Origin of the sequence: Aeromonas aquatica (genome assembly GCF_000764655.1) — a bacterium.
Taxonomy (GTDB): domain Bacteria; phylum Pseudomonadota; class Gammaproteobacteria; order Enterobacterales; family Aeromonadaceae; genus Aeromonas; species Aeromonas aquatica.
In genome coordinates this window covers 1-57,671 of record NZ_JRGL01000017.1, presented here as the reverse complement: position 1 = coordinate 57,671, position 57,671 = coordinate 1, and the positions used below count along the sequence as shown (strand labels likewise).

The following is a 57,671-nucleotide window of genomic DNA, read 5'->3' as shown; positions in this document are numbered from 1 at the left end:
GGGTCAGCTCCACCTCGTTGATGTGATCGAACAGGATACGGGTATCGAATTTTTCCGCATGGGCCTGCATGCGTTCCATCAGGGCCGGACCGGTCAGCCCTTCCGCATCACCCGGCCAGTTTTCCACCTCGGTGGTGGTGGTCAGCTGACCACCTTGCTGCATGCCGGTGATGAGCAGGGGATTGAGGTTGGCGCGGGCGGCATAGACGGCCGCGGTGTAACCGGCGGGGCCTGACCCTAAGATCAGCAGTTTGCTATGAGTAACTTGGCTCATGATGTGATTTCCGAGACGTGTTGAGTTTGCGCGATTGTAGGTAATTCGTGATCCGGGGTCAAAGGCCAGCGCATCGATTGTGGCAATCGGCGTCGAGGGGGAAAGGGGCTGGCATGGCGCCATAAAAAAACCGCCCATCGCGGGCGGATTTTCACTCATCACGTCCCCTTGCGGGGTCGGCGATCAGTTCAACAGGCTCAGGGGATCCGTGTAGGCCAGGCTGTGCGCCTCGGCCACTTCCCGGCAGGTGATCTTGCCTTCCATCACGTTCAGCCCGTGCAACAGGTGGGGATCGCCCAGCAGGGCCTTGCGATAACCCTGCTCGGCCAGCCGGATGATGAAGGGCAGGGTGGCGTTGTTGAGGGCCACGGTGGAGGTTCTGGCCACGGCGCCCGGCATGTTGGCCACGCAGTAGTGCACCACCTCATCGACGATGAAAGTCGGATCCTGATGGGTGGTGGCGTGGGAGGTTTCCACGCAGCCGCCCTGATCGATGGCCACGTCGACCACGGCCGAGCCCGGCTTCATGCGCGCAATGTGGTCACGGCTGACAAGTTTTGGCGCAGTGGCGCCGGGTACCAGCACGCCGCCGATGACCAGATCCGCCGCCAGGATGTGGCGCTCCAGGGTCTCGCGGTTGGAGTAAACCACCTTGGCCGCCCCCTGGAATTCGCTGTCGAGGCGACGCAGGGTGTCGATGTTGTTGTCGAGTATGGTGACATCGGCGCGCAGGCCGATGGCCATGCGGGCTGCGTTCGAACCCACTACACCACCACCGATGATCACCACCTTGGCCGGTTCGACCCCGGGGACGCCGCCGAGCAGCATGCCGCTACCGCCGCGGGACTTCTCCAGTGCCTGGGCACCGGCCTGAATAGACATGCGTCCGGCCACCTCCGACATGGGGGCCAGCAGCGGCAGACCACCACGGGCATCGGTGACGGTTTCGTAGGCGATGCAGACAGCGCCGCTGTCCTGCAACTCTCGGGTCTGGGCCAGGTCTGGCGCCAGATGCAGGTAGGTGAACAGGGTCTGGCCGGGGCGCAGCATGGCACGCTCGACCGCCTGGGGCTCCTTGACCTTGACGATCATCTCGGCTTTGGCGAAAACATCGCCAGCGGAGGCCAAAATTTCGGCTCCAGCAGCCAGATAATCTGCATCACTGAAGCCAATGCCACTTCCTGCACCGCTTTGGACGAAAACAGTATGGTTTCGTGCTGTTAGTTCACGTACACTGGCTGGAACCATGCCTACGCGATATTCATGGTTTTTTATTTCCTTAGGTACACCGATAATCATGCTATCCCTCGTCTATCGATTGGTGGTTTATGTTGCTGGAATGTTAAGTGGCATTTGCGCCTAGTATATTCAGGTATTGACAGGATTTGTGACCATAATTATAAGATAGCTGGTGATTCTTACCAAAAAATAGCCAAAGGATGGAATTAAATGATGGAAGCTAAGAGTCGGCTAAAGGATTTGGACAGGATTGACCGCAACATTCTGAACGAACTGCAAAAGGACGGCAGGATTTCGAATGTTGAGTTGTCCAAACGAGTTGGCCTGAGTCCTACACCGTGTCTAGAACGGGTTCGTCGCCTTGAGCGACAAGGTTATATCGAAGGGTATGCCGCTATTCTGAACCCTCATTATCTGGATGCGTCTCTGTTGGTATTCGTGGAGATTACCCTCAATCGTGGCGCCCCCGATGTGTTCGAGCAGTTCAACAAGGCTGTTCAGGTGCTCGAAGAGATCCAGGAATGCCACTTGGTCTCCGGTGATTTTGACTATCTGCTCAAGACCCGCGTCAGCGACATGTCGGCTTATCGCCGCTTGCTTGGGGAGACGCTGCTGCGTCTGCCCGGGGTCAACGACACTCGCACCTACGTGGTGATGGAAGAGGTCAAGCAGAGTAGTCGTCTGGTGATCAGCACCCGCTAAGCGGGTTATGCTGTGACTTGCAAGTTCCATGACGAGTCACGATAGTCAGAAACGAGCGGCTGGTCCGCTCGTTTCTTCTTATGGCGTATTCATGTTATTACCGTATTCATAGCCCCGCCTCAGGCACTGGCTGACAATGGGTGGGCTTTTCAGGGATACTAGGCCCCCTATCCCCGCATTACATGTTTTCAGAAAGGAGCCGGAGTTTGGCCGATAAAAAGCTGTTTACTCCTTTGTCAGGTACGCAACGGATCTTCGAGGCCGTCTTGATCGCCATCACCCTGATGGCTGCCTATCTCTTGCTTGCCCTCTTGACCTATCACCCCGCCGATCCCGGTTGGTCCCAGACCTCCTGGCAGGGAGAGGTGAAGAACCTGGCGGGCAGCGCCGGTGCCTGGCTCGCCGACATCACCATGTTTACCTTCGGTGCCTTCTCCTATCTGGTGCCCCCGCTGACGGTGCTGCTCGGCTGGAGCCTGTTCTGGCGCCCGAGCCGACTGCTGGAGGTGGACTATCTCACCCTGTCGGTGCGGATCATCGGTTTCGTGCTGACGGTGCTCGGCATGTCGGCCATTGCCAGCATGAACTTCAACGACTTGCAGAATTTCTCCGCCGGCGGCCTGGTGGGGGACGTGATCGCCTCCGCCGTGGTGCCGCTGTTTGGCGGCGTCGGTGCCAACCTGATGTTGCTCTGCTTCGTGGCCACCGGCATCACCCTGTTCACCGGCTGGTCCTGGCTCACCATCGTCGAGCGGATCGGGGCCACCTGCACCGGCAGCGTCAGCGCCGTCTACCACTTCCCCACCACCCTGGGTCGCTGGTTGACCGGGGGCTGGCGCCAGCCCCGTTATGAAGGGCCGGATCCCCTGCTGGAAGGGGGCCTGGGTGCCCTCGATCTGGATGACGAGGAAGACGAGCCACACAGCAGCTGGACGCGCAATCCCAAGGCCAAGGCCGGCGGCAAGGCCCAGAAGTCAAAATCGGACCAGTGGCTGCCGGAGCTCGACGAGGATACCTTCCAGTTCGATCCGCAGTTTGATGACGAAGATGACGAGGCGCCGGCCCCCGTCGCCAAGACCAGGCGCGTGGCCAATGGCCGTTCCCAGCCCCTGGCCAACCAGGATGAAGAGGATCTCGACTTGCCCTGGGCGGAAGGGGATGACGACGCCGTTGCCCCTGTCGCCGTGGCGCCCAAACCCAAACGCCGCCCGCAGCCGGGCATGGCCCCCTTGCCGAGTGTAGAGCTGCTGGACAGACCGCCCGCCAAGACCCAGATGATGAGCAAGGACGAACTGGACCGCATGGGCCGTCTGGTGGAGGCCAAGCTGGCCGATTACAACGTGCAGGCCAAGGTGGTCGGTGTCTATCCGGGTCCCGTCATCACCCGTTTCGAGCTGGATCTGGCGCCGGGCATGAAGGCGAGCAAGATCACCAACCTGTCCCGCGATCTCGCGCGCTCCCTCTCCGCCAGCAGCGTGCGGGTGGTGGAGGTGATCCCGGGCAAGACCTTCGTCGGCATCGAGCTGCCCAACCGGGTACGCCAGACCGTCTACCTGCGCGAGACCCTGGATTGCGAGGCCTTCTCGGGCAGCCACAACCCGCTCACCATGGGCCTGGGCCAGGACATCGCCGGCGAGCCCGTGGTGGTGAACCTCGCCAAGATGCCGCACCTGCTGGTGGCCGGTACCACCGGCTCGGGCAAGTCGGTGGGGGTGAACACCATGATCATCTCCATGCTCTACAAGTCGTCTCCGGACGATCTGCGCTTCATCATGATCGACCCCAAGATGCTGGAGCTCTCGGTCTACGAGGGGATACCGCACCTGCTTACCGAGGTGGTCACCGACATGAAGGATGCCGCCAACGCCCTGCGCTGGTGCGTGGGCGAGATGGAGCGCCGCTACAAGCTGATGTCGGCGGTCGGGGTGCGTAACCTCAAGGGCTACAACGACAAGGTGCTGGCCGCGGCCGCCGAGGGACAACCGCTGCGGGATCCGCTGTGGCGCCCCGGCGACTCCATGGATCAGATGCCGCCGGAACTCGAGAAGCTGCCCCACATAGTGGTGGTGGTGGACGAGTTTGCCGACATGATGATGATCGTCGGCAAGAAGGTGGAAGAGCTCATCGCCCGTATCGCCCAGAAGGCGCGGGCCGCCGGTATTCACCTCATCCTCGCGACCCAGCGTCCGTCGGTGGATGTGATCACCGGTCTCATCAAGGCCAACATCCCGACCCGGATCTCGTTCCAGGTCTCGAGCAAGATCGACTCCCGTACCATCCTGGATCAGGGCGGCGCCGAATCCCTGCTCGGCATGGGCGACATGCTCTACATGCCGGCCGGTACCTCCAACCCGACCCGGGTCCACGGCGCCTTCGTCGATGACCACGAGGTACACAAGGTGGTGGCGGACTGGAAGCTGCGAGGTGAGCCGAACTACATCGAGGAGATCCTCTCCGGCGAGTCGGAGGGTGAGGGCGGCAGTGGTGACTACGGCAGCAGCGGCGACGAGGAGCTCGATGCCCTGTTCGACGAGGCGGTGGCCTTCGTGGTGGAATCGCGCCGTGGATCCACCTCCAGCGTGCAACGCAAGTTCAAGATCGGTTACAACCGGGCGGCCCGTCTCATCGAGCAGATGGAGAATCAGGGTATCGTCAGTGCCCCGGGTGGCAACGGTCAGCGCGACGTGCTGGCACCGCCGCCGGTACGGGATTAAGCCTCCATATCATCCTGGCCATGTCTGCGGACATGGCCTCTTATCTGACCCTCTTGGACGGGAATTCTGATGAAAAAAGCATTATTGATGGGTTCTGTACTGCTGCTGGCCAGCAGCCAGGTGTGGGCCGATGCCGCCAGCGATCTCAAGCAGAAGCTGGCCGGTGTGAGCCTGTTCTCCGCCAAGTTTGCCCAGGTGGTCTACGACAGCAAGGGCAAGGAGCTGCAGCGGGCCGGCGGCGATCTGCTGGTGCAGCGGCCGAATCGCTTCAACTGGCACACCACTACCCCGGATGAGAGCCTGATCGTGGCCGACGGCAAGGATGTGTGGGTCTATGATCCCTTCGTCGAGCAGGTCACCGCCCTCAAGATGAAGGATGCGGTGCTCAACACCCCCTTCGTGCTGATCGCCGGCAACGACAACGCGCTCTGGAAGAACTACGACGTGACCCAGCAGGGGGACGTCTACACCGTCACCAGCCGCAACCAGGACGAGCTGATCGCCTCCTTCCGCATCACCTTCGACAGGCAGAACAACATCAGCCGCTTCGACGTGAAAGAGGCGCAGGGGCAGTGGAGCGAATTCACCCTGAGCGGTTTCAACCGCAAGCCGGTGCTCAAGGGCAACGAGTTCGTGTTCAAGGCTCCGAAGGGGGTCACGCTGGACGATCAGCGCTGATGTGCTGCTCATCCCTGGATTTCTTGTCGGGCTGTCGCATGTTGGCGGCTCGCACCACGCGGGTGAGCGACCTATCGTTGGATTTTTCGTCGGGCTGTCACCTGCTGGCGGCCCGCCCCAAGCTGGATGACCGAGGCTGATGAGCAACCTGTCGCTGGACTTCTCGTCCGACTTTCGCCCGCTGGCGGCCAGGATGCGGCCGCAGAATCTCGATCAGTACATAGGTCAGCAGCATATCCTGGGGGCTGACAAGCCCCTGCGCAAAGCCATCCTGGCCGGCCACTGCCACTCCATGATCCTGTGGGGCCCCCCGGGTACCGGCAAAACCACCCTCGCCGAGCTGATGGCGCACTATTGTCAGGCCGAGGTGGAGCGCCTCTCCGCGGTCACCTCCGGCATCAAGGAGATCCGCGCCGCCATCGACAAGGCGAAGGAGAACAGCTGGCGCGGGGTGCGCACCATCCTGTTCGTGGACGAGGTGCACCGCTTCAACAAGAGTCAGCAGGATGTGTTCCTGCCCCACATCGAAGACGGCACCATCACCTTCATCGGCGCCACCACCGAAAACCCCTCGTTCGAGCTCAACAACGCGCTGCTCTCCCGCGCCCGGGTCTACCTGCTGAAGAGGCTGGAGGAGGAGGACATCCTCGCCATGATCGATCAGGCCCTGACCGATCCGCGCGGCCTCAATGATCCGACGTTGGCCTTCGCCCCCGGGGTAAAGGAGGCGCTGGCCAAGGCAGTGGACGGCGACGGGCGCAAGTCCCTCAACTATCTCGAGCTCCTGGCCGACATGGCCGAGGCCAAGGGGGCAGGGGAGCGAGTCATCGACAGCGCCCTGCTCGCCGCCGTGGTGGGGGAGCACGTGGCGCGCTTCGACAAGGGCGGGGATCACTTCTACGACCTCATCTCGGCGGTGCACAAGTCCATTCGTGGCTCGGCGCCGGATGCGGCCCTCTATTGGTATGCCCGCATGGTGAGCGCCGGCTGCGATCCCCTCTATATTGCCCGCCGGCTGCTGGCCATCGCTTCGGAAGACGTGGGCAACGCCGATCCCCGCGCCATGCAGGTGGCGCTGTCGGCCTGGGACTGTTTCCATCGCATCGGCCCGGCGGAGGGGGAGCGGGCCATCGCCCAGGCCATCGTCTACCTCGCCTGCGCCCCCAAGAGCAATGCGGTCTACACCGCCTGGAAGGCGGCGCTCCATGACGCCAAAAACCTGCCGGACTTCGAGGTGCCACCGCACCTGCGCAACGCGCCGACCAAGCTGATGAGCGAGCTCGGCTACGGCGCCGAATACCGCTATGCCCACGACGAGCCCGGTGCCTACGCGGCGGGTGAGAGCTACTTCCCCCCCGAGCTCGCCGGCAAGCACTACTACCAGCCAACGGAGCGGGGCCTGGAGAAGCAGATCGGCCAGAAGCTCGATTACCTGCGCGATCTCGACCGCCAGAGCCCGCGCAAAAGAGACAAATAGGTTTCCGATTTGAACATTGGCATCCCAATCGATCGGATCGCCGAAGTTTGGCCTGCCTGCCCCCCCAAACTTGGTAAAAACGACAGCAATACGCCCTGTTCGGGCAGGGGGGCGGTCTGCTACACTGCCCCTCTGACCCCGTTTGTCTTGGCCTGGTGCCATCTTCTTGATTTTGAAGGCCGGATGTTCACGGCCCGATACTCAAAGACGACAGGGGTGCGCCAACCGATGTTAACTTCCGGATCTGTTTTCTCGCCAGGGCGGATAACCCAGGCCAGATCCCATTAAAAAAAGTAGGTAAACCATGCTGGATCCCAAATATCTGCGCAGCGATATCGCCGAGGCTGCCGCTCGTCTGGCGACACGTGGCTACGTTTTGGACGTAGCGGCTGTCAACGCTCTGGAAGAGAAACGCAAGGATCTGCAGTCCCGCACCCAGGAGCTGCAGGCCGAGCGCAACGCCCGCTCCAAGTCCATCGGTGAGGCGGCCCGTCGTGGTGAAGATGTGGCCCCGCTCAAGGCCGAGGTGACCAAGATCAACGACGAGCTGGAGACCAGCAAGGTCGAACTCGAGTCCCTGCTGACCGAGATCAAGGCCATCTCCGACGCCATCCCCAACCTGCCGAGCGAGACCACCCCGGTGGGCCGCGACGAGAACGACAACGTGGAAGTGCGCCGCTGGGGCACCCCGCGCGTGTTTGACTTCCCGGTACGGGATCACATCGATCTCGGTGAAGCGGCCAAGGGCGTGGACTTCAAGAACGGCGTCAAGCTCGCCGGTGCCCGCTTCGTGGTGATGAAGGGGCAGATTGCCCGCCTGCACCGCGCCCTGGCGCAGTTCATGCTGGACCTGCACACCCTGCAGCACGGCTACACCGAGTGCTACGTGCCCTACCTGGTGAACCCGGACAGCCTGTACGGCACCGGTCAGCTGCCGAAGTTCTCCGAAGACCTGTTCAACACGGGGATCGAGGGTGAAGGGGAAGAAGAGGGCAAGCTGCGCAAGTTCTCCCTGATCCCGACCTCCGAAGTGCCGCTCACCAACATGGCCCGCGACGAGATCTTCGACGAGCAGGAACTGCCCATCAAGATGACGGCCCACAGCCCCTGCTTCCGTTCCGAAGCCGGTTCTTATGGCCGTGACACCCGGGGTCTGATCCGCATGCACCAGTTCGACAAGGTCGAGATGGTGCAGCTGGTGCACCCGGAGAAATCCTGGGATGCCCTGGAAGAGATGGCCGGTCACGCCGAGAAGGTGCTGCAACTGCTGGAGCTGCCGTATCGCGTGATGGCGCTGGCCACCGGCGACATGGGCTTCTGCGCCGCCAAGACCTACGATCTGGAAGTCTGGCTGCCGGCTCAGAACACCTACCGCGAGATCTCCTCCGTCTCCAACTGCACCGACTTCCAGGCCCGCCGCATGCAGGCCCGGGTGCGCATCGATGGCAAGCCCCAGCTGCTGCACACCCTGAACGGCTCCGGTCTGGCAGTGGGTCGCACCCTGGTGGCGGTGATCGAGAACTATCAGCAGGAAGACGGCCGCATCGCCATCCCGGCGGCGCTGCAGTCCTACATGGGCGGCCTGAGCCACATCGGCTAAGCCCGCGCTGGTAACGACAACGCCATGGCCATGCCATGGCGTTGTGCATTCAGGCGCCGCTAAACCGTTTGAACGGGATAAAAGCCGTCTCCATCGGCTCCCCCTTGAGCCGTTAACACAATTTTATCAAGCATTGCGCAATCGTTTTTGTTAGACTGCGCCGCAATTTCGCAGGACATCTTTTTCTATGGTCTGGATTGATTACGCCATCATCGGCATCGTCGGTTTCTCCGCTCTCATCAGCCTGGTGCGCGGCTTTCTCAAGGAAGCCATGTCCCTCGTCACCTGGTTCGTCGCCTTCTTCATTGCCAGCCATTTCTATCCCGATCTCGCCATCTACTTCACCTCGTTCTCAGACGATCTCGTGCGCAACGGCCTGGCCATCGCCGCCCTCTTCGTGGCGACCCTGATCCTCGGCAGCGTGGTGAACTATGTGGTGGGGCTCCTGGTGGACAAGACTGGCCTGTCCGGCACGGACAGGGTGCTCGGCGTCTGCTTTGGCGCCATCCGCGGGGTGCTGATCGTCAGTGCCCTGCTGTTTTTTATGGATACCTTCACCGGTCTCTCCCAGAGTGACTGGTGGCTGGCGTCCAAGCTGGTGCCGGAGTTCAAGCCGGTGATCCAGTGGTTTTTCGGGTTCATGTTGAACTCATCGAGTTTTCTCCAACAGGTACAGTGACTTCGAGGTAGCAAAGACATGTGCGGTATTGTCGGTATAGTTGGCACCACCCCCGTCAATCAGGCCCTCTACGACGCCTTGACGGTGTTGCAGCACAGGGGACAGGATGCCGCCGGGATCGTGACCATTGACAGTGGAAACTTCCGGCAACGCAAGGCTAACGGCCTGGTGAAGGATGTGTTTGAAGTGCGCCACATGCAGCGGCTGCAAGGGAATATCGGCATAGGACATGTCCGTTATCCCACCGCAGGCAGCTCCAGTGCCGCAGAAGCCCAACCTTTTTACGTGAACTCTCCCTACGGCATGGTGCTGGCCCACAACGGCAACCTCACCAACGCCAAGGCGCTCAAGGAGCAGCAGTTCAAGGTGGCCCGCCGCCACATCAACACCACCTCCGACTCGGAAGTGCTGCTGAATGTGCTGGCCCACGAGCTGGATCTCTGCGACAAGATGGAACTGCGCCCGGAGGATATCTTCTCTGCGGTGCGCAAGACCCATCAGCAGATCCGCGGCGCCTACGCCGTGGTCACCCTGGTGATAGGCCACGGCCTCATCGGTTTCCGTGATCCCAACGGCATACGTCCCTTGATCCTGGGTCGCCGCGCCGACGAGCAGGGCCAGGTGGAGTACATGCTCGCCTCCGAGAGCGTGGCGCTGGACGCCATCGGCTTCGAGACGGTGCGTGACGTCGCCCCGGGCGAAGCCATCTACATCACCGAGCAGGGTCAGCTGTTCTCCGAGCAGTGTGCGGAGCACCCGCAGATGAGCCCCTGCATCTTCGAATACGTCTACTTCGCCCGTCCCGATTCCTGCATCGACAAGGTCTCCGTCTATGCCGCCCGCCTCAACATGGGTCGCAAGCTGGGCAAGAAGATCGCCCGCGAGTGGGAAGATCTCGACATCGATGTGGTCATCCCCATCCCCGAGACCTCCTGCGACGTCGCGCTGGAAATCGCCCACACCCTGGACTTGCCGTACCGTCAGGGCTTCGTGAAGAACCGCTACATCGGCCGTACCTTCATCATGCCGGGCCAGACCCAGCGCAAGAAGTCGGTACGCCGCAAGCTCAACGCCATCGGCTCCGAGTTCAAGGGCAAGAAGGTGCTGCTGGTGGATGACTCCATCGTCCGTGGCACCACCTCCGAGCAGATCATCCAGATGGCGCGGGAAGCCGGTGCGGCCAAGGTCTACTTCGCCTCCGCCGCCCCCGAGATCCGCTTCCCCAACGTCTACGGCATCGACATGCCCACCGCCAACGAGCTGATCGCCCATGGCCGGGAAGTGGAAGAGGTGTGCAAGCTGATCGGTGCCGATGGCCTGATTTTCCAGGATCTGGAAGATCTGGAAGAGGCGGTGCGAGAGATCAACCCCGAGCTGCGCCACTTCGAGACCTCGGTGTTCAACGGCCACTACGTCACCGCGGATGTGGATCAGGGCTATCTGGACCACCTCAACGCCATGCGCAGCGACGACAACAAGGCCGTGCGCGAGTGGCAGGAAGGCACCAGCAACCTGGAAATTTTTAACGAAGGCAGTTAAACGTTTTCCAGTTGGTCTGGACCGGAAATGAAAATGGGGGCCTTGGCCCCCATCGTTGTCTCGGTACTCTGTGCTTCATCTCACGCCAGATCTTCCCCATGGCTGGCGATCACCTTCTTGTACCACCAGAACGACTTCTTGCGCCTGCGCGCCAGGGTGCCCTTGCCGGCATCGTTCCTGTCCACATAGACGAAGCCGTAGCGCTTGCTCATCTCTCCGGTGGAGGCGGCCACCAGATCGATGCAGCCCCAGCTGGTGTAGCCCAAGAGTGGCACCCCGTCATCGATGGCGTCCCCCATGGCGCTGATGTGCTCGCGCAGATAACCGATGCGGTAATCGTCCTCGATCTCGCCCTGCTCATTGACCTCATCGACGGCGCCCAGGCCGTTCTCCACCAGAAACAGCGGCTTCTGATAGCGGTCATAGAGGGTATTCATGGTGATGCGCAGGCCGAGCGGGTCTATGCCCCAGCCCCATTCGCTCACCTTGATATGGGGGTTGCGCAGGGACTTGACCACGTTGGCGGCGCTGGTGTTGCCCGCGTTCATGTCGGCGGAAGCACAGCGGGAGGCGTAGTAGCTGAAGGAGACGAAATCGACGGTGTGTTTGAGGACCTCGTCATCCCCCGGCTCCTTGATCAGGGTCACCCCCTTCTCGCGAAACAGGCTGGCGGCATAGGCCGGGTAGGCGCCGCGAGCCTGCACGTCGATGAACAGCAGGTTCTCCCGCTCCTTTTGGAGCGCAGCCCACACATCGTCCGGCTTGCAGGAGTAGGGGTAGAAATTGCCCCCCGCCAGCATGCAGCCGACCTGGTTGTGCGGGTTCACCTCGTGGGCAATTCGGGTCGCCAGGGCGCTGGCGATGAGCTCGTGGTGGGCCGCCTGATACTTCACCTGCTCCTGATCTTCACCCGCTTCAAACACCAGCCCGGCCCCGGAGAAGGGGCTGTGCAGCAGGATGTTGATCTCGTTGAAGGTGAGCCAGTACTTCACCAGCCCGTCGAATTGCTCGAAGCAGGTGCGCGCGTAGCGGGTGAAGAACGCCACCATCTTGCGGTTGCGCCAGGAGCCATACTCCACCACCAGGTGCATGGGCACGTCGAAGTGGCACAGGGTCACCAGCGGCTCGATGCCATGTTTCTTGCACTCCTCGAACAGGGCCCGGTAGAAGGCGATGCCCTCGGGATTGGGTTCGGCCTCGTCCCCCCTGGGATAGAGCCGGCTCCAGGCGATGGAGGTGCGAAACACCGTGAAGCCCATCTCGGCCATCAGGGCGATGTCTTCTTTGTAACGGTGATAAAAATCGATGGCGTCGTGGCTCGGATAATACTCGTCGTCCCGCAGGGTGAAGCGCGGTTCCTGGCCGAGTTTCACCGCCATCCGGTTGGCACCGTGGGGGATCATGTCGACCGTGGTCAGGCCCTTGCCCCCCTCGCGGTAGCCCCCCTCCGCCTGGTTGGCGGCCAGGGCGCCGCCCCAGAGGAAGTCTCGGGGAAATCTTGCTAACGACATCTGTTACCTCTTGTCATGTCGGATGATGCGAATTCACAGGCTGGCGGCAGCCTTGACCTGCAGCGTCGGCACTGCCTCATCGGATGCGGCCTCGGGGTGCTCCTCCTGCACCGGAATGTCTTCAAAGCCCATCAGCAGGGTCAGGATGAAGGAGAGCACCACTGAGAGCGCCATGACTCCGAACACCCAGGCGATGCTCATGGGGTTGGCCGGATCGAAGAACTGGACGCTGGTGAAGAGGCCCGGTGCCGCCATGGAGTGGCTGGCAAGCCCGGCCATGCCAGCCACGGCGCCGCAGATGAAGCCGCTGATAAGGCTGGCGATGAGCGGCCGCTTCAGGCGCAGGGCCACCCCGTAGAGCGCGGGCTCGGAGATGCCGGCCATGATGGCGGAAGCCGCCGCGGCGAGCGCGGTCTGGCGCAGCTCGGGGTTCCTGGTGCGCCAGGCCACCGCCAGGGAGGAGCCGCCGAGGGAGAGGTTGGCACCGATCTCGGAGGGCATCACCATCCCTTCCTTGCCGGTCTCGGCGATGGTCTGGATGATGGTCGGGGTGAAGACGCGGTGCATGCCGGTCATCACCAGCAGCGGCCACAGGGCCCCCATGATGGCCACCGACAGCCAGCCGAGGTAATCGTGCACTGTGTAGACCAGGCCGGAGATTGCGGTGCCGATCCAGATGCCGATGGGGCCGATCAGCAGGATGGCGAGCGGCGCCGCGATCAGCACGATAAGCATGGGTTTCAAGAAGTTCTTGGTCACCGCCGGGGTGATCCTGTCCACCCAGCGCTCTATGTAGGAGAGGCACCAGGTCATCACCAGGGCCGGGATCACGGTATAGGTGTATTTCACCGCGGTGACCGGGATAAAGCCGAAGCTGACCGGCTCCCCCTGGGCGGCCCTGGCCATCAGCTCGATGAAGCTCGGGTGCACCAGCACGCCGGCGATGGCGATGGCCAGCGACATGTTGGTCTTGAACTTGACTGCCGCCGAGGCGGCGACCATCAGGGGCAGGAAGAAGAAGGCGCCATCGCCGATGGCATTGAGGATGATGTAGCTGGGGGAGGTGACCTCCACCATGCCGCTCATGCTGAGCACCATGGCCAGCAGCTTGACCATGGAGCCGCCGATGATCGCCGGAATGAGCGGTGACATGGTGCCGATCAGGGCGTCGAGGATGCCGGCGCCGAGGCGTTTGAGGCTGAAACCGGCTTTCACCTCTTGCGGTGCGCCCTGTGCGTCTTCTGGCAGCCGGGCGAGCACCTCGCGGTAGGCGTGGGACACCATGTTGCCGATGATCACCTGGCACTGGTTGTCATTGTTCACCACACCCAGCACCCCGGTGGTGGCCTTCAGGGCGGGGTTGTCCAGTCGGCTTGAATCCTTCAAGACGAAGCGCAGGCGCGTCATGCAGTGGGTCACCGCGACTATGTTGTCCGCTCCCCCCAGGGCATTGACGACGGCACTGGCCAGGGCCGCATAGTTTTTTGACATCTGGTTTATCCTTTTGACCAAGAGATACCAGCCATAGCCCCGCCTGTGGCGTGCGGATGGACGGTGTGAAACTGTACATGTGGAACCGGTTCCACATAGAGTGCTCAGTTTCTTTCTGCGATACAAGACAGTCCCCCGATCATTGTGCAGATCCGTGAATGGGATCACTCAATGACCCCCCATGCCCGCATTCTTGCTACGACAACCCCAGGCCGGTGCAGTACACTGCGGCCCGTCAAGCATAACGGGATGGAGCAAGATGACGACGATGCTGGAGGTGGCAAGGCGGGCAGGGGTGTCGAAGGCGACTGTCTCTCGCGTGTTGTCGGGCAATGGCTACACCAGCCAGGAGACCCGGGACCGGGTGTTTCAGGCCATCGAGGAGAGCGGTTATCGCCCCAATCTGCTGGCCAGGCAGCTGGCGACCAAGAATACCCAGACCCTGGGGCTGGTGGTGACCAACACCCTGTATCACGGCGTCTATTTCAGCGAGCTGCTCTCCCATGCGGCGCGGATGACCGAGGATCGCGGTCGCCAGCTGATCCTGGCCGATGGCAAGCACAGCGCCGAGGAGGAGCGTCAGGCCATCCAGTATCTGCTGGACCTGCGCTGTGACGGCATCATCATCTACCCGCGCTTTCTGAGCGTCGAGGAGATGGACGAGATCATCGAGCAGCATTCTCAGCCCATCATGGTGCTCAACCGCAAGTTGCGGCGCCACCACCGCCATTGCGTCTACTCCGATCAACAGGCTGCCGCCGCGGCCGTGGTGGATAAATTGGTGGAGATGGGCCACACCGACATCGCCTTCATCACCGGCTCGGCGGATTCGCCGACCGGCATCGAGCGTCTGGCCGGCTACAAGCAGGCTTTGGTCCGGCACGAGATCCCGCTGCGCGACGAATTGATCGCGCACGGCAAGTGGACCCCCGCCTGCGGCGCGGCCGGGGTCTCGACCCTGTTGGGGCGGGGGGCTCGCTTCAGCGCCTTGGTGGCCAGCAACGATGACATGGCGATCGGCGCCATCAAGCAGTTGCACCAGGCTGGCGTGTCGGTGCCGGAACAGGTCTCCGTGGTCGGCTTCGACGACATAGCGCTGGCTCCCTACGTCATTCCTTCGCTGGCCAGCGTCAAGATGCCGGTGACCGAGATGATCCAGGAGACCATCAGCCGGCTAATCACCATGGTGGAGGAGGGGGAGGCCGGTGAGCTGCCCTCCTTCAGCGGCAAGCTGATCCGGCGCGACTCCCTCAAACGGCTGCTGGAGTGAGGCGCTGGCTCCTCGCTCAAGGTGGTGGGCAGCACAGGCGGGATCCGCTAGCATAGGCGCCCCGGCGCGTGCGCCGCCTGTCATAGCAAGAGATGAGACGTTAGATGGATGACCTGCTAGCTCCCGTTCGCCAGTTCCTGCATTGTGAGACCCCGGATGAGTGGGTGGAGATGGCGCGTGATCCCGCCCAGTTGCCGACCCTGCTCATCGATCACGCCAACTGCGAGAACAAGGCCGCGCTGACCGCCCATAGCCTGGTGCGCCGCTACTGCCTGCCCAAGGGCAAGCGCCACCTGCTGCCCAAACTCGCGTTTTACCGTGAGCTGGACGCCATCCCCGAGAAGGCCGAGATCCTGGGCAAGCGGACCATGGGAGAGGCCGATCTCACCGTCTTTGCCGAACTGGAGCGCAATCCGCTGTTATTCCCCATGGTGCGGCTCATCCAGGAGGAGCTGCATCACTTCGAGCAGGTGCTGGAGATCATGGCCGCCCGCGGCATTCCCTACGGCCCGGTCAGCGCCTCCCGTTACGCCCGCAGTTTGCTAAAGCATGTGCGCACCTACGAGCCCGCCGCCGTGGTCGACAAGATGATCATCGGTGCCTATATAGAGGCGCGATCCTGCGAGCGTTTCGCCAAACTGGCGCCGCACCTGGACGAGGAGCTTGGCCGCTTCTATGTCTCCCTGCTGCGTTCGGAGGCACGCCACTACCAGGACTATCTGGCACTGGCCGAGCAATACGCCGGGGAGGATATCAGCGAGCGGGTCGCCTATTTTGGCCGGATTGAAGCCGAGCTCATCTGCTCACCGGATCCGCAGTTCAGGTTCCATAGCGGCCTGCCTGTCAGATTTGACAGTTGTTGAGCCAGCAGGGGCCACCTACTATCGCGGTGTTCCTACTACGAGCGACGCAATCATTTTTTGAGCGCAATCCCCGGCCACTGATGTGACATCAGGCCGGGTTTTTTTTATGGCGCAGAAAGGGAGCAGGGGCCGACGAAGCCATCGGCCCGGGGATCAGCGGCGGTATTCGTTGTTGTAGTTCTGAATGAGGCGGCGGGTCACCTCGTGCTGGGGATCGGCAAACACCTTGAGGGTCTTGCCGCGCTCTACCACCCGGCCGTCGTGCATCACCAGTACCTCGTCGCTGATGTGGCTGACGATGCCCAGATCGTTGGCCACCAGCACATAGCTCAGCCCCATGGTCTCCTGCATCTCCAGCAGCAGGTTGATGATCTGGGAGCGCACCGAGATATCCAGGGTCGACAACGCCTCGTCCGCCACCACGATCTTGGGGTTGAGGATCAGCGCCCGTGCCAGCCCCACCCGTTGCTGCTGACCGGCGGAGAGCATCTGCGGGTAGAAGAGCGCGTGATCGGCCAGCATGCCCACCATGCGTAGGGTCTGCACTACCTTGTCGCGGCGCTCTTCTTCGCTCATCTCGGTGTTGAGGCGCAGGGGCGTCTCCAGGATCTGGCCGACCCGGATCTTGCGGTTAAGCGAGGTGTTGGGATCCTGGAAGATCATCCGCAGCAGCTTGCAGCGGGTCTGATAATCCCCGTGCACCAGGCGCTGGCCCTCGACGGCTATCTCACCGCCGCTCGGCTCTATCATGCCCGCCAGAATGCGGGCGAGGGTGCTTTTGCCTGAACCCGCCTCGCCGACGATGGCCAGGGTCTGGCCCACGCCGAGATCGAACGACAGGGGCTTGATGGCCTCCACCGCCTGGCGCCGGAACAGACCGGTGCGATTCTGGTAGGTTTTACACAGGCCTCTGACCTGTAACAGAGCGGGTTCGATCACTGTATTGGCCCCTTCGTAGCGAAGTGTGCTGCCATGGATGGATAGCATCGTATATTCAAGTGGTTAACGACTCCAAACTCAGCGGAAAGTGGCGGCTGAATTGAGGAGCCTTGGCCTTGTACATTGATCATCGACTGAGGGTGGGTCTTGATCATTTTTTCGGCTCTTCCATGTTCAGCGGGAAGTGGCAGCTGAACTGGTGTCCCTTGACCTTGCTCATCAGCGGCGTCTGCACGCATTGCTTCTGGGCATAGGGACAGCGGGGGCCGAGCCGGCAGCCGATGGGCAGGTGTTGCAGCGGCGGTATCACCCCGGGCAGGGTCTCGAGCCGGGACTTGTGGCGCACCAGCTTGTCAAAGTCCGGAATGGACTTGAGCAGGGCGTCCGTATAGGGGTGATGGGGCGAGGTCAGGATCTGCTCCCGGGTGCCTACCTCCACCATCTGGCCGCAGTACATGATGTTGATGGTGTCGGTCAGGTTGGCGATGGCGGCGATGTCGTTGCTGATGATGAGGATGGTGGTGTTGCCCAGCTTGTTCATCTTGTCCAGCAGCCGCAGGATCTGGGAGTGGGTGGTGGACTCCATGGCACTGGTGGGTTCGTCGGCCACCAGCAGGCGCGGCTGGTTGGCGATCGCCATGGCGATCATCACCTTCTGGCACATGCCGTCCGACAGCTCGTGGGGATAGGCCCGCATTACCTTGCGGTGATCCTTGACGCCGACTCTGTGCAGCAGGGCGATGGCCCGCTTCTTGCGCCACTGGAAGCGCTGCCAGAATTTGCCGACGAAGGCGCTGGTGGGGATGGCCTCCTCCAGCTGGGTGCCTATCTCCTCGGACGGGTCGAGACAGCTGATGGGATCCTGGAAGATCATGGCGATCTCCCGGCCCATGATGCGGCGCCGCTCCTTGGGGGCCATGGTCAGCAAGTCCATGTCGTTGAAGCGCATCCGGTCGGCGCGCACCGTCCAGTTGTCCTTCTGGATGCCGACGATCACCTTGGCCACCAGGCTCTTGCCCGAGCCCGATTCTCCTACCAGGCCGCGGATCTCCCCCTCGTTCAGGGTCAGACTGACCCTGTCCACCGCCTTGACCTTGCCCTGGGGGGTATCGATCTCGATGGTGAGGTTGCGTATATCGAGCAGGGGCATCAGTGGCGCTCCTCATGAGGCTGTGGCACGGCGTGTTGCATCGGGGAGATGTCGTCCTTGATGGTATAGAGCAACAAGATCATCAATCGTTCCCCTCTTTGAGTGCTTCGCGGATGCCTTCACCCACCTGCGAATGGATGATGAGCACGCGGCTCTGGAACGAACCAGGGTCGATGGCGAATGCGCGCATGTCTAACGAGGACATCAATCGTTCCCCTCTTTGAGTGCTTCGCGAATGCCTTCACCCACCAGGTTGGTCACCAGCACGCTGAACAAAATGGCCATGCCCGGCAGGGTCACGGTCCAGGGGGCCAGATAGATAAGATCGCTGGAGTCCGCCAGCATGGCGCCCCATTCGGGCTGGGGCGACTGGGCGCCAAGGCCGAGGAAGCCCACCGCCGAGATATCCAGGATGGCGGCAGAGAGGGTCCGGGTGGTTTGCGCCACCAGGGTCTCGACGATGTTCGGCAAGATGGCCAGGCGCATGATCCGCCAGGGGGGCGAGCCATCGAGGCGGCTGGCGATGATGTACTCCTTCTGCATCTCGGCGTGGACCGCGTTGTAGGTCGCCCGGATGAAGGGGGGGATGAGCGCGAGCGTGATGGCGATCAGGGTGTTGAACAGACCTGGCCCCAGAATGGCGACCACTATGATGGCCAGCAGCAGGGAGGGGATGGAGAGCAGGGTGTCGAGCAGGTGATGCAGCACGCTCGACTTCACCCCCTTGCTCATGCCGCCGAGGATGCCGATGGTGGAGCCGACGACGAGGGCAATTACCACCACCAGCAGGGCGTTGCCGAAGGTGAGACGGGCCCCCACCACCAGGCGCGAGAGGATGTCGCGGCCCAGATCGTCGGTGCCGAGGAAGTAGTCGATGTTGCCGGTGCTGGCCCAGGAGGGGGCCAGCAGCAGACGGCTGCTGTGTTGATCGTCGATGCCATAGGGGACGACGAGGGGGCCGACCAGGGTAACCAGCAACAGCAGCACGAAACACCAGAGGCCGGCCATGGCCAGCGGATTTCGTCTGTAGGAGGCCCAGGTCTGCTCCAGGGGGGAGAGGATCCTGAGCTCCGGGTAGATGTTCGATTTATCTTGCATGAGTCAGGCTCCAGCCCAGGTGCTGGGCAGGTTTAGTCTTGTTTTGCATAGAGTTCTTTACGCCGTGCCGGATACACAATGACGGAGGTGAGCAGCGCGGCGCCGACAATATGGCGCTTGCGTAACAGAGGCTCATCACTTGGGCACGTTCAATCTTGTTTTGCATCGAGTTCTTTACGCCGTGCCGGGTACACAATGACGGAGGTGAGCAGCGCGACGCCGACAATATGGCACTTGCGTAACAGAGGCTCATCACTTGGGCACGTTCAATCTTGTTTTGCATAGAGTTCTTTACGCCGTGCCGGGTACATGATGGTAGTGAGCAGCTCGGTGCTGACGCTGGTGAAGATCACGAAGCTGGCCACCACCAGGAAGGCGCCCCGGATGGCGGCGTAGTCCTGCAGCGCTATGCTGTTGACCAGCCAGCGGCCGATGCCGGGCCAGTCGAACACGAATTCGGTGATCATGGCGGAGGTGAGCACGCTGCCAAGCTGCAGGCCGAGCAGCGGCAACACCGGCGGCAGGGCATTCTTGAGGCCATGGCGCCAGACGATCTGGCGACGGGAGAGGCCCCGGCTCGCCGCGGCCTTGATGTAGTTCTGCTTCATCACGTCGATGAGGGAACTGCGCACGTGGCGGATCACCTCTGTGGTGGGCACCACCGCCAGCACCAGGGACGGCAGCACCAGGTGGCGCAGGGCATCGTGCAGGGCGGCGTCGCGCCAGGGCTCGTGGCTGAGCAGCACATCGACGATGGCGATGCCGGTGATGGAGGGCACGTCGTAGAGCAGGCTGATCTGGCCGGAGGCAGGCAACCAGCCGAGATCCAGCGAGAACAGCATCACCATCAGCAAGGCGAGCCAGAACACCGGCACGGCGTAGCCGATGAGGCCGGCGGCCATGATGGAGAGATCGAGCCCGCGCCCCTGATAGAGGGCGGCCAGGGTGCCGAGCGGAATGCCCACCAGCAGGGAGATGGCGAAGGCCGCGAGACAGAGCGTCAGGGTCGCCGGGAAGTAGTGACGGATCTCGTCGAGCACCGGCAGGCCGGAGACGCTGGAGAGACCGAAATCCCCGGCGAAGATGCGCCGCAGGAAGTCCGGGTAGCCGTGCCATACGTCCAGCACCTGACCGATGAGACGAAACTCCAGCAGATAGGCCGCCAGGGTCAGCACCAGCAGGGTGATGATCAGCAGGGTGATGCGGCGCAGAATATAGAAGAACATGGTTATGCCTCTGCCCGCTGGTTGGCCGATGACGGGCAAGATCCCAGATCAGCGATGGAATGGATATAAAACCGCATGCTCACTCCCGATGGGCCTGGTTGAAGGTGGTGCCCCCAAAGGGCATCAGGGTCAGTCCCTCGATGTCGCTGCGGCTCACCTGGGTGCGCAGGGCATGGGCCAGGGGGATCAGCGGCAACTGCTCATTGAGCAGGGTCTGGGCATAGTAGTAATTGCGCAGGCGGAAGGCGAGTTGCGGTGTGGTCACCGCATCGTCCAGCAACTGATCGAAGGCCGGGCTGCACCAGCGGCTGTAGTTGTTGCCCCGCTCGACGGCGGCGCAGCTCAGCAGCTGGCGAAAGAAGTTGTCCGGGTCGGCGTTGTCGGCGATCCAGCCGGACAGCAGGCTGTCATATTGCCCCTTGGCGAGCCGGGTTTCGATGACGGGCCAGGCCTGCTGCACTATTTTCAGCTTCACCCCTATCTTGGCGAGATCGCTGCGCATCAGCTGGGCGGTCTTGAGGCCGTCCGGATTGTAGGGGCGGGCCCCTGGCTGCACCAGTACCTGCATCTCGAAGCCCTGCTCCAGCCCAACCTCCTTGAGCAGCTTGCGGGCGAGGGGCAGATCCGGCTTGCGTAACTGCAGTGAGGGATTGTAGCCCCAGGAGAGCGGTGGCAGCAGGCTGGTGGCGGGCTGCCCGGTTTCGAAATAGACCGCCTGCAGCAGGTTCTGCACGTTGATGGCGCTGGCCAGCGCCTGGCGGACCTGCACCTTGTTGAAGGGCGCCTTGCGGGTATTGAGGGCCAGGAAGGCGACGTTCATGCCCGACTGCACCGACAGGTTGAGATGGGAGTCCTTGTCGATCACCGATAGCTGGCTGGCGGAGGGGGTGCTCATGACATCGCACTCGCCGGTCAGCAACTTGGCGAGCCGCTTGGACGATCTGGGGGTGATGTCGTAGACCAGCTGCTCAATCTTGGCCTCACCGCCCCAGTAACCGGGGTGGCGCAGGTAGCGCACGAACTCGTTGTGACGGTACTCCTTGAAGCTGAAGGGGCCTGTCCCGATGGGACGACTGTCGAGCAGCTCTGGGGTGCCAGCCTTGATCATCTGCTCGCCATACTCGGCCGACAGCACGATGGCGTAGTCGCTGGCCAGGGTCGCGAGGAAGGAGGCATCCGGCCGGTTGAGCTCGAACACCACCTCGTGGGGTCCGTGCTTGTCGACCCGCTTGATGAGGGAGGCCAGACCCATGCTGTAAAAATAGGGGTACTCGCCGCCCGAGATGGCGTGGTAGGGGTGATGGTCGTCCAGCAGGCGATGATAGGTAAACAGCACGTCGTCGGCGTTGAACTGACGAGAGGGGCTGAACCAGGGCGTGCGATGGAAGGTGACCCCCTTGCGCAGGCTGAGGGTGTAAGTCAGCCCGTCCTCGCTGCTGCGCCAGGCGGTGGCGAGGCCCCCCTCCAGGCTCAGGGTATTGGCATTGACCTCGAGCAGGCGATCGTAGAGCGGGCGGGCACTGGCATCCAGGGTCATGCCCGAGTTGGCGAGCTGCGGGTTGAAGGTCTGGGGTGCCCCGTCGGCGCAGTAGATGAGCCCTGTCTTTGACGCATCGTCTTGTTTCTGACAGCCGGTGAGTACCAGGAGACCGAGCAGCAGTGGTGTGAGCATTCTCATTGTGGAGCCATGTCTTGGTGCGAAATGTGTTCATGCAAGGTTGCCCGCGGGAGGGCGGGCGCGTTGCGAGATCCTGCCGGGCAGGACATCCCTGTGGGGTCAGCCAATGTCCGCATTGCCATTGTTGTCATCCCCCTCGAGCAGCTGGTATTTACGTAACATACCCCTGAACTGGTGGTAGCTCAGGGCCAGCAGATCGGCCGCTTTGCGCTGATTATACTGGGATAGCTGCATCGCTTGCTTGAGTAAATTGATTTCGAACTCAGCTACCGTGTTCTTGAGATCCAGCGGCAGGCTGGGGGCCTGGTGCTCCCCTGGTGCTGTCGTCCCGGCTGAGCCGGTGGTCTGGGCCTCGATCCGGGCCCGGGGACGCCAGGGGGAATCGAAGGGATTGATCACCAGCTCCGCCAGCGGCAACTGCGGATTGCCCTGCCGATAGAGGCTGCGCTCCACCACGTTTTTCAGCTCCCGCACGTTGCCGGGCCAGGGGTAATCCAGCAACAACTGGGTCGCCTTGCGGGAGAATCCGGCAAACAGCGGATAACCCAGCTCCCGGGTCATGCTGTGGGCGAAGTGCTCCGCCAGCATCAGGATGTCGTCCCGCCGCTCCCGCAGGGGGGGCAATGTGATGACGTCGAACGCCAGCCGGTCCAGCAGATCGTGGCGAAACTGGCCCCGGTCGGCCAGCGCCGGCAGATCCTCGTTGGTGGCGCACACCAGTCGCACATCCACCCTGAGCGGCTTGGCGCCGCCCACCCGCTCGAACTCGCCATATTCGATGACCCTCAGCAGTTTTTCCTGCACCCGGGCACTGGTGGTGGCCAGCTCGTCGAGGAACAGGGTGCCGCCGTCGGCGCGCTCGAACCGGCCCTGATGGCGCTTGGCCGCGCCGGTGAAGGCGCCCGCCTCGTGGCCGAACAACTCGGTTTCCAGCAGGCTCTCGCTCAAGGTGGCGCAGTTGATGGTGACAAAGCTTTGATCCCAGCGGGCCGAGAGATAATGTAGGCGGTGGGCGATGAGCTCCTTGCCGGTCCCTCGTTCGCCGATGATCAGCACGGGTTTGCGCAGCGGTGCCAGCCGCGAGGTCTGCTCAATGATCTCGAGAAACGCGTTGGACTCACCCAACAGGCTTTCCGTGTCTGTGCTCATCCTTACACCCTGCTCGTTGAAAAATCTGGTCAATCTTACCAAAAGTTAGTGATTTTTATCACCCGTTGTTCCGAGTGACTTGAAACTCATGAAGTGTGCCCATATAAATCAATGAGTTAAAATTCGTTCCAGATTGGCACACAAGTTGCCATTGTCAATGGAGAAACAACCCAATGCCCATCACAGGAGTAGAGTCATGAGTATTTTTTCCCGCCTGGCCGACATCATCAATTCCAATCTGACGGCCCTGCTCGACAAGGCAGAAGATCCCCAGAAGATGGTGCGCCTGATCATTCAGGAGATGGAAGACGAGCTGGTGAAGGAGCGCTCCAATCTGGCCCGCTTCCTCGCGAACCAGAAAGAGATTGGCCGCCAGGTCAGCCGCCATCAGGAGCGGGTGAACGAGTGGCAAACCAAGGCCGAACTGGCCTTGACCAAGGGCCGCGACGATCTGGCCCGAGCCGCCCTCATCGAGAAGAAGAAACAGACCGAGCTGGCCGAGACGCTGGTGCGTGAACAGCAGGCGGTGGACAGCGGCATCGACAAGCTGGGCGACGAAATTCGCCAGCTGGAAGCCAAGCTGGAAGACGCCCGTACCCGCCAGAAGGCGATGGCCATTCGCAGCGAGGCGGCCAGCAGCCGTTTGAATGTGCAAAGCCAGGTGGCCCGTGGCGACAGCCAGGCTGTGGTCAGCAAGTTCGAGCGCATGGAGCGCCGCATCGACGAGATGGAGGCCCGCGCCGATCTCGGTCAGTCCGACAAGGCGCTGGCCCAGCAGTTTGCCGAGCTGGAGGTGGACGATCAGATCAGCCGCGAGCTCGAGGCCATGCGCCAGAAGCTGGGCCAGAGCGACGCCACCAAGCAGGGGGAGTAACGAATGGAAGACATCATTGGCATATTGGCGACGCCGCTCATCGTCTTCATGGTGATAGTGGCCCCTATCTGGCTGGTGTTGCACTATCGAGCCAAGGGGCGGATCGGCGTCGGTCTTGCCGACGGTGAGCGGCAGCAGCTGGAAGGGCTGCTGGTACGCGCCGAGAAGATGCAGGAGCGAGTGGGGGCACTGGAATCCATTCTGGATGCCGAGGTCCCCGGCTGGAGGAACAAGGTATGAGTGCTCTCTATGGCTGCCATGATGCGAGGTTTGCGCCGGTCGGTACACCGGGTTTCATTCCGGATGCCGAGGTCCCTGGCTGGAGGAACAAGGTATGACGCTGTCAAATCAGACGAGTCGCAATCTCTACCGCGACCCCCAGCGGGGCAAGATAGCGGGGATCTGCGCCGGCCTCGCCGACTACTTCGGGGTGGAGATCTGGATAGTGCGGCTGCTGGCCATCACCGGCCTCATCTTCGCCGGTTTCATCACCTTCACCGCCTATATCGCGGCCTGGTTCCTGCTCGACAAGAAGCCGGTCACCCTCTATGGGGAAAAGGATGCCGAGTTCAGCGATCTGCGCATGAAGTCGCGCAGCTGGCAGGCGGGGGTGACGCCTCACCAGGCGCTGGGCCGCATCGCGCAAGAGCTGGATGCGCTCGAACCCAGAGTGCAGCGCATCGAGAAGCTGGTGACCTCCAAGGAGTTCAACTTGCAACGGGAATTCAGCAAGCTGTGATGAGATGACCCATAGCGTCCCGGGCCAGGGAGGGCCGGGGTGCGACAACATAGAGGATTGATCACGCCTTGATACGCAACAAGCTCGAACAGCAGTGGTCTGTGCTGCAGCACAAGGCCAATGAGGTGGTGAACCGGGTACGGGATCGCCACATCCGGCTGGCGGTCACCGGCCTGTCCCGCAGCGGCAAGACTGCCTTCATCACGGCGCTGGTGAACCAGCTGGAGCACGCGGCCATCGACGGCCGGCTGCCCCTGTGGGATGCCCAGCGTCAGGGGCGGATCCTGGGGGCGCGCCGGGTGCCCCAGCAAAATGCCCACATTCCCACCTTCCCCTACGAGCGCGGGCTCGACTCCCTGTTTGGGGATCCGCCCGCCTGGCCGGAGCCGACCCGCGGGGTGGCCGAGGTGCGCCTCGAAATTCGCTATCGCACCCGCCATCCCCTGCGTAAACACCTGGGTGAGATCTCCACCCTCTACGTGGATCTGGTGGACTACCCGGGGGAGTGGCTGCTGGACTTGCCGCTGCTCGAACTCAGCTACGAGCAGTGGAGCGAGCAGGTGCAACAGCAACTGCGTCGCCCCGAGCTGCAGGCGCTCGCAAGCGGCTGGCTTGAGCCGCGCTGGCAGGCCGAACAGCCCTTCGAGGAGCGACCCGCCAGCGAGCTGGCCGAGCGCTACACCGATTATCTGCACGCCTGCAAGCGTGAACTCGGCCTGCACCTCATCCAGCCGGGCCGCTTCGTCTTGCCCGGGGAATATGCCGGCGCGCCGCTGTTGCAATTCGTGCCCTGGGTGTGGGACAAGCCCGCCAGCGAGCCCGCCGATGGCAGCCTCTACGCCACCTTCAAGCAGCGCTTCGAGCAGTACAAGCAGCACCTGGTGCAGGGCTTCTACGAGCAGCACTTCGCGGGGTTTGACCGCCAGATAGTGCTGGTGGACTGCCTGCAACCCCTCAACGCCGGCGCCGCCAGCTTCGGCGACATGCAGCAGGCCATCGCCCGCATCATGGAGAGCTTTGCCTACGGCAAGAGCAACTGGTGGCGCCGGCTGTTCGCCCCGCGCATCGACAAGCTGCTGTTCGTGGCGAGCAAGGCGGATCACGTGACCCCGGAGCAGCACGGCCCTCTGGTCTCCCTGCTGCAGCATCTGGTGAGCAGCGGCCGCGGCCAGGCGCGCTTCGAGGGTATAGAGACCGAATGCCTGGCGCTCGCCGCCATCAAGGCCACCGAGGTGGGCAAGGGGGTCGCCAACGGCCGGGAGTTTCCGGCCATTCGCGGCACCAGCCTGGGCGGCGAGCCGCTGCTGCTGTTCCCGGGGGAGGTGCCGTCCCATATTCCCCCCGCCCAGTGGTGGAGTACCCAGGGCTTTGATTTTCAGGCGTTTCGCCCGCTGCCCATGAGTGCCCATCAGGCGCTGCCCCATATCCGGCTCGATGCGGCGCTGGAGTTTCTGCTCGGGGATCACCTCGAATAATCGGCTGACCTATCTGCGGGCAAACCCGACAGATAGGTGCGGAGGAAGATAAACGATGAACGATCAGACAAAACAACGCCCGGCGCCGCTGCAAGGCAAGGTGGTGCTGGAGCCTGTGCTCTCGGTGGCGGCGCAAGAGCCTGCTCCCGCCCCGGCCCAGCGGCTGGAGGAGGCGAGCTTCGAGCGCCTCGACGCCCTCGACGACTTCACCGAGGTGGAGCCCGCCCTGACCATCAAACCCCGCCGCCGTCACCGCCTGCTCGGTTGGGGGCTGGGGGCGGTCGGCCTGCTGTCCCTCGGCCAGTTTGGTGCCTTCCTCTACGACCAGTTCGTCTCGTCCCCGCTCTGGGGCGGCGCCTGGCTGCTGGCCTCCGGCCTGGTGCTGGTGGGCACGGCCGGGGTGGCGGGGCGCGAGTGGTTGCGGCTGCGCACCCTCAAGCGACGTCAGGATGTGCGCTCTCGCGCCGAAGACTTGCTGGCCCGCCAGGGGGTGGGGCAGGGGCAGGCATTTTGCGAGGCCCTGGCGACCAGGAGCGGTGACAAGGGGCGGGAGGGGTACAACCACTGGTTATCACAGCTCGACGAGAGCCACAGCGATCGGGAGGTGCTGACCCTCTACAGCCAGCTGGTGCTGACCGAGCGCGACAAGCTCGCCCAGGCGCGGGTTGCCAAGTGGTCGGGGGAGGCCGCCGTGCTGGTGGCCCTGAGCCCGCTCGCCACCGTCGACATGATGCTGATGCTGTGGCGAAACCTGCGGATGATCGAAGATATTGCGGATGTTTATGCCATCGAACTCGGCTACTGGAGTCGTATTCAGCTGATCCGACAGGTGTTTCGCAACATGCTCTATGCCGGCGCCACCGAGCTCGTCACCGAAGTGGGCATGGACTTGCTGGGGGCCGAGCTCACCGCCAAGCTCTCCGCCCGCGCAGCGCAAGGGGTGGGGGCCGGTCTGCTCACCGCCAGGCTGGGGCTGCGCACCATGGAGGCGTGCCGCCCGCTGCCCTGGTGCGGGGATGAGAAACCCAAGCTCGGCGAGTTGCGCAAGCGGTTGATCGGCCAAATAACGGGCTATCTCAGCAAATCCTAAGTCCGTTGCAAAGGTGATGATGAGGGGGCGGTCAACTGGCTGATCAGCCGACTGGCGAGCTATCTCAGCAAGTCCTGAGCCGGGGAACCGGCATGTCACAAATTGTTTACATCGATGGCAAGCAGCCGACCTTGGGGTCGGCTGCTTTTTTAGGGGGCAAACCGTTACAGTGATCCCATAGACCTTTACAGACAGGCCTGTACCAACAGACCTGCGTAAACAGACCAACGCAAAGGCGCCCCAGTGGGGTGGGATGGAACGGGATCATGGCAAGCCTCTACACAGCACATCAAGCGGACGAGCAGGGCGTCATCCACTATCGGGATGAGGAGCACGGCACCTGGCAGATCCTGATCGAGCGCCAGCTCGCGGCGCTGGAGGGCAAGGCCTGTGACCAATACCTGACGGGGCTGGCGCGCCTCAACCTGCCCCTGGATCGCATTCCGCAGCTCGGTGAGATCAATGCCGTGCTGCAACCCGCCACCGGCTGGTCCGTGGTGGCCGTGCCGGCGCTCATCTCCTTCGATCGCTTCTTCTCGCTGCTGGCCAACCGCCAGTTCCCGGTCGCCACCTTCATCCGGCGCCGGGACGAGCTCGACTACCTGCAGGAGCCCGACATCTTTCACGAGTTGTTTGGCCACTGCGCCATGTTGACCAACCCGGCGTTCGCCCACTTCACCCATGTCTATGGCCAGCTCGGCCAGAAGGCGAGCAAGGAGGACAGGGTCTATCTGGCGCGCCTCTACTGGTTCACGGTGGAGTTTGGCCTGGTGCAGGGGGAGCTGGCAGAGGGAAATGAGGGGCTGCGCATCTATGGTGGCGGCATTCTCTCCTCCATCGGTGAGACCGCCTATGCCCTCGGAGGCGTGCCAGTGTTGCAGCCGTTTGATCCCATAGAGGTGCTGCGCACCCCCTATCGCATCGACATCATGCAACCCATCTATTTTGTCCTGCCGCAGCTCGATGAGCTCTATCGGCTGGCGGATCAGGACATCATGGCCATGGTGGGGGAGGCCCGCCGCCTCGGCCTGCATGCCCCGCGCTTCGTGCCCGGTGTCAGTCAACATGCGGGCAAGCAGGCGAGCTGAAGGCTGCGCCTCGCCCAGTTTCCCACGATTTATCAACGAAAGGAGTCCCGAATGTCCGAACTGGCAAGCCAACAGTGCGAAGCGTGCCGTGCCGATGCCCCGAAAGTCAGCGACGAGGAGCTGGCCGAGCTGATGCATCTCATCCCCGACTGGCAGCCCCTGGTGGTGAACGGGGAGCTGCAACTGCGCCGGGAGTTTGCGTTTCGCAACTTCAAGGAGGCGCTCGCCTTCACCAACCGGCTCGGTGAGCTGGCGGAGGCGGAGTTCCATCACCCGGCGATCCTGACCGAGTGGGGCAAGGTGACCGTCAGCTGGTGGACCCACAAGATCGGTGGATTGCACCGCAACGACTTCATCATGGCGGCGCGCACCGACGAGCTGCCCAGATAATGGTGGTCTGCGTCGGCACGGTCCCATCATGGGGATCCATACCGACGAGCTGCTCAAGTCGTCTTCTCGCCGTAACAGCACACAACAAAGCGGGCCTGTCCGGTGAAAACGGGACGGGCCCGCATTTTTATGGGTCAGCCCTCGCACTGGCGGGATCGAGTCTGTATCATCCGGTTATTCAGAATGTTAGCCAGGAAGTGTGTGCCGAATGCGTCTTGAAGTCAGCTGTGAAGACCGCCTGGGCTTGACCCGGGAATTGCTCGACCGTCTGGTGGAGCACAACATCGATCTGCGCGGCATCGAAATCGATACCTCAGGCATCATCTACCTCAACTTCCCCGAGCTGGAGTTCCGCGATTTCCAGCACCTGATGCCGGAGATCCGCCGCATCCCCGGCATCTACGACGTCAAGACTATTCCCTACATGCCCTCCGAGCGGGAGCATCACGAGATTGAGGCGCTGCTCAAGGCGCTGCCGGATCTGGTGTTTTCCCTCGACAGCAAGGGCAGGGTGACCCAGGCCAACCAGGCCGCCCTCACCACGCTTGCCTTGCCGCCGGAAGAGGTGCGCGGCGTCGCCCTCGGTTCCCTGGTCAAGGGTTTCTCCTTTACCCGCTGGCTGGAGGCGAGCGAGATCAAGCCGCAGACCTGCAAGCTCAGCCTCGGCGGCGAGGAGTACCTCGGCGATCTGATGCCGCTGTTCGTGGCCGAGGAGAAGGGCAAACAGGCCCTGGCCGGCGCCGTGGTGGTGCTGAAATCCGCCCGCCGGGTCGGCATGCACTTCAGCGCGCTGCACGCGGTGGAAGTCGGCGGCTTCGAGCATCTGCAGGCCGAGAGCCAGAAGATGAAGGAGGTGCTGGCCCAGGCCGCCAAGCTCGCGATGCAGGATGCCCCCTTGCTCATCGTCGGCGAGACCGGCACCGGCAAGGAGCTGCTGGCCCGCGCCTGCCACGGCGCCAGCCTGCGCTCCAGCCACCCCTTCATGGCGCTCAATTGCGCCGCCATGCCGGACAACGTGGCCGAGAGCGAGCTGTTTGGCTACGCCCCCGGCGCCTTTGGCAACAACACCGAGGGCAAGCGTGGCGTGCTGGAGCTGGCGAGCGGTGGCACCCTGATGCTGGACGAGATCGGCGACATGTCACCCCACCTGCAGACCAAGTTCCTGCGGGTGCTGCAGGATGGCGTCTTCCGCCGGGTCGGTGACGAGCAGGAGGTGCGGGTCAACGTGCGCTTCATCTGCACCACCCAGAAGCAGTTGCTGGATCTGGTGCACGAGGGCAAGTTCCGCGAAGATCTCTATTACCGCCTCAACGTGCTGAGTCTGGCGCTGCCCCCCCTGCGCGAGCGCAAGGCGGACATCATGGCGCTGGCCCAGCAGTTCGTGTTTCGTTTTGCGAGCGAATTGCAGCGCCCGCGCCCGCGCTTCACCCGCAACATGGCCGAATACCTGACCGCCTACCGCTGGCCGGGCAACGTACGCCAGCTGCGCAACTGCCTCTATCGGGCCATGACGTTGCTGGAAGGGGACGAAATAGGCCCGGAGCACGTGGACCTGCCGGTGGCGGCGGATGCCATGCCGCTCATCGACGAGTGGTTCGAGGGCGGGCTGGATGAGGCGGTGAAGCGCTTCGAGAGCCGGCTGCTGGAGCGGCTCTACCCGGCGTTTCCCTCCACCCGCCAATTGGCCAAGCGACTCGGCGTGTCCCACACCGCCATCGCCAACAAGCTGCGTGAATACGGGATCGGCAAGAAGTAGTCAGATGACGGCTTATCTTTCATGGCACCCGTCTCGGATCGGGTGCTTGCCATTGCTGCGACACCGGGTGACGCAACCGGTGCCCGACCCGATGGGCACCAGCCTCGGGGCTGATAAGCTCGAGCCGACTCCTCTCTGGCATTCCCTTCATGGGCGTCGGGCCACCTCGGTACCGGCGTGGGCATAAGCGCAGGCAACATGCAATCACACCATCTTATCCGGGCCATGGCCTTGCTTGCCCCCCTGTGCTGTTCGCTGACCTTGATGGCCGAGCCGGGGCCCCTGACCTCGGCGGAGGTCCGCAGCGACCACGTGCGTCAAACCGTGCTCGATATCCTGAGTTATACCCGCTGGCCGAGTGAACCTGCCGAGTTGCGACTCTGCATCACGGCGCCGACGGAGTACGCCAGCACCCTGCGCACCATCAAGCAGCAGGCCAACGGCCGGCTGGTCGATGTCCACCGCTACGAGACGGATGACGAGGCGCTGAGTCAGCGCTGCGACGTGATCTATCTGGGGGTATTGGCTCCCGAGCAGCGTCTGGCACTGTTCGGGAGGCTGCGGGGCCACGCCATCCTCAGCATCAGCGAGCAGAGCCGTGAGTGCATCGCCGATGCGGTGTTCTGCCTGCAGGCCGGATTGGATCGGGTGCGTTTTCGCGTCAATCTGGATGCACTGGCCCGCAGCGGCGTGCGGGTGCATCCGGCGGTGCTGAAACTGGCCAGGGCGGACGAGGAGGAGCGATGAAAAACCAGGCTCATTCCGTCGGCCCGCGCATCACCTTGCGACAAAGCCTGGGGCGCACCCACATGGTGACCTCCCTGACCGCCGTCTGCATGGCGGGGCTGTTCCTGACCATCACCGCCTTGCTGGCGCTGCGGCTCTACGCGGATCACAATCTGGAGCTGCTGGCCCGTGCCATCAGCTACACCACGGAGGCGGCCGTGGTGTTCCACGACGAGGAGGCGGCGAGGGATGCCCTGCAGGCCATCACGGCGCACGAGGACGTGGTCAGCGCCACCATTCTGCTGCCCGATGGTCAGGTGCTGGCGAGCTGGGGCCGTGATATCACCAACCCTTGGTCCAATCTGGGGCAACACCTGGCACGGCTGCTCCTGCCGGGGCCGGTGGCGCTGCCCATGGTGCGCGAGGGCAAGGAGATAGCCCGCATTCATCTGGTCGGGCACGGCCAATACCTGCTGCGCTTCCTGTTGCAGACCCTGCTGGCGACCCTGGTCTGCCTGCTGCTCAGCATACTGGGCGCCCTCTATGTGGCGCGCCGGATGCAATATTCCATCACAGCTCCCCTCAAGGCGCTGGCACAGGTCGCCCACAGCGTCCGTCGCCGGCGAACCCTCAATCAACGGGTTCCCTCTGCCAATATCGCCGAGCTGCACGAGCTGGGAGAGGATTTCAACTCCCTGCTCGATGAACTGGAGGCCTGGCAGGCCCACCAGAAGCGGGAGAATGCCAGCCTGCTGCATCAGGCGACCCACGACTCCTTGACCGGTCTCCCCAATCGCTCCCTGTTCGAGGCCCGTCTGGCCCAGGCTATCAGGCTGGGTGACGCCCAGAACGAACGATTCGCCTTGTTGTATCTGGATTGCGATCGCTTCAAGCAGATCAACGACAGCCTGGGTCACGCCGCCGGTGACGAGGTGCTGGTGGCCCTGGCGCGGCGGGTGCAGCACCAGCTCAGGCCGATGGATCTGGTGTGCCGGCTGGGGGGAGACGAGTTCGCCATCCTGCTGGCCCCGTTGCACCATGAGCGCGAAGTGCGTGAGGTGATGCTGCGGATCCAGCAGGCGATGGCCACGCCCGTGGTGTTGGGGGATGGTCGTCATCTGGTGGTTGGCGTCAGTGTCGGCTTTGCCATGTATCCCGAGCAGGGGGGGACGGCCGACGAGCTGCTGCAACAGGCGGACAGCGACATGTATCAAGCCAAGCGACAACGCAGGGAGGGGATCACCGACCAACAGACGAATACATGATGTTTTTTCAGGCAAAAATAATAAATAAAAGGATGATAACAATGAACATTTCCAACCTGATAAAGGCGGGCCTTGTCGGTCTGCTGCTGAGCGTGCTGGCGGCTTGCCAGAGTGCACCACGGGGCCTCTCGGCAGAGCAGGTTGCCACGCTCAAGGAGCAGGGGTTCCACCTCACCGATGAGGGCTGGACCCTGGATATTTCCAACAAGGTGCTGTTCGCCAACAACGTGGGCGCCCTCAACCCCAACACCCGCCAGGTGGTAGAGAAGCTGGGCAAGGCCCTGCTTTCTGTGGGTCTGAACAAGGCCAGGGTGGACGGTCATACCGACGCCAACGGCGAGGCCAGCTACAACCAGCAACTCTCCCTGAAACGGGCTCAGTCCGTGGCCGACGTCCTGGTGTCGGTGGGGATGCCGGCGGCCAATCTGGACATCCGTGGCCGGGGCGAAGAGGCACCGATTGCCGACAACGGCAACGCCGCCGGACGGGCGGAGAATCGCCGGGTCGCCATCATCATCGGCAACGACTGATCCCGGCCGTGCATCAGCGGCGAGCATTCCCTGTCTTGAGGGCCTTAGGCCACTTCTCCCGTTAGTCGGAATGCGTGTGTACGACCACTCTCCTGGCAGTTTTGCTGCGCACGGGGGAGTGGCTATCGCCGAACAGGGCATCTCCTTCGCTACTGTATTCGGGTCCTTCGACCGACGATCGCTTGCAATTCAAGGCTTAAGTGCCACCCCAGTGCCCCTGATTTGATCCAGCACAAGGTCGTAGTGAACTGATATTCGTTATCATTTGCATTATTTTCTGATGGTAACTTGCCAGTGACAACAGCAACCCTCACCCCGACCATGACAGGGCTCGCGACCCCTGATCCCCTCAAATTCGCCTTCGCCGCCAAGACCTCGGCCCATGCCAGCCGTGGCGGCATACGTCCCCTGACACTCGATGACGCCGGCTGGCAAGCCTGGTGGCAGCAGGAGAGCCAGGTGGAGGAGCGGGCGCTCTACATCCACATTCCGTTTTGCCGCAAACGCTGCAGCTTCTGCAACTTCTTCGAAAATGGCGCCAACCCGGCGCGGATGAGCCGCTACATGGCGGCCCTGTGCGCCAGCCTGCATCAGGCCGCCGATGCGCCCTTTGGCCAGAGCCGGCCCTTCTCGGCCGTCTACGTGGGGGGCGGTACGCCCACCGACATGGCGGCCGACGATCTGGCGCGTCTCGCCGAGGCCATCCGCCGTTTCCCGCTGACGGCCGATGCGGAAGTGACCCTGGAGGGGCGCCTCAACGGCTTCGATGACGAGAAGTGGCAGACCGCCCTGGCGGGAGGTTTCAACCGCTTCTCGTTCGGGGTGCAGAGCTTCGATACCGAAGTGCGCCAGCAGGCGGCCCGCTTCGATGACAGGGAGACACTGCTCACCCGGCTGGCCGAGCTGACCCGGGATGATGCCGTCGTGATAGTGGCGGATCTCATCTTCGGCCTGCCCGGTCAGGACGACACCGTCTGGCGCCAGGACATTGCGGACGTGATGGCGAGCGGGGTGCACGGGGTGGATCTCTATCAGCTCATCGCCATGGCGGGCACCAACCTGGAACGCGCCGAGGCCAAGGGCAAGCTCGGCTGGTCCGCCGATGGCCAGCAGCGGGCCAGCATGTATGCCTATGGCGCCCAGACCCTGGAGCAGGGGGGCTGGCAGCGCCTCTCCGGCAGCCACTGGCGCCGCGGTGACGCCGAGCAGAGCCGCTATAACCAGATGGCCAAGCGCGGGGCCGAGATCCTCCCCTTCGGCGCCGGGGCGGGGGGCAGCGTGCACGGTCACGGCCTGATGTATGGCCGGGATCTGGCGCTCTGGCACGAGGCGCTGGCCGCTGGCGTGCGCGCCCCCGGCATGGTGATGGGGCGCAACCCCAACGCGCGCATCGACGGCCTGCTGCGCGGGGCGCTGGATACCGGCTGGCTCGCGCTGAACCGGTTGCCATCCCCCCTGCAAACTCACCTGATGCCGCTGTTTATGGCCTGGCAGCGCCACGGGCTGGCGGAGCTGACCGACCAGCGGCTCGAGCTGACCCTGGCGGGGCGCTTCTGGAACGTCAACCTGCAGGCCGGGCTGTTTGAATTCCTGCAGCTCAACCCCCTGGGGGGCGGGTCAGCCCCCTCCGCCAGTCTGGGACACCCGGGCGGGGCGGTACGACATTCGCTGGTGTGAGTGATTTGCACACTATAAAAATGGCCCATCCTGTGATGGGCCATTTTTTATGCTGACAAATACCTTGTTACTAGTCGTTGATGCTGTCTACCCGCACTTTCAGGCTGCCCTCGGCCAGGGTGGTCACGAGCGACTGGCCGGGGCTCACCTGGCTGGCGCGGCTGATGACCTCGCCACTTGCGCTGCGGGTGATGGAGTAGCCGCGGCCCAGGGTGGCCAGCGGGCTGACCCCGTCGAGCCGTGCGCTCAGCATGGCGAGGCGATGGCCGGCGAGACTCTGGCGCTTGGCCATCAGGCTATGGAGCCGCTCCTCGGCGAGCTGATGACGGCGCTTGCCGGCCGCCAGCAGCTTCTCGGGGCTCCGGGCCTGCAGGCGCAGCTCGAGGTTGGCGAGGCGCCTCTCCCCCTGATGCAGGCGGCTTGCCAGCAATTGCTGCAGACGGCTGGCGAGCTCGTCGAGGCGCTGGGATTGCTGCTCCAGCCGGCGCTTGGGGTCTTGATGATCCAGCCGCTTTTGCAGCAGCGCGAAGCCGTGGCTGGCGGCGGTCTGGCGCCGCGCCATGGCCTGCGCGAGCCGCTGGCGCAGGTGGGCGAGGCGCTGGGCGCGGGTGCTTCTGTCCGGCGCCACCAGCTCGGCGGCGGCGGAGGGGGTGGGGGCACGCAAGTCGGCGGCAAAGTCGCTGATGGTGACGTCCACCTCGTGGCCGACGGCGCTCACCACGGGAATGGCGGAGCGGCTGATGGCGCGGGCCACCGCCTCCTCGTTGAAGCACCAGAGATCTTCCAAGGATCCGCCGCCGCGACCGACGATCAGCACGTCCACCTCGGCGCGGCGGTTGGCAAGCTGGATCGCCGCCACTATCTGGCCGATGGCGGCGCTGCCCTGCACCTGTGTCGGGTAGATGAAGACCGGCAAGTCCGGCGCCCGGCGCCCCAGCACCGTCAGCATGTCGTGCAGGGCGGCGCCGGTGGCGGAGGTGACCAGCCCCACGGCGCGCGGCTCGCGGGGCAGCGGTCGCTTGCGAGCCTCGTCGAACAAGCCCTCGGCGCCCAGGCGACGCTTGAGCTCCTCGAAGCGCAGGGCCAGCATGCCGTCGCCGGCGGGCTGCATGGATTCGATGATGAGCTGGTAGTCGCCGCGGGGCTCATAGAGAGAGACCCGCGCCTGTACCAGCACCTGCATGCCGTCTTGTGGACGGAACGGCACCCGCCGGTTGTTGCCCTTGAACATGGCGCAGCGTACCTGGGCGGAGATGTCTTTCAAGGAGAAATACCAGTGGCCCGAGCTTGGCATCGCCAGGTTGGAGAGCTCCCCGGTCAGCCACACCAGCCCCAGATCCTGCTCCAGGATCATGCGCACGGCGCTGTTGAGGCGGGTGACGGTAAAGATCTGCTGCCTGTCTTGGCTGGATTCGTCGCGATGATTCAAGGTTGGTCCTGCTGCTGTGCCCGGCCCGGAGTGAGGGGGGAGAAGACAATGGGGCCTATCTTACCCCAGTTCGCACGGGGAGCCGAGCCCGAGGAGGCCCGGCCTGATAGCTGGAATGGGGCAGGGGTTGAGTCAGCGCACCGGCTGGCTCGCGGGCTTGGCTGTCTTGGCCGGGCTCACCACCAGCCAGACCGCGAGGCAGACGACGGCGCCGCCGATGACAAAGCCACCGGTTAGGGTCTCGCCGAGCACCAGATAGCCCCACAGTATGCCAAACGGGGGGATGAGGAAGGTGACCGTCAGGGAGCGCAGCGGCCCTATGTCGGCGATCAGCCGGAAATAGAGCAGGTAGGCGAGGGCGGTACAGATGAAACCGACGGCCAGGATGCTGGCCCACACCTCGGGGATGGCCCAGTTGACGACAGGTCCGGCCGCCATGGTGTAGCCGAAGAAGGGGAGCAGGAACAGGCAGGCCCCGAGCTGGCTGCCAAACGCCACCAGCTTGGCATCGAGGCCGCCCTGCTCGGTGATCCAGCGCCGGGTCAGGAAGCCGGCGCAGCCGTAACAGGCGGTGGCGATGAGGCAGGCCAGCACCCCGGTGATGACGTTGCCGGTCAGGCTCAGCTCCCCCGTGGTGGTGATGAGGGTGATGCCCACCAGGCCCAGCATGACGCCGGCCCATTTGCGCAGGCTCAGTGGCTCGTTGAAGCAGGAGAAGCCGATCAGCGCCCCCATCAGCGGGGTGGTCGCGTTGAGGATGGCCGAGTAGCCGGCGGGCAACCAGAGCGCGGCGATGGCGTACATCAGGAAGGGCACGCCCGAGTTGATGATGCCAAGCACCATGGCGGACTTCAGCTTACCCTTGAAGCGCATGGGGGTGCGCAGCAGAAGCAGCATGACGGCGAGCCCGATGAGGGCGAAGAAGACCCGCAGGAAGGTGGTGTTGACCGAGCCGAACGCCGGCGCGGCGATGCGCATGAACAGGAAGCTGGCGCCCCAGATGGCGGCCAGCGCCAGCAGTCTCACATAATCCGATGTTCTCATCTTCTCTCCTTGAAATGACGGGCGGCCCTGCATCATGCAGGGCCGCCCCCTGTCTGGCAACCGGGTGAAGGGGGTACCAATAAACAAGGCACCACCTGGGTGATGCCTCGTGACTATTCACTGCCTGAACCAGGCTGGGGTCTGTGCGACTCGGCCTTGAGGCCTATATCGTCACTCGCTTTCCGGCTGGCTGACGAAGGCTATCTTGTGCAGCCCGTGCTGGGAGGCCTGTGCCATCACCTTGGCGATGGCGCCGTACTCCACGCTCTTGTCGATGCGCAGCTGGATCTCGGGGATCTCCGGCTTGGCCTCGCTGGCCTTGACCATCTGGGCGAGCAGTGCCGTCTCATCGACCTCCTTGTCGTTCCAATACATTTTGCCGGCGCCGTCGATGGAAAGGATCACATCTTCCTGCTTGGGCTGATTGACCTGGCTGCTGGCCTCGGGCAACTCGAGCTTGACCGCGTTGGTGAGCAGGGGGGCGGTGATCATGAAGACGATGAGCAACACCAGCATGACGTCGATCATCGGGATCATGTTGATCTCGGAGAGCGGCTGCTCGTCCGATTCGCCAGGAAGTTTGCCGAAAGCCATTACATCTGCCCCTTCTTGGCGGTCTCGCTCTTGGCACCCTCGATGTCGGACAGCTGGGTCACGTTGGACGGAGTTTTCTCAAATCCGGTCACCAGCAGGGCAAAGAGGTCGTAGGCGAACTCGTCCAGCGCGGCGAGCTTGAGGCGATTGCGGCGCACGAAGAAGTTGTAGATGAGCACCGCAGGCAGGGCGACGGCGAGGCCGAAGCCGGTCATGATCAGGGCCTCACCCACCGGGCCTGCGACCTTGTCCAGACTGCTCTGACCGGCCGCACCTATGGCCAGCAGCGCGTGATAGATGCCCCAGACGGTACCAAAGAGCCCGATGAAGGGGGCCGCCGAACCGACGGAGGCGAGGAAGGCCAGGCCGTGTTCGAGGCGGATCCGCTCCATGGTGATGGCATGGCGCAGGGCGCGCAGCAAGAAGTCGTCCGGGGAGCCCAGCTTGAGGGAGACGGCTCGCCCTTGTGCCCGGTCAAGCTGGGAAACGGCCTCGAGGGCAGCATGGGTTATCCGGCCATAGGCCTCTTCGGGGGGCGTGTGGGCGAGCTGGCGCTCCATCTCCTGCACGCTCTCATGCTGCCAGAACTGATCCACGAAGCGGGCGTTCAGCCGCTGCTCGCGATAGCCGAGGTAGAGTTTGAGCAGCGCGTAATAGCAGGTGCCGAGCGACATCAGTACCAGCAGGATCAGTGGGACCAGACCCACCCCGGTGTTTTGGCTGAGCAGGTGGTAGATGCCCATCGAGTTTGTTGCGATTTCCGGATTCATGGCTTATGCCCCTAACTTGAAAATAATGGTAACCCCTGTCCAGGCTGGGACGGTGGTATTGTTCTGTTTGGCCGGAATGAAGCGCCAACGGCTGACGGTCTTGCGGGCGACCATGTCCAGGCGCCGATGACCACTGCTCTGCTCCACTTCGACCGACTCGGCGGTGCCCTCTTTGGTGACGCGCACCTTCAATACCACGCGCCCTTCCTCACCCCGTCGGCGTGACTCCTGGGGGTAGGGGGGCTCGGGGTTGTTCAACCGGGCATCCCGTGCGATAGGGGCGCTGCTGCCGGCCCCGGCGCCCGTCTGGCGGGACTTGGTCGGCGGCGCACTGGCACCACTCGCACTCTGGTTATTGGCCGTCGCCTGCGGGGTTGCAGGCGCAGAGGGCGCGACCACCGGCTCGGCCTTGGCCACTGGCGCGGGTTTGGTTACCGGCACAGGCCTGGGTGTTGGTTTGGGCGCTGGTTTCTTGACGACCGGCTTGACCACTTTCGGCGGTACCGGGGTCGGCTTCTTCACCACGGGCGGCGCAGGGACGGCCGCTGGCGCCGCCGGTTTGGCCGGTGCGTCATCTTTGTTCGACTCGCCGGCCCAGCGGGCAGACAAGGTGATGGGTTCGGGTGGTGTGATGGGGTCGGCGCGGTTGTTGTGCACCAACCACAGGATGACGAGATGCAGCGCAATCGCGGCGGCCAGGCAGACAAGCTGAGCCGGGCCAAAGGTCAAATTGTTGCTACCGGGTGCTGGCCTCGAGATGCAGGCGTTCATCACCCTTCTCCATTACAGATGGTCATATTCATACTCAAAACGTCGATGATACTGGCGCCAGAACAGGGCCTTGCCGCGGAGCATACCCTAGCTTGCATGGCGCAAACAAGAAAGATTATCAATTGTACCTTGGTCCTGAGGAGTGGGATCTGGGGGAGTTTGTCCCGCTTGGGGCCGGTTGTCGGCGCCTCCTCAGGTCGCCCGTTGACAGGGCCCAAGTTGGACGACGGGAGACGAAGGTGGGTGCGCCCTGCACTCATGACCGCCGGCCTCGGCACGAGTCGCCCCCATCACCCATCTCCTGGGCACCGGGTCGCGCCTGCGAAGCATCGAGCCGGTCATGTCTGCCGGGAAGCGGGAAAGGATGTCCGCTGCCTGATCATCCCTTTGCCATCGCCGTTATCGGGTGACTCAATGAAAGCGCTGTCAATCACATCTCGCCCATCTTGAAGTCGATTGTGGTCACATTTTGCACGGATCTGCCGTGAATTGGTTTTTTTGCGCCCTAGACTGGCAGGGCTCATCTGAAGGCGGGACTGTAGCGGATGGGGGAATGCCGGGGCACACCGGCGTCACACACAAAACAATGAAAATAAAGGACTATCAATGGCTAGATGGATAATCGCGGCCGGATTGTTGGGGGCACTCATGGCATCGCCCGGCGCGGCGGCGGCTGAGTGGTTCTTCCGCGGTACCGCGAATGGATGGGCGGCGACCGCCATGGTCTCGACCGACGGCGTCAATTTCGACACCTGCCAGTTCTTCCAGAGCGGGGATGCCAGTGGCGGCCCGCGCTTCAAGATAGACAGATACGGCAACTGGCAGCAGAGCTACCCGACTGCCGACAAGCTGGTCAATGCCAATACCCACTATCAGGTCCGCATCAATGCCGGCACCCAGGCCATCACCGCCACGGCGGTCGACAGCTGCACGGCGTCCGGTTTTGCCAAGAGCTGGCCACAGATGCAGGTGCGCGGCACCTTCAACGGTTGGGCCAGCCTCCCCATGACCCTGGTAGCGGATCACCTGTGGCAGGCCGAGGCCTACATGGATGGCAAGGCCAGCCAGCGCCTCAAGTTCGATCAGGCCGGTGACTGGGCCACCAATTACGGTGACAGCAATGCCGATGGGGTGCTCGAGCGCAGCGGCGGCGACATCCTCTGGAGCGGCACCGGCACGGTACGCTTTCAGATCAACGACCAGACCCTGGCCTACAGCATCACCCCCCTCGGAGATGACAACCAGCCACCGCTGGCGGTCATCACCCCGGGCGGCACCGTGAAGGTGACCCTGGGAGAGACGCTCACCTTGAGCGGCAGCGACTCCACGGATCCCGATGGTCAGATTGCCAGCTACCTCTGGAGCAGTGGTGAGACCACCGAGATCATCAGCGTCAATACCAGCCAGGCGGGTACCTTCACCTATGGCCTGACGGTGACTGACGATCAGGGTGCCAAGGCCAGCAGCAGCGCCAGCGTGGTGGTGGCGGCCCCGCAAGCCAGCGACAAGTGGTATTTCCGCGGCACCCCCAACAACTGGGGCCTGACCGCCATGACCAGCCAGGACGGAGTCAATTTCTGTACCGAGCAGGCCTTTGGCAACAGCGATCCCCGCTTCAAGGTGGATCACAAGGGGGACTGGACCGAAGCTTACCCGGCCCAGGACTACAAGGTGACCGGCAACACCGGCTATCGCATCTGCTTCGATGCCCAGCGCAAGGCGCTGGACGTGGCGCCGCTCGCCGGCGCCGACACCCAGGCACCGACGGTCAGCGCGAGCCCGGCCCCCGGCAATTATGCCCAGCCCCAGTCCATCACCCTCGCGGTGAGCGACGATAAAGACAGCGCCCCCAAGCTCTACTTCACCCTGGATGGCAGTACCCCGAGCACCAGCTCGGCCCTCTACAGCTGGCAGGGGATCACCGCCAGCGACAAGGGCAGTGGCGCGGATCTGGTGATAAAGACGTTGGGCGTTGATGCTGCCGGCAACCGCCGTGAGCAGAGTTTCAGCTACCATATCGGCGATCAGGCAGTGGCTGGCGGTGATTTTCGTGGGGAGAGCATCTACTTCCTGCTGACCGCCCGCTTCTATGATGGCGATGCGGGCAACAACTACCATAACCGGGATCGCTACAAGGCCGGGGATCCTCACTGGCGCGGCGACTTCAAGGGGCTCATCGGGAAGCTGGACTACATCAAGGATCTCGGCTTCACCGCCATCTGGGTGACGCCGCCGGTGGAGAACCGCTCAGGCCTCGATTACCACGGCTACCATGCCTACGACTTCTACCGGGTCGATCCCCGGCTGGAGTCGCCGGGGGCGGGTTACCGTGAGTTTATCCAGGCGGCCCACGCCAAGGGGATCAAGGTCATCCAGGACGTGGTGATCAACCACTCCAGCCAGTACGGCCTGCGCGGCAAGACCTGGATCGATCGTCTGCCCGTCAAATACTACGTGCCGACCGGCTCCAAACAGGGGCTGATCAACAACGGGCCCTATCAGGGCAACCTCGGGGATTACGCCAGCGCGAACCGCTGCGACGATGACAACCCGGCGGCCCCCGACTGGTACAAGGCGCGCTGTCAGTCCGATCCGGAAGGCCTGGTGCCCCTGGTGGATCCCAAGACCGGCAGCAGCGTACCGAGCGCCGGCTACAATCCCAACCGCTTCTTCGGCATCGACGCCCAGACGCTGGATCCGGCCTGGTATCACCTGGACGGCTTCATGTCCGGCGGTGACTGGGAGAATCCGCTCGCGTTGCAGCGCAAGCACATGGCGGGGGACTGTATCGATCTCGCCACCGGCAACGCGAACGTCAAGGCCTACATCAACGGCGCCATCCACCAGTACCTCGACATGGGGGTCGACGCCATCCGCATCGATACCCTCAAGCACATCGAGCGGGACGAGCTGCTGACCTATGTCCACGACTGGCAGGCCCACAAGCCGGGGTTGTTCGTGTTCGGCGAGAACCTGGTGAAGGGCACGGGCTGGGGCTCTGAAATCGACAACGACAACGCCTCGGCGGTGATCCGCCCCTGGTGGTACACCCGCACCACGGCCAACCCGGCCAACCCCCGTGCCGGTGGCGACTCCGGCCTGTCGGTGCTGGACTTCTCCCTGTTCTCGACCTTCCGTGACAACGTCACCAAGGGCAGCTTTGGCGGCGTGGGCGGGATCTTCGCCATGGACTGGGTCTATGGGGATGCCACCAAGCTCATCACCTTCTTCCAGAACCACGACGTGGGGCCGGACAATGACTTCAAGTACCGCTACGGCGGGGAAGAGGGCAATGCGGCCATGACCTACAACCTGCTCTGGACAGCCCGCGGCATCCCGACCCTCTACTACGGGGAGGAGGTGATGTTCCAGGCCGGCAAGCCGCAAGACATCGACGGCGCCACCATGACGGTGGATCAGACAGGTCGCGCCTACTACGGCGATGTGCTGGACAACCCGGCGACCCCGTCCCACCCGCTCTTTCAACACATCAAGCGCCTGAACCAGATCCGCAAGGCGGTGCCCGCCCTGCAGAAGGCACCCATGAGCCAGGTGAGCGAATGGGGTAGCGGCATGAGCTTCGTGCGGGATCTCGGCGCCGAGGGCAGCTACGCGGCGGTCGGTCTGGCCGCCAACTCGGCCCAGCAGATCACCATCAGCGGCGTCAAGAACGGCAGCTACACCGATGCGGTGACCGGCACCACGCTCAGCACCAGCAATGGCAGCCTGAGCTTTGCGGTGCCTGCCTACTCGGCCCGGGTCTGGGTGCTCGGTGGTCCCGGCAAGGTTGGCGTCGATGGCAAATACCTGAAGTGATGGGGCTGATGCGAATGGCTCGGCAAGCCGGGTTATCGTTTCGCTGAAATGAAAATGGATAAATACCCGAAGTCGGCCCCTGGGCCGACTTTTTTATGCCCGCGTGTTGGCTGCAACGGGTATCGAGGCCGGGGCTAGGGACACAGTTGCACCTAAATGAGGCGTTCGCACTGATTTGGTGCGCCGCTCTTAAATGGCTGAGCCTCCATTGACCCTGAAAATGCCGTCGCGTACGGGTGTCTTCTGGTTCTCATGTATGGTGCCAAGCCTGATGGGGCAAGGGGGGTGGCCATTTTTTCGTGTCCCGCGAGAGACGCTATGGGGCCCCTTGGCCGCCGACCTCGCAAATATGCTGGCTCGCCGGATCCGGCCGTTTTCAACCTGGTGTTATCACCTTGAATTTTTATCCTTTACGGAACATAAAACCAAATATATGGAATTTGTCGAATTCTTGTTTCGATTGGCGTTGTTTTTGCTGCAGTTTGTAGCGGGCTAACCCCATGGACAGGGCAAGCCTCCCATTTTTGTCGCACGCGGCGCCTTATCGGCCGTCAGGCCCCATTCGATGTTGTGTTATTGGTTATCAAAAGGAGTCATATGGAAGGTGAAATGACCATGCAGCCGCTTGCTGCGAGCAAGGGGTTGGCCCATACCCTCAAGGACGATGTGTACGGCATGGTGCTCGGCGTCATGTTTATCGCCGTGGGCCTGAATCTGCTCAAGTGCTCCGGCATGATCACCGGCGGTATCGCCGGCATCGCGCTCTTGCTCGCCCATGTCAGCAGCCTGCCCATCGGGGTGCTGTTCTTCCTCGCCAACCTGCCTTTTCTGGTGTTCAGCTACTTCACCATGGGGCGCGACTTCATGCTCAAGACGCTGGTGGTCAATGTAGCGCTCTCGGCCGCGACCCAGGGGGTGCCGCTGCTGCTGACGGTGAGCTACATACACCCGCTGTTTGCCGCCTTGGTGGGGGGCACCTTCCTCGGCATGGGGGTGCTATCGCTCGCCCGCCACAACGCCTCAGTCGGGGGCATAGGCGTGGTGACGCTCTGGTTGCAGCGCCGCGCCGGCATCAACGCGGGCAAGAGCCAGATGCTGCTCGACGTGCTGGTATTTGTCCTCTCGCTGCTCACGCTGCCGCTGCCCCTGCTGCTCTGGTCCACCCTGAGTGCACTTGCCATGAACGCCATGCTGATGAACTGGCACAAGCCCGGCCGTTATCAGGGGGGCTGAGGGTCGGAGGAGAGGAGCAGATGGTGAAAAAGCATCCGGATCGGGCGGTTCGAGACAGAAGAGCCCCCAACGGCAAAAAAGATCATCTTGTCGTGGAAAACGCCATGGTTACAGCTGAATTTATTGGTTTTTTGCCCCGTTGGCGGCGTTAAACCGGGCTACACCATAAAAAATTCAAAATACTTCTTTACCACTGGCCAATGCATGAGTAAAATTTGTCGGCAATATTTTCCACCCCCACTTCCACAACGGTGAGATATTGCCATGCTCAGGATTGCCAAAGAAGCGCTGACCTTCGACGATGTATTGTTGGTTCCAGCACACTCCACTGTTCTTCCGAATACCGCTGACCTGCGCACCAAGCTCACGTCTGCTATCTCCCTGAATATTCCGATGATTTCCGCTGCCATGGACACAGTGACCGAAGCCCGTCTGGCTATCGCACTGGCCCAGGAAGGTGGCATCGGCTTCATTCACAAGAACATGTCCATCGAGCAACAGGCCTTCGAAGTGCGCAAGGTCAAGAAGTACGAGAGCGGCGTCGTCTCCGACCCGGTCACCGTACGTCCCGACATGACCATTGCCCAGATCAAGGAGCTGAGCCTCAAGAACGGCTTCGCCGGTTACCCCGTGGTGACCGAGGGCAACATTCTGGTCGGTATCATCACCGGCCGTGATGTGCGCTTCGTGATCGATCTCTCCCAGACCGTCGAACAGGTCATGACCCAGAAGGATCGTCTGGTCACCGTGCGTGAAGGGGCGCCTCGTGAAGAGGTGGTTGCCCTGATGCAGAAGCACCGTATCGAGAAGGTGCTGGTGGTCGATGCCGACTTCAAACTCAAGGGCATGATCACCGTCAAAGACTTCCAGAAAGCCGAGCGCAAGCCGAACGCCTGTAAAGACGAGCGTGGTCGCCTGCGGGTTGGTGCCGCCGTCGGTGCCGGTGCCGGTAACGAGGAGCGCGTCGCCGCCCTGGTGGAAGCCGGTGTGGACGTGCTGCTGATTGACTCCTCCCACGGCCACTCCCAGGGCGTGCTGGATCGCATCAAGGCAACCCGCGAAGCCTATCCTGACCTGCAGATCATCGGTGGCAACGTGGCTACCGGCGCTGGCGCCCTGGCGCTGGTCGCTGCCGGCGTCAATGCCGTCAAGGTCGGTATCGGTCCGGGCTCCATCTGTACTACCCGCATCGTGACCGGTGTCGGCGTACCCCAGATCACCGCCATCTCCGACGCCGTTGATGCGCTGGAAGGCACCGGCATCCCGGTGATCGCCGATGGCGGCATCCGCTTCTCCGGCGACTTGGCCAAGGCCATCGCCGCTGGCGCCAGCTGCGTCATGGTCGGTTCCATGTTCGCCGGTACCGAAGAGGCGCCGGGTGAAATCGAGCTCTACCAGGGCCGCTCCTTCAAGTCCTACCGCGGCATGGGCTCCTTGGGCGCCATGTCCAAGGGCTCCAGCGATCGCTACTTCCAGACCGACAACGCCGCCGACAAACTGGTGCCGGAAGGGATCGAAGGGCGCGTGCCGTACAAGGGCCGCCTTAAAGAGATCATTCACCAGCAGATGGGCGGCCTGCGCTCCTCCATGGGCCTGACCGGCAGTGCCACCATCGATGAGATGCGCACCAAGGCCGAGTTCGTGCGTATCTCGGGCGCCGGGATGAAAGAGTCCCACGTCCACGACGTGACCATCACCAAAGAAGCCCCCAACTATCGGATGGGCTGATAAAACGGGGCACTGGCCCCGTTTCTTTAATCCTTTTTATCCCCACACCAGCCTGATGCAGGAATAAAATGACTAACAATATTCACGCTCACCGTATCCTTATCCTGGATTTCGGTTCTCAGTACACCCAGCTTATCGCCCGCCGTGTCCGTGAAATCGGTGTCTACTGCGAGCTCTGGGCCTGGGATGTGACCGAAGCGCAGATCCGCGACTTCAATCCCAACGGCATCATCCTCTCTGGCGGCCCCGAGTCCGTGACCGAGGCCGGCAGCCCCCGTGCCCCCGAGTACGTGTTCAACGCCGGCGTGCCGGTATTCGGCATCTGCTACGGCATGCAGACCATGGCCGAGCAGCTCGGCGGCAAGGTGCAATCCTCCACCGAACGTGAATTTGGCTATGCCCAGGTCGAAGTGCTGGGTCAGTCCGGCCAGACCAGCGCCCTCTTGCGCAACATCGAAGACGCCATCGCACCGAGCGGCCAGGCCCTGCTGGACGTCTGGATGAGCCACGGCGACAAGGTCACCGAGATCCCGGCCGGTTTCACCACCATCGCCCAGACTGCTACCTGCCCGCATGCCGCCATGGCCTGTGAAGAGAAGAAATTCTACGGCGTGCAGTTCCACCCGGAAGTGACCCACACCCGTCAGGGTGCCCGTCTGCTGGAGCACTTCGTCAAGGACATCTGCGGTTGCGAATGCCTGTGGACCCCGGCCACCATCATCGATGACGCCGTCGCCCGCATCCGCGAGAAGGTGGGTGACGATGAGGTGATCCTGGCCCTCTCCGGTGGCGTGGACTCCTCCGTCGTCGCCATGCTGGTGCAACGTGCCATCGGTGATCGCCTGACCTGCGTGTTTGTGGACAACGGCCTGCTGCGCCTGAACGAAGGCGCCCAGGTGATGGAGATGTTCGGTGATCACTTCGGCCTCAATATCATCAAGGTCGACGCCGAAGATCGCTTCTTGTCCGCGTTGGCGGGTATCGACGAGCCGGAAGCCAAGCGCAAGGCCATAGGTCGTGCCTTCGTGGAAGTGTTCGACGACGAAGCCAAGAAGCTGAAAAACGCCAAGTGGCTGGCTCAGGGTACCATCTACCCGGACGTCATCGAATCGGCTGCCAGCGCCACCGGCAAGGCCCACGTCATCAAGTCTCACCACAACGTCGGCGGCCTGCCGGACGAGATGAAGATGGGTCTGGTGGAGCCCCTGCGCGAGCTGTTCAAGGACGAGGTGCGCCGCGTCGGTCTGGAGCTGGGCCTGCCCTACGACATGCTCTACCGTCACCCCTTCCCGGGTCCGGGTCTGGGTGTGCGCGTGCTCGGCGAAGTGAAGAGAGAGTACTGCGAGCTGCTGCGCAAGGCCGATGCCATCTTCATCGAAGAGCTGCGCAAGGCCGACCTCTACAACCAGGTCAGCCAGGCGTTCGCCGTCTTCCTGCCGGTGCGCTCCGTCGGCGTCATGGGCGATGGCCGCAAATACGACTGGGTCATTGCGCTGCGTGCCGTCGAGACCATCGATTTCATGACCGCTCACTGGGCCCACCTGCCCTATGACTTCCTGGGCCACGTGTCGAACCGCATCATCAACGAGATCAACGGCATCTCCCGCGTGGTGTACGACGTCTCCGGCAAGCCGCCCGCCACCATCGAGTGGGAATAAGCGGCTAACGCCTCTTCCTGCCGATAACGCAAAACTGTCAAAAAGACGCCCTTGAGGCGTCTTTTCTTTTTTCAATCGTTTGCGTGCAACATCTTTCTGGTTTGAGCACCCTCTATCGCTGATCTGCCCCTGTCATATGTGACAGGGGGTGTTTTATGGATCCAGCACTACGCTAATTCATGCCAATTGAGGCTGGCCGTTGTGAGACGGACGTCGTGGCACAGTGCAGAGAAGGGAAGTGCCAGCGCTCGTTTTAACAAGAGCAACATGGCACATGGTCATACCGTCAGGCCTTCGGTATGCCACTCCGGTGGAGTCTGGAAACCACTTGAATAAACGGGGCGGATCCCGAACAGCCATACGAGTAGGGTAAGTAATCACGGAGGGTTTGTTATGTCAGAACAAGCAGTGCTTGTTGGCGGATGGACGGCATACCACAAGTTGACCGCAAAAGATCAGGCGGTATTCGATGCAGCGCTGAAAGGATTTGTGGGGGTGCAGTACCAACCCTTCGAAGTCTCGACTCAGGTGGTAGCCGGCACCAATTACCGTTTCAAATGCAAGAGCACGGTGCCGCTGCCCAACCCGATCCACGGAGAAGCCGTGGTGCAGATCTTCCAGTCGCTGGACGGTTCAGCCCATATCACCTCCATCACCCCAATCTGATCCGGTTGCGAGGAAAGCCGGGGAAGGGGGTAAAGCCGCCGACCGGCTAGCCTCCAAACCTCACCAATAAGAAGGACGCCCGAGGGCGTCTTTTCTTTTTTAAATCGAATACGGGAGGCTGCTACACTGGCTGTTGAGTTTCGTACGGATACACAAACAAGGAGATGGACGATGAGAGAGACTCCCTGCGCCCTCGCGGTGCGGCTGCCCCCCCAGCCCCCCAGCCCGGGGCATCTGCACGCCGATCTGGATACCTGGCGGCAGCAGTTCTTTCGGGCGCTGCCCGACGCGCGGTGCCTCGAGGCCCTGTTCGATCGGGCCCCGGACATTGTCTTCTCCATCAAGGACAGGGCCGGCCGCTATGTGAGCATCAGCGAGGCCTGTACTGAGCGCTGTGGCCTGGCGAGCCGGCATGACGCCATCGGCAAGATGGCCCACGAGATCTTCCCGCCCCACATGGCTGCGCGCTACCAGGCCCAGGACGAGCGTCTGTTTGGTACCGGTGAGCCCGTAGTGGACAATCTCGATCTGACCCTGTTTAACGACCGCAGCCCCGGCTGGTGCCTGACCAACAAGGAGCCGCTGCGCGATGCCGGTGGCGCCATTGTAGGCCTGGTATGCATGTCACGCGATCTGCACGAGCCGAGCCGGGCCGGCTTCATCGACGATCGCTTCGTCGAGGCGGTCGATCACATCCTGACCCATTATCCCGCTCCCTTGCGCATTGAATCACTGGCACGACGGGCCGGGGTATCAGTCGCCCAGTTTGAGCGGCGCATGAGGCGGATCTTCCAGCTCTCCGCCGGCCAGTTCATCACCAAGACTCGCATCGACATCGCGATCAACTGGCTAAAGGGCAGCGATATGGCCATCGCCGACATCGCATTGCGGTGCGGTTTTTGCGATCAGAGCGCCCTGTCGCGGCAGTTTCGAGCCCTGACAGGTCTGTCTCCACGCCAGTACCGGCAGTTGCTGCGTCTGGGGAATTGACGCGCCGCCGGTGCGGCGCGTCGTACCCACCTATTGAGCCAACCCCACACTGAGGCTCAGATCCCGGTAGGGTGCACCGGCGTCCACCGCTATGTGGTAGTAGGTGCCGCCCTCGGGGGCCTGGATGGTGACTGTCTCGTCGTTACCGCCATTGGCCGAGCCCTGATCGTAGTTGTCCCGGTTCGGCCAGCCCCGGTGCATGACATAGAGGTTGGCATCGCCACTGCCACCTCGGGTCTGCACCGTCAGCAGTGTCGTCCCTTGGGGCACGAAGACGTAGAAGTAGCGGATGTCGTCCGAAGCGATACCGGTGCGGGCACAGGTCGCGTCGATGAGCTGATCGTCGGGAGAGCCGCAGTCTGGCTCGGGCGGCTGGCCGGCCGTGGTGGCCGTCTGCACCCAGGCGGCGAAGTCATCGTCATGGGTCAGACCCTGCATGGTCGACCAGTAGCCCTCATAGTCGTCGGCGCGGAATCTGGTCACGGTATCGTCCACCCTGTCCCTGTGGTGCTCGAACATGTAGCGCACCGCCATATAGCCCCAGCGGTAGGCGCGGGTCCCATAGTCGTTCATGTCATAGGTGTTGCCGAAGATGGTCGACAGGGGATAGGTGCCGGCCTGGGCCGCCTCGATCGCCTTGACGTTGTCATTGCCAAGGGACAGATACTCGGCCAGACCTTCTATCCACCAGACGGTGGGCTGGCTGATGGCACGGGCGAAGTCGCCGGCCATGTTGAAACGGCCATCCAGATAGTGCACATACTCGTGCTCCAGATTCCACACCGAGAACAGGGGGCGCAGCCAGGAAGCCTCGTGGGCAATGAAACGTGCCTGGTTGCCGGGTTGGTCGGGATCACCTTCCAGATACATGCCGCCGTTGTCGGTGGCGATGCCGTAGATGAGGCCAGCGTAGCGGCTGTAGTTGGCGTAGTCGTCGAACACTACCACCTCCAGCGCGTCGTTGACGTCGCCCGGCAGTGGCCGGTTCTGGGTCTTCAGCATGCGGTGGAAGTATTGCTCCTCGTTGGCCAAGGCTGTGCAGCTCTCGGTCAGTTGCTGCTCTGTCATATCCTGGGCTCGGATGCGCAGTGTCGACCCGCACTCGTGGCGGATCGGCAGCACGACGTCGGCCAGCTGCTGCTCGAAGTCACAGGTGCCGTATTCGGCGCAGCGGGCATTGTCATAGTATTTCACGGCACTGGCGGCCGCGAGCCAGAGATCGGCGCCGGGACTATCCAGACTGCTCTTTGCCAGGATCTGCTCGATCCTGGCCCGCGATGCGGCGAAGTGGGCCGGATACTGCATGTAGCGCAGGGCCTCGTTCAGGCTGTCGGTGAGCTGGTAGGCGTAGCTGGTGCCGAGCAGGGCGGCCTGGTTGCCCTGCACGAAGGCGAACAGGGCCTCGGCGTAGCTGCCGTCTCGCTCGGCCAGGGCGCGCCCCTCAGCGCGGTAGTGGGACATGAACAGGACGGTCAGCAGGCCGGTGTAACCCGACCCCACCTCCCAGTGCTTGAGGGCATCGGCGGCATTCGGCTGTCCGTCTCGATTGGTGAAGCGGGCGATGAGGGGCTTGAGGCGCGGCAGGTAATAGGCCTCATCATGGAGATTGGTCATCAGGGTGAAGCTCTCCCCGATCGTGCTGCCCGCGTCCGGATTGGGGATGAACAGGGCCGGGTTGTCCAGCAGCCGATCGAGGCCGACCCGGATCGCGTCGCGCACCGTGAGCGGTGGCTCCGGATAGAGATCGCGGGCGATGGCGTTGTAATAGCCGGCGCGCAGATAGAGCACCAGATTGGCGAGGCCACGGCCGCTGCCCTGATAGTCGGCGGCGCGCGCCTGCAACCGTCCGGCCACCGCCAGCAGGTTGGCGGTGTCATAGATGCGGGCGCCGTCGTCCGCCGTGAGAGAGAAGAGGCCATAGGTGCACGACACCTCGGGCAGCCCCTCCAGGTAGTCGGCCAGTGCAGCACCGGATTTGTCGAGGAAGCCGGCCGGATCGCGACAATCGTCCCCCTCGGCCAGCAGGCTCTGGGCCTGGGCGCGCCAGTCGGGCTCTCGGTCGCGCCGGACGTGGGGATCTTGCGCCAGCTCGGGGGCGGCGGGCGGCGGCAGCAGGCGGTGCAGCCGCGGCGCCGGCAGGGTAGCGAGGGACTGGCCGTGCTCGGCACCGGCCAGATCTGCCGGTACCATGGCGGGCGAGGGCCGGGAGACGGGGGCCTCGGTGGCGGCCAGGGCGCTGGCCCAGCCAGCCAATAACAGACACGCCAGGGGTTTTAGTGCAAGCATAGGACTCTCCATGGTTGGGGTAGATGCCCGTGCCGGTGTAGTCACGCCGCTGGCGCCTCCCTGCGCCGGTCCGGGACATCTAATGTGGCAGAGGGTCCCCCCGCCCGTATTGGCATATCCCTGCGCCTTGACGGCGCAATTTGCCAAAAACGCTTCGCCGAGGCGTGGGAGCAGCAGGCCGGCGCTGGGGCAGCCGTCGATGACATTGTCTGGCAAGCGCGGGAAGTGGGAGAGCTGCTGGGGCAGGGGGTATCCGGCGCCTTTGCATCGCCGAATATCTGGTTGATCACCGTTTGTGGACGTGACAGATCCTTTGCAGTAGGGCCTTGGGCCATCTGAGCTGCAATTGCGTCAGTGGCTCGCCAGGGTCTCCGTGGCCTGTCTCGTTTGGTGGTGTGTGGCGGCCATCTGTAACAAAAGGGGCGATCTCGGCCCCCAATTCTCTATAATGCCCCCCTCTATAACCGCCGGGCCCATGTCCGGCGGTGCCATATGGTCTGCTTTAGCGTCGCTAGCAGGGCCACGACAAGATTGAGAAACGGTTATGCATACCCTGGAACAGCTGCGCGCGGGCGAACTTGGCGGCGCCCGCCATCTGAAGCTCTCTGAAAATTTGACGACTTTTCCCCCCGAGATCCTGAGCCTCAAAGCGACGCTGGAGGTGCTGGATCTCACCGGCAACCAGTTGAGCGAGCTGCCGGACGAGCTGGCCGAGTGCACCAAGCTGCGCATCCTCTTCTGCTCCGAGAACCGCTTTACCAAGTTGCCCGAGGTGCTGGGGCGCTGCCCCGCGCTGACCATGGTGGGCTTTAAGGCCAACCGGATCGCCATGGTATCTCCCAAGGCGTTGCCCGCGAGGCTCCGCTGGTTGATCCTGACCGACAACGTCATCGAGCGCCTGCCGGACGAATTGGGTCAGTGCACCTCCCTACAGAAGCTGATGCTGGCGGGCAATCAGCTGACCGCCTTGCCAGAGACTCTCGCCAACTGCCAGCAGCTCGAGTTGCTGCGCATCGCCGCCAACCGGCTAGAGGCGTTGCCCGAGTGGCTGCTCTCCCTGCCACGGCTCTCCTGGCTCGCCTATTCGGGCAATCCCTTCGCCGAGACGTGGGAGCAGCAGGCCGGCACCGAGGTCGACGTCGATGACATTCCCTGGCAGGAGTTGGAAGTGGGCGCCTTGCTGGGGCAGGGGGCATCCGGCGCCATTCACCGGGCCCACTGGCACCCCGAATTGGGGCAAGCAGCGGGGCAGCCGCAGGAATTGGCACTCAAGCTGTTCAAGGGAGCCATGACCAGCGACGGTCTGCCGGCGGCCGAGATGACGGCCGCCATGGCGGTGGGTCGGCATCCGGCGCTCATCGAGGTGATGGGTCGGGTGAGCGATCACCCCTCCGGCATTCCCGCCCTGGGGATGGCGCTCATTGACCCGGCCTTTGTGAACCTGGCCGGGCCCCCCAGCCTCGACTCCTGCACCCGGGATGTTTATCCGGTCGGGCTCTCTCTCACCCTGGCGACTGCGCTGGAGATGGCCAGCCAGATAGCCTCTGCGGCGGCTCATCTGCACCGCTCGGGCGTCATGCACGGGGATCTCTACGGCCATAACATCTTGCACGACGGGCGGGGCCGCGCCCTGCTCGGGGACTTTGGCGCCGCTTCTTTCTACCCGCTGGGGATGCCGCTGCTGGCAACCGGGCTGGAGCGGCTGGAGGTGCGCGCCTTTGGCTGCCTGCTCGAAGAATTGCTGGCGCTGTGCCCGGCGACAGCGGCCGCGTGCGAGGAGCTTCACCGACTGGCTAACGAATGCCAGCGCCCGGAGACGGCCCTGCGGCCGAGTTTTGCCGAGATCGATGCCCGACTTGGTCAGATCCAGCTGCCGTTGAGGGCCGAGATGGCGCCATTCATGGCATAAACGGCTGCGGGTGGTGAGTCCTGCAGATAAAGCGTTGCAAGGTGGCGAGTAAGTAGTCAAACACACCTGTAAAGGTGAAGTAAATGCACATTTAATGCTGCTGGCGATGCCCCAATGAAATGGGCGGGCCAGGGTCGACAAGGCTTGCACCGCCCCGGTGAAGTTGTGATATTGATGCATCATTGCACATGACAGGAGGACGATGATGGAAGCGGCGTTTTGGCATCAGAAGTGGAAAGAGAACCGGATAGGCTTTCATCAGGCGGATTTCAATCGCTGGTTGCAAGACGCGTGGTCGGCCAGAAAAGGGGATGAACCCGTGCTGGTGCCCCTGTGCGGCAAGTCTGGCGACATGCTCTGGCTCAATCGGCAGGGTCATCCCATCGATGGCTTCGAACTTTCCGAGCTCGCCATCGGCCAGTTCTTTCGCGAGAACGGGTTGACCGAGACGGTGACCGAGGTCGGACCTTACCAGTGCCATCAGCACGAGACGTTGCGCATCTATCAGGGAGACTTCTTCGCGGCTCCCAAGCTGGACCGCCGCTACCGACTGGCCTACGACAGGGCCGCGCTCATCGCGCTGCCAACCCCCATGCGCCGCCAATATGCGGAGCTGATGAGCCGCCTCATCGAGCCGGATGGGCAAGTCTTGCTGGTGACCCTGGAATATCAGCCCGAGCAGCAGCAACAGCCGCCATTTTCGGTGGGGGAGATGGAGGTGCGCGGCCTGTTCGAGCGCGATTTTAGCGTGGAGGTGCTGGGTCGTTTGGCCGAGCTGGATCACCCCAGGGTGCAATCCGGCCAGCTTTCCTACTTCGATGAAGTGGCCTACCGTCTGACTCGCCGCGCCTGAGTCGCAGCCTTGAAAGCATCATGAGCCTGAGACTCTCTTTACCTCTTTTGACATAGATCAACGTGGTGGTGCAGGGCTCTGTCTAAGATGATCCTGTTTCTCAATCACTGTTGGTCCCGGCCGGTGTGCTCTGGTTAGCATCCTCTGGTCCGTCATCAGCTCAGTGTCTGATTTTCACGCTCATGTTCACTTTTGGCGGCTTTGGTCGCAATTGATTATGGTTTTTCCAGCCGACCCGAGGGTCGGCTTTTTATTGTCCATTATCTGCTGCCTCAAGGGGATTCAGGCGTCGAAGGTGCTGGCATTGAGCCGGAACGCCTTGGGATCGTCGATAAACTGGCCGGTGATCCGCTCGTCGTGCTCGTGGCCAAGGCCATAGCTGCAGAGGATCAGCCTGTCCGATGTTCTCGATCTTAACTGGGTGATAAAGCGCACCAGATCGGCGCGGCTCAGGTTGCCGACCTCCTCGCACACCCGTTCCCGCTGATCGAAGCCGAGATCCTTGTTGCCGATGCTGACCCAGAGCCGCTGACCCCGGCTGCGCAGGTTGGCATCCCGCTCGCTGAGCTGGGCCTGCAGGCCGGCCTTGCTGTCTTGCCACTGCTGCTCGGTGAACTCCAGCATGGCGATGGGGAAGAGGTCGATGAACTCCTCCACCGCATCCAGCAGGATCTGGGGCCCCGCCACCGGCGACTGTATATAGAAGATGAGGCCGGGGTGGCGGTTGAGGGGCAGGTTGCCGGCCCCGACCACGTAGCCGAGTTGCTGGCGGGTGCGCAGTTCGTGGAAGAAGGTGGACGACATGATGTGGTTGGCCAGGGTGAAGCAGGCGAGATCCCGTGGCCGCACGGTGCGGGACTGGTAGTAGACCAGCAGCGCCGAGTCTTCGTGCTCGCAGCCCTGCTCGCGAATGAGGGTGCCTCTGTCCTGAATGGAGATGAGGGGGCGGCGGGTCTCGCCGCTGGGCTGGCTGTTGCCCTTGTCGCCGTTGAGATGGCGCTCCAGCAGCGCCGCCAGATCCAGTGCCTCGGCCGCGTCCCAGTCCCCGTGGATCAGGGTCTCCACGTGTACCTTGGCAAACAGCTGGGCGACGAAGTCGGGCATCTCGTCCAGGCGAATGGTGCGCAGGTGGCGCAGCAGTTGCGCGAACGGCGGGTTGTTGGGTTGCAGCAGACTGGTGAGCTGGTTGAACAGCTGGGAGATGGGCCTTGTCTTTGACTGGTTCTCCCAGTTGCGAATGAGCTGCTCCTTGATTTCGCTAAAGCGGGCCGGATCCGGATACCCCAGGGTACGGTTGCCGAGGATCATGTCCAGCAGCAGCGGCTGCTTGTCGGCAAAACCGTTCATGTTGATGGTGAAGCCACCCTGGTGGGCATAGATCTGGTAGCCGAGACCGGCGAGCTCAGCCGGGTAGGTGAGGGCATTGAGGTGATCCGTGAGCAGCTCCACCGCGAGGCGGGCCATGGCGATGTGGCGCGGGCTCTTGACCGCGTGTTCGCTGTCGATGGAGATGTAGAGGTTGCCCTTGGGCACCCCGAACAGGTGTTCGTGCAGGTGCCAGAGCCTAAAACCTGGCCTGTCGATGAGGCAGGCCGGCATGTCGGCGGGCAGGGACGGCGCCCGGGCGTCCAGCCGCTTGCTGATGAAGGGGTTGGGGCTGGGCAGATGCAGGGCCGGGTCCGGCTCGCTCTGTTGCCAGCGGATCTTGTCCGCTTCCGCGATGGGGGTGACGCTGTAGGGGGTCTGATACCAGCGGGCGAGGCGATCCGTGCTCACCTCCGGGGCCTGAATGGTCATGCGCAGGTTGTGGGGGGTGAGCTTGGCGAGGAAGCGGCGGATCAGCGCCTCGTCATATTCCCGCATCATGTAGTCGCCATACAGCAGATCTTGTGGGGCATAGCTGAACAGGTTCAGCACCAGGCCGGAGGCGGTGTCCAGCGCCCGGCCTCGCTCCTGGAAGCGAAATGCCGATTCCAGCACGCTGCGTTTCTCGTCATAACGCCAGGCCTGCAGGCCGTCGCGCTCGATGAGTTTCAGGTAGCCAAACAGCTCGGCCACTATCTCGTCGACATGTTCAAGTCCGAGGGGGGTGAGGCCGAAGCTCACGCCAAAATCCTTGAAGTTGGCGCCGCTGACGCCACCACCGGCGGCGAGCTGATTGACCCAGCCACGGGCCTTGAGCAGGGAGAGCAGGCTGCCGTCCCCCTCGTAGCCGATGAGGTGGCTCAGGAAGGTGAGCGGTTTCTGCTGGTAAAACGCATCCACGCTCGGCAGGGGGAAGGTCAGCGCCAGCTTGCGGCTCTCCTTGACCGGCCTTATCTGAATGCAGATGCCGAGATCGTCGAGCCGGTAGAGCGGAGCAAAGAGGCTGGGCTCCCCCAGATTGCGATCCGGGATGGGGCCGAAGAAGCGATCACACCAGCCGAGCTGGGTCTCGATGGATTCGGGCGAGATCATCACCAGCGCCATGCGATCCGCACTGTAGTGTTGTTCGTAGAATGCTATGAGATCGGAGCGCAGATCCCGGCCGGGCAGATCGGCCAGGGTATCCAGGTTGCCGACCGAGAACTTGGAGAAGGGATGGGCCGGGTTGACCGTCTCTTTATGGACCTGATAGCTGCGCCGCACATCGTCCTGCAGCTTGAGGCGATACTCGGAGTCGACCGCGTTGCGCTCCTTGTCGACCCACTCCGGCGCGAAGGTGGGGCAGATGAAAAACTGGGAGAAGCGGTCGAGCCCGGCCTCGAAGAAGCCGTTGTCGATATCGAAGAAGAAGTTGGTGAACTCGGTGCCGGTCCAGGCATTGTTGCTGCCGCCGTGGCGACTCATGAACTGCTGGTACTCGCCGGGTTTGGGGTAGGTGCGGGTACCGAGGAACAGCATATGCTCAAGGAAATGGGCCATGCCCTGGCGATCGACAGGGTCATCGAAATGGCCGGTGTTGACGGCCAGAGAGGCGGCGGATTTGTCGGTATCCGGATCGCAGATCAACAGGACCCTGAGCCGGTTTGCCAGCTCCAAATAGTGATACCGCCGA

48 protein-coding genes (1 of these 48 running past the window's edge) are annotated in these 57,671 nt (G+C 62.8%); 30 read left to right on the top strand and 18 right to left on the bottom strand.

The window, feature by feature from the left end; genetic code table 11:
* On the bottom strand, nt 1-274 hold the start of the coding sequence (gene trxB, locus LG30_RS0105010) for a thioredoxin-disulfide reductase (protein ID WP_033129620.1). 677 nt of this gene lie to the left of the window's left edge; the window shows 274 of its 951 coding nt (coding positions 1-274); the start codon lies at nt 272-274; its stop codon lies off the left edge, out of view.
* 183 nt (nt 275-457) lie between these two features.
* Entirely contained in the window at nt 458-1,573 is a 1,116-nt protein-coding gene (gene ald / locus LG30_RS0105005; protein ID WP_033129619.1) for an alanine dehydrogenase, read from the bottom strand.
* Nucleotides 1,574-1,723: 150 nt separating this feature from the next.
* On the opposite strand from ald, the gene lrp reads away from it, so the two are divergent.
* The 7 genes from lrp to purF all read left to right on the top strand — a co-directional run bounded on the left by lrp (nt 1,724) and on the right by purF (nt 10,902).
* The gene (gene lrp, locus LG30_RS0105000; RefSeq protein ID WP_005300047.1) at nt 1,724-2,215 is read left to right on the top strand and encodes a leucine-responsive transcriptional regulator Lrp; all 492 of its coding nucleotides are present in this window, start codon (nt 1,724-1,726) and stop codon (nt 2,213-2,215) included.
* 206 nt (nt 2,216-2,421) lie between these two features.
* Complete coding sequence (locus LG30_RS0104995; protein ID WP_033129618.1) at nt 2,422-4,929, top strand: DNA translocase FtsK; 2,508 nt, start codon at nt 2,422-2,424, stop codon at nt 4,927-4,929.
* 69 nt (nt 4,930-4,998) lie between these two features.
* Nucleotides 4,999-5,607: an outer membrane lipoprotein periplasmic chaperone LolA gene (lolA, locus tag LG30_RS0104990; protein ID WP_033129617.1), complete on the top strand. Its 609-nt coding sequence runs from the start codon at nt 4,999-5,001 to the stop codon at nt 5,605-5,607.
* A gap of 139 nt (nt 5,608-5,746) precedes the next feature.
* The gene (locus LG30_RS0104985; RefSeq protein ID WP_033129616.1) at nt 5,747-7,084 is read left to right on the top strand and encodes a replication-associated recombination protein A; all 1,338 of its coding nucleotides are present in this window, start codon (nt 5,747-5,749) and stop codon (nt 7,082-7,084) included.
* A 304-nt stretch (nt 7,085-7,388) separates the two neighbouring features.
* A complete protein-coding gene (gene serS, locus LG30_RS0104980; protein ID WP_033129615.1) occupies nt 7,389-8,684 on the top strand; it encodes a serine--tRNA ligase in 1,296 nt (431 codons plus the stop codon).
* A gap of 187 nt (nt 8,685-8,871) precedes the next feature.
* Nucleotides 8,872-9,363 carry a CvpA family protein gene (locus LG30_RS0104975; protein WP_033129614.1) on the top strand — a complete coding sequence of 164 codons (492 nt, stop codon included), beginning with the start codon at nt 8,872-8,874 and terminating at the stop codon, nt 9,361-9,363.
* A gap of 18 nt (nt 9,364-9,381) precedes the next feature.
* Complete coding sequence (gene purF, locus LG30_RS0104970; protein ID WP_033129613.1) at nt 9,382-10,902, top strand: amidophosphoribosyltransferase; 1,521 nt, start codon at nt 9,382-9,384, stop codon at nt 10,900-10,902.
* A gap of 80 nt (nt 10,903-10,982) precedes the next feature.
* Here purF and LG30_RS0104965 read toward each other — a convergent pair whose 3' ends face one another.
* On the bottom strand, nt 10,983-12,413 hold the full coding sequence (locus LG30_RS0104965) for a 6-phospho-beta-glucosidase (RefSeq protein WP_033129612.1): 1,431 nt from the start codon (nt 12,411-12,413) through the stop codon (nt 10,983-10,985).
* 33 nt (nt 12,414-12,446) lie between these two features.
* The gene (gene ascF, locus LG30_RS0104960) at nt 12,447-13,904 is read right to left on the bottom strand and encodes a PTS cellobiose/arbutin/salicin transporter subunit IIBC (RefSeq protein ID WP_033129611.1); all 1,458 of its coding nucleotides are present in this window, start codon (nt 13,902-13,904) and stop codon (nt 12,447-12,449) included.
* A gap of 259 nt (nt 13,905-14,163) precedes the next feature.
* On the opposite strand from ascF, the gene LG30_RS0104955 reads away from it, so the two are divergent.
* Both LG30_RS0104955 and miaE read left to right on the top strand, forming a co-directional pair.
* Entirely contained in the window at nt 14,164-15,174 is a 1,011-nt protein-coding gene (locus LG30_RS0104955; RefSeq protein ID WP_033129610.1) for a LacI family DNA-binding transcriptional regulator, read from the top strand.
* Nucleotides 15,175-15,278: 104 nt separating this feature from the next.
* Complete coding sequence (gene miaE / locus LG30_RS0104950; protein ID WP_033129609.1) at nt 15,279-16,037, top strand: tRNA isopentenyl-2-thiomethyl-A-37 hydroxylase MiaE; 759 nt, start codon at nt 15,279-15,281, stop codon at nt 16,035-16,037.
* A gap of 153 nt (nt 16,038-16,190) precedes the next feature.
* On the opposite strand, the gene LG30_RS0104945 is transcribed toward miaE, so the two are convergent.
* From LG30_RS0104945 to pspF, 7 genes are all read right to left on the bottom strand, one after another.
* Nucleotides 16,191-16,976, bottom strand: a complete 786-nt coding sequence (locus LG30_RS0104945) for a peptide ABC transporter ATP-binding protein (RefSeq protein WP_033129639.1) — start codon at nt 16,974-16,976, stop codon at nt 16,191-16,193.
* A gap of 151 nt (nt 16,977-17,127) precedes the next feature.
* Nucleotides 17,128-18,126 carry a peptide ABC transporter ATP-binding protein gene (locus LG30_RS0104940; protein ID WP_033129608.1) on the bottom strand — a complete coding sequence of 333 codons (999 nt, stop codon included), beginning with the start codon at nt 18,124-18,126 and terminating at the stop codon, nt 17,128-17,130.
* A gap of 82 nt (nt 18,127-18,208) precedes the next feature.
* Complete coding sequence (locus LG30_RS22870) at nt 18,209-18,331, bottom strand: hypothetical protein (protein ID WP_274518492.1); 123 nt, start codon at nt 18,329-18,331, stop codon at nt 18,209-18,211.
* Nucleotides 18,331-19,224 carry an ABC transporter permease subunit gene (locus LG30_RS0104935; RefSeq protein WP_033129607.1) on the bottom strand — a complete coding sequence of 298 codons (894 nt, stop codon included), beginning with the start codon at nt 19,222-19,224 and terminating at the stop codon, nt 18,331-18,333. Before LG30_RS0104935 ends, LG30_RS22870 begins: the two co-directional genes overlap by 1 nt.
* 266 nt (nt 19,225-19,490) lie before the next feature.
* Nucleotides 19,491-20,450: an ABC transporter permease gene (locus tag LG30_RS0104930; RefSeq protein ID WP_033129606.1), complete on the bottom strand. Its 960-nt coding sequence runs from the start codon at nt 20,448-20,450 to the stop codon at nt 19,491-19,493.
* A gap of 79 nt (nt 20,451-20,529) precedes the next feature.
* Entirely contained in the window at nt 20,530-22,122 is a 1,593-nt protein-coding gene (gene sapA / locus LG30_RS0104925; RefSeq protein WP_033129605.1) for an ABC transporter substrate-binding protein SapA, read from the bottom strand.
* A 105-nt stretch (nt 22,123-22,227) separates the two neighbouring features.
* A complete protein-coding gene (gene pspF, locus LG30_RS0104920; protein WP_033129604.1) occupies nt 22,228-23,277 on the bottom strand; it encodes a phage shock protein operon transcriptional activator in 1,050 nt (349 codons plus the stop codon).
* 196 nt (nt 23,278-23,473) lie between these two features.
* On the opposite strand from pspF, the gene pspA reads away from it, so the two are divergent.
* The 12 genes from pspA to hutW all read left to right on the top strand — a co-directional run bounded on the left by pspA (nt 23,474) and on the right by hutW (nt 34,887).
* Complete coding sequence (gene pspA / locus LG30_RS0104915; protein ID WP_033129603.1) at nt 23,474-24,151, top strand: phage shock protein PspA; 678 nt, start codon at nt 23,474-23,476, stop codon at nt 24,149-24,151.
* Nucleotides 24,152-24,154: 3 nt separating this feature from the next.
* Nucleotides 24,155-24,391, top strand: a complete 237-nt coding sequence (gene pspB / locus LG30_RS0104910) for an envelope stress response membrane protein PspB (protein WP_033129602.1) — start codon at nt 24,155-24,157, stop codon at nt 24,389-24,391.
* Nucleotides 24,392-24,485: 94 nt separating this feature from the next.
* The gene (pspC, locus tag LG30_RS0104905) at nt 24,486-24,890 is read left to right on the top strand and encodes an envelope stress response membrane protein PspC (protein WP_033129601.1); all 405 of its coding nucleotides are present in this window, start codon (nt 24,486-24,488) and stop codon (nt 24,888-24,890) included.
* Nucleotides 24,891-24,958: 68 nt separating this feature from the next.
* On the top strand, nt 24,959-26,365 hold the full coding sequence (locus LG30_RS0104900) for a YcjX family GTP-binding protein (protein WP_033129600.1): 1,407 nt from the start codon (nt 24,959-24,961) through the stop codon (nt 26,363-26,365).
* Nucleotides 26,366-26,420: 55 nt separating this feature from the next.
* Nucleotides 26,421-27,455: a YcjF family protein gene (locus tag LG30_RS0104895; RefSeq protein ID WP_033129599.1), complete on the top strand. Its 1,035-nt coding sequence runs from the start codon at nt 26,421-26,423 to the stop codon at nt 27,453-27,455.
* Nucleotides 27,456-27,721: 266 nt separating this feature from the next.
* Complete coding sequence (gene phhA, locus LG30_RS0104890; protein ID WP_033129598.1) at nt 27,722-28,543, top strand: phenylalanine 4-monooxygenase; 822 nt, start codon at nt 27,722-27,724, stop codon at nt 28,541-28,543.
* 51 nt (nt 28,544-28,594) lie between these two features.
* Entirely contained in the window at nt 28,595-28,933 is a 339-nt protein-coding gene (locus LG30_RS0104885) for a 4a-hydroxytetrahydrobiopterin dehydratase (protein ID WP_033129597.1), read from the top strand.
* 208 nt (nt 28,934-29,141) lie between these two features.
* Nucleotides 29,142-30,689: a transcriptional regulator TyrR gene (gene tyrR, locus LG30_RS0104880; protein ID WP_033129596.1), complete on the top strand. Its 1,548-nt coding sequence runs from the start codon at nt 29,142-29,144 to the stop codon at nt 30,687-30,689.
* Nucleotides 30,690-30,914: 225 nt separating this feature from the next.
* Nucleotides 30,915-31,436 (top strand): regulatory sequestration protein YfiR, encoded by a 522-nt coding sequence (gene yfiR / locus LG30_RS0104875; RefSeq protein ID WP_238566383.1) that lies wholly within the window; start codon nt 30,915-30,917, stop codon nt 31,434-31,436.
* Nucleotides 31,433-32,680, top strand: a complete 1,248-nt coding sequence (gene dgcN / locus LG30_RS0104870; protein ID WP_033129594.1) for a diguanylate cyclase DgcN/YfiN — start codon at nt 31,433-31,435, stop codon at nt 32,678-32,680. The genes yfiR and dgcN overlap by 4 nt, the downstream gene beginning before the upstream one ends.
* A gap of 41 nt (nt 32,681-32,721) precedes the next feature.
* A complete protein-coding gene (gene yfiB / locus LG30_RS0104865) occupies nt 32,722-33,210 on the top strand; it encodes an outer membrane lipoprotein YfiB (protein WP_033129593.1) in 489 nt (162 codons plus the stop codon).
* A gap of 321 nt (nt 33,211-33,531) precedes the next feature.
* Complete coding sequence (gene hutW, locus LG30_RS0104860; RefSeq protein WP_033129592.1) at nt 33,532-34,887, top strand: heme anaerobic degradation radical SAM methyltransferase ChuW/HutW; 1,356 nt, start codon at nt 33,532-33,534, stop codon at nt 34,885-34,887.
* Between the two features lie 70 nt (nt 34,888-34,957).
* Here hutW and xseA read toward each other — a convergent pair whose 3' ends face one another.
* The 5 genes from xseA to LG30_RS0104835 form a co-directional block, all read right to left on the bottom strand.
* Nucleotides 34,958-36,316 carry an exodeoxyribonuclease VII large subunit gene (gene xseA / locus LG30_RS0104855; protein WP_033129591.1) on the bottom strand — a complete coding sequence of 453 codons (1,359 nt, stop codon included), beginning with the start codon at nt 36,314-36,316 and terminating at the stop codon, nt 34,958-34,960.
* A gap of 132 nt (nt 36,317-36,448) precedes the next feature.
* Entirely contained in the window at nt 36,449-37,360 is a 912-nt protein-coding gene (locus tag LG30_RS0104850) for a DMT family transporter (RefSeq protein ID WP_033129590.1), read from the bottom strand.
* A gap of 171 nt (nt 37,361-37,531) precedes the next feature.
* Nucleotides 37,532-37,954 (bottom strand): ExbD/TolR family protein, encoded by a 423-nt coding sequence (locus LG30_RS0104845; protein ID WP_033129589.1) that lies wholly within the window; start codon nt 37,952-37,954, stop codon nt 37,532-37,534.
* The gene (locus LG30_RS0104840; protein ID WP_033129588.1) at nt 37,954-38,724 is read right to left on the bottom strand and encodes a MotA/TolQ/ExbB proton channel family protein; all 771 of its coding nucleotides are present in this window, start codon (nt 38,722-38,724) and stop codon (nt 37,954-37,956) included. Before LG30_RS0104840 ends, LG30_RS0104845 begins: the two co-directional genes overlap by 1 nt.
* Before the next feature lie 3 nt (nt 38,725-38,727).
* Nucleotides 38,728-39,495, bottom strand: a complete 768-nt coding sequence (locus tag LG30_RS0104835; protein WP_033129587.1) for an energy transducer TonB — start codon at nt 39,493-39,495, stop codon at nt 38,728-38,730.
* Nucleotides 39,496-40,101: 606 nt separating this feature from the next.
* Between LG30_RS0104835 and LG30_RS0104830 the strand changes: the two genes are divergently transcribed.
* The 7 genes from LG30_RS0104830 (at nt 40,102) to LG30_RS0104800 (ending at nt 49,586) form a co-directional block, all read left to right on the top strand.
* Nucleotides 40,102-43,311, top strand: coding sequence for an alpha-amylase family glycosyl hydrolase (locus LG30_RS0104830; RefSeq protein ID WP_238566382.1), 3,210 nt, complete (start codon nt 40,102-40,104; stop codon nt 43,309-43,311).
* Between the two features lie 597 nt (nt 43,312-43,908).
* The gene (locus tag LG30_RS0104820; RefSeq protein WP_152599037.1) at nt 43,909-44,544 is read left to right on the top strand and encodes a YitT family protein; all 636 of its coding nucleotides are present in this window, start codon (nt 43,909-43,911) and stop codon (nt 44,542-44,544) included.
* A gap of 20 nt (nt 44,545-44,564) precedes the next feature.
* The gene (locus LG30_RS22865; RefSeq protein WP_274518491.1) at nt 44,565-44,696 is read left to right on the top strand and encodes a hypothetical protein; all 132 of its coding nucleotides are present in this window, start codon (nt 44,565-44,567) and stop codon (nt 44,694-44,696) included.
* A 112-nt stretch (nt 44,697-44,808) separates the two neighbouring features.
* The gene (guaB, locus tag LG30_RS0104815) at nt 44,809-46,272 is read left to right on the top strand and encodes an IMP dehydrogenase (RefSeq protein ID WP_033129584.1); all 1,464 of its coding nucleotides are present in this window, start codon (nt 44,809-44,811) and stop codon (nt 46,270-46,272) included.
* A gap of 68 nt (nt 46,273-46,340) precedes the next feature.
* Entirely contained in the window at nt 46,341-47,930 is a 1,590-nt protein-coding gene (gene guaA, locus LG30_RS0104810) for a glutamine-hydrolyzing GMP synthase (protein WP_033129583.1), read from the top strand.
* Nucleotides 47,931-48,323: 393 nt separating this feature from the next.
* Nucleotides 48,324-48,596: a hypothetical protein gene (locus LG30_RS0104805; RefSeq protein WP_033129582.1), complete on the top strand. Its 273-nt coding sequence runs from the start codon at nt 48,324-48,326 to the stop codon at nt 48,594-48,596.
* A gap of 171 nt (nt 48,597-48,767) precedes the next feature.
* Nucleotides 48,768-49,586 carry an AraC family transcriptional regulator gene (locus tag LG30_RS0104800; RefSeq protein WP_081965999.1) on the top strand — a complete coding sequence of 273 codons (819 nt, stop codon included), beginning with the start codon at nt 48,768-48,770 and terminating at the stop codon, nt 49,584-49,586.
* Between the two features lie 30 nt (nt 49,587-49,616).
* Here the strand turns inward: LG30_RS0104800 and LG30_RS0104795 are convergent, their stop codons facing one another.
* The gene (locus LG30_RS0104795) at nt 49,617-51,872 is read right to left on the bottom strand and encodes a M9 family metallopeptidase (protein WP_033129581.1); all 2,256 of its coding nucleotides are present in this window, start codon (nt 51,870-51,872) and stop codon (nt 49,617-49,619) included.
* A 544-nt stretch (nt 51,873-52,416) separates the two neighbouring features.
* Between LG30_RS0104795 and LG30_RS0104790 the strand changes: the two genes are divergently transcribed.
* Together LG30_RS0104790 and LG30_RS0104785 are read left to right on the top strand one after the other, a co-directional pair.
* Nucleotides 52,417-53,781, top strand: a complete 1,365-nt coding sequence (locus tag LG30_RS0104790; RefSeq protein WP_033129580.1) for a leucine-rich repeat-containing protein kinase family protein — start codon at nt 52,417-52,419, stop codon at nt 53,779-53,781.
* A gap of 205 nt (nt 53,782-53,986) precedes the next feature.
* Nucleotides 53,987-54,634 (top strand): thiopurine S-methyltransferase, encoded by a 648-nt coding sequence (locus LG30_RS0104785; protein WP_033129579.1) that lies wholly within the window; start codon nt 53,987-53,989, stop codon nt 54,632-54,634.
* Nucleotides 54,635-54,916: 282 nt separating this feature from the next.
* Here the strand turns inward: LG30_RS0104785 and LG30_RS0104780 are convergent.
* Nucleotides 54,917-57,671 (bottom strand): insulinase family protein (locus LG30_RS0104780; protein WP_033129578.1); only part of this gene is annotated, 2,755 nt, incomplete at its 5' end.

Excerpts from the sequence above, each read along its gene's own strand:
- LG30_RS0104895 (WP_033129599.1), top strand. The coding sequence starts at position 26,421 with ATGAACGATCAGACAAAACAACGCCCGGCGCCGCTGCAAGGCAAGGTG.
- pspB (WP_033129602.1), top strand. The coding sequence starts at position 24,155 with ATGGAAGACATCATTGGCATATTGGCGACGCCGCTCATCGTCTTCATG.
- LG30_RS0104790 (WP_033129580.1), top strand. The coding sequence starts at position 52,417 with ATGCATACCCTGGAACAGCTGCGCGCGGGCGAACTTGGCGGCGCCCGC.
- guaA (WP_033129583.1), top strand. The coding sequence starts at position 46,341 with ATGACTAACAATATTCACGCTCACCGTATCCTTATCCTGGATTTCGGT.
- LG30_RS0104965 (WP_033129612.1), bottom strand. The coding sequence starts at position 12,413 with ATGTCGTTAGCAAGATTTCCCCGAGACTTCCTCTGGGGCGGCGCCCTG.
- tyrR (WP_033129596.1), top strand. The coding sequence starts at position 29,142 with ATGCGTCTTGAAGTCAGCTGTGAAGACCGCCTGGGCTTGACCCGGGAA.
- miaE (WP_033129609.1), top strand. The coding sequence starts at position 15,279 with ATGGATGACCTGCTAGCTCCCGTTCGCCAGTTCCTGCATTGTGAGACC.
- ascF (WP_033129611.1), bottom strand. The coding sequence starts at position 13,904 with ATGTCAAAAAACTATGCGGCCCTGGCCAGTGCCGTCGTCAATGCCCTG.
- LG30_RS0104975 (WP_033129614.1), top strand. The coding sequence starts at position 8,872 with ATGGTCTGGATTGATTACGCCATCATCGGCATCGTCGGTTTCTCCGCT.
- hutW (WP_033129592.1), top strand. The coding sequence starts at position 33,532 with ATGACAGGGCTCGCGACCCCTGATCCCCTCAAATTCGCCTTCGCCGCC.
- yfiR (WP_238566383.1), top strand. The coding sequence starts at position 30,915 with ATGGCCTTGCTTGCCCCCCTGTGCTGTTCGCTGACCTTGATGGCCGAG.
- LG30_RS0104955 (WP_033129610.1), top strand. The coding sequence starts at position 14,164 with ATGACGACGATGCTGGAGGTGGCAAGGCGGGCAGGGGTGTCGAAGGCG.
- ald (WP_033129619.1), bottom strand. The coding sequence starts at position 1,573 with ATGATTATCGGTGTACCTAAGGAAATAAAAAACCATGAATATCGCGTA.
- LG30_RS0104795 (WP_033129581.1), bottom strand. The coding sequence starts at position 51,872 with ATGCTTGCACTAAAACCCCTGGCGTGTCTGTTATTGGCTGGCTGGGCC.
- dgcN (WP_033129594.1), top strand. The coding sequence starts at position 31,433 with ATGAAAAACCAGGCTCATTCCGTCGGCCCGCGCATCACCTTGCGACAA.
- LG30_RS0104830 (WP_238566382.1), top strand. The coding sequence starts at position 40,102 with ATGGCTAGATGGATAATCGCGGCCGGATTGTTGGGGGCACTCATGGCA.
- LG30_RS0104935 (WP_033129607.1), bottom strand. The coding sequence starts at position 19,224 with ATGCAAGATAAATCGAACATCTACCCGGAGCTCAGGATCCTCTCCCCC.
- LG30_RS0104805 (WP_033129582.1), top strand. The coding sequence starts at position 48,324 with ATGTCAGAACAAGCAGTGCTTGTTGGCGGATGGACGGCATACCACAAG.
- LG30_RS0104985 (WP_033129616.1), top strand. The coding sequence starts at position 5,747 with ATGAGCAACCTGTCGCTGGACTTCTCGTCCGACTTTCGCCCGCTGGCG.
- LG30_RS22870 (WP_274518492.1), bottom strand. The coding sequence starts at position 18,331 with ATGTCCTCGTTAGACATGCGCGCATTCGCCATCGACCCTGGTTCGTTC.
- serS (WP_033129615.1), top strand. The coding sequence starts at position 7,389 with ATGCTGGATCCCAAATATCTGCGCAGCGATATCGCCGAGGCTGCCGCT.
- pspA (WP_033129603.1), top strand. The coding sequence starts at position 23,474 with ATGAGTATTTTTTCCCGCCTGGCCGACATCATCAATTCCAATCTGACG.
- yfiB (WP_033129593.1), top strand. The coding sequence starts at position 32,722 with ATGAACATTTCCAACCTGATAAAGGCGGGCCTTGTCGGTCTGCTGCTG.
- lrp (WP_005300047.1), top strand. The coding sequence starts at position 1,724 with ATGATGGAAGCTAAGAGTCGGCTAAAGGATTTGGACAGGATTGACCGC.
- pspF (WP_033129604.1), bottom strand. The coding sequence starts at position 23,277 with ATGAGCACAGACACGGAAAGCCTGTTGGGTGAGTCCAACGCGTTTCTC.
- LG30_RS0104940 (WP_033129608.1), bottom strand. The coding sequence starts at position 18,126 with ATGCCCCTGCTCGATATACGCAACCTCACCATCGAGATCGATACCCCC.
- LG30_RS0104850 (WP_033129590.1), bottom strand. The coding sequence starts at position 37,360 with ATGAGAACATCGGATTATGTGAGACTGCTGGCGCTGGCCGCCATCTGG.
- LG30_RS0104800 (WP_081965999.1), top strand. The coding sequence starts at position 48,768 with ATGAGAGAGACTCCCTGCGCCCTCGCGGTGCGGCTGCCCCCCCAGCCC.
- pspC (WP_033129601.1), top strand. The coding sequence starts at position 24,486 with ATGACGCTGTCAAATCAGACGAGTCGCAATCTCTACCGCGACCCCCAG.
- LG30_RS0104835 (WP_033129587.1), bottom strand. The coding sequence starts at position 39,495 with ATGAACGCCTGCATCTCGAGGCCAGCACCCGGTAGCAACAATTTGACC.
- LG30_RS0104930 (WP_033129606.1), bottom strand. The coding sequence starts at position 20,450 with ATGTTCTTCTATATTCTGCGCCGCATCACCCTGCTGATCATCACCCTG.
- sapA (WP_033129605.1), bottom strand. The coding sequence starts at position 22,122 with ATGCTCACACCACTGCTGCTCGGTCTCCTGGTACTCACCGGCTGTCAG.
- LG30_RS0104885 (WP_033129597.1), top strand. The coding sequence starts at position 28,595 with ATGTCCGAACTGGCAAGCCAACAGTGCGAAGCGTGCCGTGCCGATGCC.
- LG30_RS0104840 (WP_033129588.1), bottom strand. The coding sequence starts at position 38,724 with ATGAATCCGGAAATCGCAACAAACTCGATGGGCATCTACCACCTGCTC.
- LG30_RS0104820 (WP_152599037.1), top strand. The coding sequence starts at position 43,909 with ATGGAAGGTGAAATGACCATGCAGCCGCTTGCTGCGAGCAAGGGGTTG.
- LG30_RS0104845 (WP_033129589.1), bottom strand. The coding sequence starts at position 37,954 with ATGGCTTTCGGCAAACTTCCTGGCGAATCGGACGAGCAGCCGCTCTCC.
- purF (WP_033129613.1), top strand. The coding sequence starts at position 9,382 with ATGTGCGGTATTGTCGGTATAGTTGGCACCACCCCCGTCAATCAGGCC.
- LG30_RS22865 (WP_274518491.1), top strand. The coding sequence starts at position 44,565 with ATGGTGAAAAAGCATCCGGATCGGGCGGTTCGAGACAGAAGAGCCCCC.
- phhA (WP_033129598.1), top strand. The coding sequence starts at position 27,722 with ATGGCAAGCCTCTACACAGCACATCAAGCGGACGAGCAGGGCGTCATC.
- LG30_RS0104785 (WP_033129579.1), top strand. The coding sequence starts at position 53,987 with ATGGAAGCGGCGTTTTGGCATCAGAAGTGGAAAGAGAACCGGATAGGC.
- lolA (WP_033129617.1), top strand. The coding sequence starts at position 4,999 with ATGAAAAAAGCATTATTGATGGGTTCTGTACTGCTGCTGGCCAGCAGC.
- guaB (WP_033129584.1), top strand. The coding sequence starts at position 44,809 with ATGCTCAGGATTGCCAAAGAAGCGCTGACCTTCGACGATGTATTGTTG.